The following is a 46836-nucleotide window of genomic DNA, read 5'->3' on the forward strand; positions in this document are numbered from 1 at the left end:
CAGCGTGAGCTTAACTTTGCCAGTGGCGAATTACGCCGCAACGTTGTCTGGCGTACCAGCAACGGCGCAGGTTACACCATCACCAGCCGTCGCTTTGTTTCGGCAGACCAACTGCCGCTCATTGCGCTGGAAATCACTATTACGCCACTGGACGCCGACGCGTTAGTGCTGATTTCAACAGGCATTGACGCCACGCAAACCAACCACGGTCGCCAACATCTCGACGAAACCCAGGTGCGGGTATTTGGTCAGCATCTGATGCAGGGGATCTACACCACCCAGGATGGGCGCAGTGATGTGGCCATCAGCTGTTGCTGTAAGGTGAGCGGTGATGTGCAGCAATGCTATACCGCCAAAGAGCGCCGTTTACTGCAACATACCTGCGCGCAGCTTCACGCAGGTGAGACGTTGACGCTGCAAAAACTGGTGTGGATCGACTGGCGGGACGACAGACAAGCCGCTTTAGACGAATGGGGCAGTGCGTCGCTTCGTCAGCTTGAAATGTGCGCGCAGCAGAGTTACGACCAACTTCTTGCAGCATCCACAGAAAACTGGCGTCAGTGGTGGCAGAAACGTCGTATCACGGTAAACGGCGGCGATGCGCACGATCAGCAAGCGTTAGATTATGCGCTTTATCACCTACGCATCATGACGCCTGCTCACGACGAGCGCAGCAGTATTGCGGCAAAAGGTTTGACCGGGGAAGGCTACAAAGGCCACGTTTTCTGGGATACGGAAGTATTTTTACTGCCGTTCCATCTGTTTAGCGAACCGACGATTGCCAGAAGTTTACTGCGTTATCGCTGGCACAACTTGACAGGCGCGCAGGAGAAAGCGCGACGCAACGGCTGGCAGGGCGCGCTATTTCCGTGGGAAAGCGCGCGCAGCGGCGAAGAAGAGACGCCGGAATTTGCCGCCATTAACATTCGCACCGGGTTGCGGCAAAAAGTGGCCTCTGCGCAGGCGGAACATCATCTGGTGGCCGATATCGCCTGGGCGGTTATTCAATACTGGCGGACCACGGGGGATGAAAGTTTCATTGCTCATGAAGGCATGGCGCTACTTCTGGAGACAGCAAAGTTCTGGATTAGCCGCGCGGTGAGGGTTAACGACCGTCTGGAAATTCATGATGTTATTGGGCCAGACGAATATACCGAACATGTCAATAATAACGCCTTCACCAGCTATATGGCGTATTACAACGTCCAGCAGGCGCTGAATATCGCTCGTCAGTTTGGCTGTAGCGACGACGCGTTTATTCATCGTGCAGAAATGTACCTCAAAGAACTGCGGCTGCCAGAAATTCAGCCCGACGGCGTTTTGCCGCAGGATGATTCGTTTATGGCTAAGCCGGTGATTAATCTGGCGAAATACAAAGCGGCGGCGGGGAAGCAAACCATTCTGCTGGATTATTCACGCGCAGAAGTGAACGAGATGCAGATCCTCAAACAAGCTGATGTGGTGATGCTCAATTACATGCTGCCGGAGCAGTTCTCAGCGGCATCGTGTCTTGCCAATCTGCAATTTTATGAACCGCGCACTATTCACGACTCGTCATTAAGTAAAGCAATCCACGGCATTGTTGCCGCACGCTGTGGCCTGCTGACCCAAAGTTATCAGTTCTGGCGCGAGGGGACTGAAATCGATCTTGGTGCTGATCCACATAGCTGTGATGACGGTATCCACGCTGCCGCAACTGGCGCTATCTGGCTGGGGGCGATTCAGGGTTTTGCCGGGGTGAGCGTGCGTGACGGTGAATTACATCTCAATCCGGCGTTACCTGAGCAGTGGCAACAGTTGTCTTTCCCTCTGTTCTGGCAGGGCTGCGAATTACAGGTCACTCTCGACGCGCAGCGTATTGCGATTCGAACTTCTGCGCCTGTTTCACTGCGCTTGAACGGTCAGCTTATTTACGTCGCTGAAGAATCTGTTTTCTGTTTGGGGAATTTTATTTTGCCCTTCAATGGGACCGCTACCACGCATCAGGAGGGGGAATGAAACTGCAAGGGGTAATTTTCGATCTGGATGGAGTAATCACCGATACCGCGCATCTGCATTTCCAGGCGTGGCAGCAGATTGCCGCTGAAATTGGCATCAGCATTGATGCGCAGTTTAACGAATTCCTAAAAGGGATCAGCCGCGATGAGTCCCTGCGGCGAATTCTGCAGCACGGGGGTAAAGAGGGCGATTTTAACCCACAGGAACGAGCGCAACTGGCGTATCGCAAAAATCTGCTTTACGTCCACTCACTGCGCGAACTGACGGTTAATGCTGTGCTGCCTGGCATTCACAATTTGCTGGTAGATCTCCGAGCACAGCAGATTCCGGTTGGGCTGGCTTCTGTCTCCCTGAATGCGCCGACGATTTTAGCAGCGCTGGAGCTGCGTGAGTTTTTCACCTTCTGCGCGGACGCTTCCCAACTTAAAAACTCGAAACCGGACCCGGAAATCTTTCTCGCCGCCTGTGCCGGACTGGGCGTGCCGCCACAGGCATGTATCGGCATTGAAGATGCGCAGGCGGGCATTGACGCCATTAACGCCAGCGGTATGCGCTCGGTGGGGATCGGCGCAGGCTTAACGGGGGCGCAATTATTGTTGCCCTCAACGGACTCCCTGACCTGGCCGCGGTTATCGGCCTTCTGGCAAAACGTATAGCAAAGGAATCAACATGGCACAGCTTTCGTTACAACATATTCAAAAGATCTACGATAACCAGGTGCATGTGGTGAAGGACTTCAACCTGGAAATTGCCGATAAAGAGTTCATCGTATTTGTCGGCCCGTCGGGCTGCGGTAAATCGACCACCCTGCGCATGATTGCCGGGCTTGAGGAGATCAGCGGCGGCGATCTGTTGATCGACGGCAAACGAATGAATGACGTTCCAGCCAAAGCACGCAATATCGCGATGGTGTTCCAGAACTACGCGCTGTATCCGCATATGACGGTCTACGACAACATGGCGTTTGGTCTGAAGATGCAAAAAATCGCCAAAGAGGTGATTGATGAGCGGGTGAACTGGGCGGCGCAAATTCTCGGCCTGCGTGAGTACCTGAAACGCAAGCCGGGCGCGCTTTCCGGCGGGCAACGTCAGCGAGTGGCGCTTGGGCGGGCGATTGTGCGCGAAGCGGGCGTGTTTTTAATGGATGAGCCGCTCTCTAACCTGGATGCCAAGCTGCGCGTGCAAATGCGCGCAGAGATCAGCAAGCTGCATCAGAAACTGAACACCACCATGATCTACGTGACCCACGATCAGACCGAAGCGATGACCATGGCGACGCGGATTGTCATTATGAAGGATGGGATTGTTCAGCAGGTCGGTGCGCCGAAAACGGTTTATAACCAACCTGCGAATATGTTTGTTGCCGGATTTATTGGATCACCAGCGATGAATTTTATTCGCGGCACGATCGATGGCGATAAATTCGTTACGGAAACGCTTAAATTAACCATACCCGAAGAGAAATTAGCGGTTCTGAAAACACAGGAAAGTTTGCATAAGCCCATCGTAATGGGAATACGCCCGGAAGATATTCATCCGGACGCACAAGAGGAAAATAACATTTCCGCCAAAATTAGCGTGGCGGAATTAACCGGTGCGGAATTTATGCTCTACACCACGGTTGGGGGGCACGAGTTAGTGGTCCGTGCTGGTGCGTTAAATGATTATCATGCAGGAGAAAATATCACTATTCATTTTGATATGACTAAATGTCATTTCTTTGATGCAGAAACGGAAATAGCAATTTGCTAAATACAGGGGGAAGGCATTCTCCCAGGATAATACAAGGAACAATAATGAAAAAGTTATTACCCTGTACCGCACTGGTGATGTGTGCGGGAATGGCCTGCGCACAGGCCGAGGAAAAGAACGACTGGCACTTTAATATCGGCGCGATGTACGAAATAGAAAACGTCGAGGGTTATGGCGAAGATATGGATGGGCTGGCGGAGCCTTCTGTCTATTTTAATGCCGCCAACGGGCCGTGGAGAATTTCTCTGGCCTATTATCAGGAAGGGCCGGTAGATTATAGCGCGGGTAAACGTGGAACGTGGTTTGATCGCCCGGAGCTGGAGGTACATTATCAGTTCCTCGAAAGCGATGATTTCAGTTTCGGTCTGACTGGTGGTTTCCGTAATTATGGTTATCACTACGTTGATGAACCGGGTAAAGACACGGCGAATATGCAGCGCTGGAAAATTGCGCCAGACTGGGATGTGAAACTGACTGACGATTTACGTTTCAACGGTTGGCTGTCGATGTATAAATTTGCCAACGATCTGAATACGACCGGTTATGCTGATACCCGTGTCGAAACGGAAACAGGTCTGCAATATACCTTCAACGAAACGCTTGCCTTGCGAGTGAACTATTATCTCGAGCGTGGTTTCAATATGGATGATAGCCGCAATAACGGTGAGTTTTCCACGCAAGAAATTCGCGCCTATTTGCCGCTGACGCTCGGCAACCACTCGGTGACGCCGTATACGCGCATTGGGCTGGATCGCTGGAGTAACTGGGACTGGCAGGATGATATTGAACGTGAAGGCCATGATTTTAACCGTGTGGGTTTATTTTACGGTTATGATTTCCAGAATGGTCTTTCCGTTTCGCTGGAATACGCGTTTGAGTGGCAGGATCACGACGAAGGCGACAGCGATAAATTCCATTATGCGGGTGTTGGGGTGAATTACTCGTTCTGATAATGTGCTAAATTGCCGGATGCGGGGCGAGCGCCAAATCCGGCATATATTTATTTCAACGACATATGCGTAGCAACGGTAATATTTTGTGGTGACGGTTTTCCGGCAATTAGCTGGAATAATAACTCGCAGCTTTGTTGACCTAACTCCTGCGTCGGAACATCGATGCCGCCTGGTGCAGGCGTTAATATAAACGACAGCGTTTCATTACTATAACCCACCACCGCTAACTGCTGCGGAATAGCAATGTTTTTCTCTGCCGCCGCACGATAAATACTCATTAATTTCAGGCTGTCAGTAGCAAACACTGCCTCAGGCAACGGTGACTGGCTTAATAATTCCCGTGCTGCTTTTAATGCTGTCTCATGGGTATAACCGCCGTCAACAATCCATTCATCACGCACTGCAATATTATGCGTAGCCAGGCTTTGCCTATAACCATTTACCCGATCCACTGAAACATGAACATCAAGCGGCGCATGCAGGCAGGCAATATTCTTATGCCCGCTTTCAATTAACGCATCGGTTAGCGCAATACTGTCGCCATAATTATCGGTATCGACGGAATAAACATGGCTGTATTGACCTTCAACTTTACCGATCACCACCACCGGGATCTCGTATTTGTCGAGTTGTGCAAAGAAGGATTCATCAGCAGGCGAACTTAGCATAATAATGCCTTTAATCATTTTCTGCTTAATTTTGCTTTCGCATTTTTGCAGATCTTCTGCCGGATTGTGCGACGTTTGTAATATCACGTCGAAACCTTCTTCTTCCGCTTTGGCGGTGATGGCATGCAAAACTTCAGAGAAAAACGGATTACCCGCCGTAGTTTTGGTCGAACGGGTAGAAATCACCATAATGGCATCAAAACCCGAAGAGGTCAGCGCGCGGGCCAGCTTGTTTGGTTGATACTGTAATTCTTCAATGGCCCGTAACACTTTTTCGCGCGCTTCCGGGGAGATATTGGTTTGCTTATTCAGCACGCGTGATACGGTGGATTTTGATACGCCTGCAACCCTGGCAATATCATAAATAGTAGGGGACATAGGTCAGGAACTCCGTCCGAACGTGAATGCTGCACATCTTATGGAGTTCGCCCGTCGATGACAACACGGGTAGTTGATAATCAATGGCCTGGCCCCCACATTCATATCCTTACGAACGATTTTTTTTTCTGGTCTTCAGAGCAGCACAGGACAGCAATGAAGCGACTTAAAAATGAACTCAATGCGCTGGTGAATCGGGGTGTCGACAGACATCTGCGCCTCGCTGTAACCGGACTTAGCCGCAGCGGCAAAACAGCGTTTATCACCGCGATGGTTAATCAGTTGCTCAATATTCATGCCGGAGCACGTTTGCCGCTTTTAAGTGCGGTGCGTGAAGAGCGCCTGCTGGGCGTAAAACGCATTCCTCAGCGTGACTTTGGCATTCCGCGCTTCACCTATGATGAAGGACTGGCGCAGTTATATGGCGATCCTCCCGCCTGGCCGACGCCAACGCGCGGCGTCAGCGAAATTCGCCTGGCGCTACGCTATAAATCGAACGATTCGCTGCTGCGCCACTTTAAGGACACCTCCACGCTGTATCTGGAGATTGTGGATTACCCCGGCGAATGGTTGCTCGACCTGCCGATGCTGGCGCAGGACTATTTAAGCTGGTCGCGCCAGATGACGGGCTTACTCAATGGTCAGCGCGGCGAATGGTCGGCGAAATGGCGAATGATGTGCGAAGGGCTGGACCCGCTAGCGCCTGCCGACGAAAACCGACTGGCAGACATTGCCGCCGCGTGGACCGATTATCTCCACCACTGCAAACAGCAGGGGCTGCACTTTATTCAGCCAGGACGCTTTGTTTTGCCTGGCGATATGGCAGGAGCGCCCGCGCTGCAATTCTTCCCATGGCCAGATGTCGATGCCTGGGGCGAGTCCAAACTGGCGCAGGCCGATAAGCACACCAATGCCGGAATGTTGCGCGAGCGTTTTAATTATTACTGCGAGAAAGTGGTGAAGGGGTTCTATAAGAATCACTTCCTGCGTTTTGACCGCCAGATTGTGCTGGTGGACTGCCTGCAACCGCTCAACAGTGGACCACAGGCATTTAATGATATGCGTCTGGCGCTGACGCAGCTGATGCAAAGTTTCCACTACGGGCAGCGTACCCTGTTCCGGCGTTTGTTTTCGCCGGTTATTGATAAGCTATTGTTTGCTGCCACTAAAGCGGACCATGTGACCATCGATCAGCACGCCAATATGGTTTCATTGCTGCAACAACTGATTCAGGATGCCTGGCAAAATGCGGCGTTCGAAGGGATCAGTATGGACTGCCTGGGGCTGGCGTCTGTTCAGGCGACCACCAGCGGAATTATTGATGTTAACGGTGAGAAAATCCCGGCGCTGCGCGGTAATCGACTCAGCGATGGCGCACCGCTCACTGTTTATCCTGGCGAAGTTCCCGCACGTTTGCCTGGTCAGGCGTTCTGGGATAAGCAAGGCTTCCAGTTTGAGGCGTTTCGTCCGCAGGTGATGGATGTCGACAAACCGCTACCGCATATTCGTCTTGATGCTGCGCTGGAATTTTTAATAGGAGATAAATTGCGATGACCGAACCGTTAAAACCACGTATTGATTTCGACGGTCCACTGGAGGTCGATCAGAATCCAAAATTCAGGGCGCAGCAGACCTTTGACGAAAATCAGGCGCAAAATTTTGCCCCAGCCACGCTCGATGAAGCGCAGGAAGAAGAGGGGCAAGTTGAAGCGGTAATGGATGCAGCGTTACGTCCGAAACGCAGCCTGTGGCGCAAAATGGTGATGGGCGGGCTGGCTCTGTTTGGCGCAAGCGTTGTCGGGCAGGGCGTGCAGTGGACAATGAACGCCTGGCAAACCCAGGACTGGGTGGCGCTGGGTGGATGTGCCGCTGGGGCATTGATTATCGGCGCTGGCGTAGGTTCTGTGGTAACAGAGTGGCGGCGCTTATGGCGCTTGCGACAGCGCGCCCATGAACGCGACGAAGCGCGCGATTTGTTGCACAGTCACGGCACGGGTAAAGGCCGTGCATTCTGCGAAAAACTGGCGCAGCAGGCGGGTATTGATCAGTCACATCCGGCGCTGCAGCGCTGGTATGCCTCAATCCATGAAACGCAGAACGATCGTGAAGTGGTCAGTTTGTATGCTCACCTGGTCCAGCCAGTTTTAGATGCTCAGGCGCGGCGCGAAATCAGCCGCTCAGCGGCGGAATCAACGTTAATGATTGCCGTTAGCCCACTGGCGCTGGTGGATATGGCGTTTATCGCCTGGCGCAATCTGCGTTTGATTAATCGCATCGCCACGCTGTATGGCATTGAACTGGGATATTACAGCCGTTTGCGCCTGTTTAAGCTGGTATTGCTGAATATTGCTTTTGCCGGAGCCAGCGAACTGGTGCGCGAAGTGGGGATGGACTGGATGTCGCAAGATCTCGCTGCGCGTTTGTCTACCCGGGCAGCTCAGGGGATTGGTGCTGGACTTCTGACGGCACGACTGGGGATTAAAGCTATGGAGCTTTGCCGCCCGCTGCCGTGGATTGACGATGACAAACCTCGCCTCGGGGATTTCCGTCGTCAGCTTATCGGTCAGGTGAAAGAGACGCTGCAAAAAGGCAAAACGCCCAGCGAAAAATAATGCAATATCGGGTGCTGACCGGATATCTTTACGCCGAAGTGCCCGTTTTTCCGTCTTTGTGTCAATGATTGTTGACAGAAACCTTCCTGCTATCCAAATAGTGTCATATCATCATATTAATTGTTCTTTTTTCAGGTGAAGGTTCCCATGCGTCTGGAAGTCTTTTGTGAAGACCGACTCGGTCTGACCCGCGAATTACTCGATCTACTCGTGCTAAGAGGCATTGATTTACGCGGTATTGAGATTGACCCCATTGGGCGAATCTACCTCAATTTTGCTGAACTGGAGTTTGAGAGTTTCAGCACTCTGATGGCCGAAATACGCCGTATTGCAGGTGTTACCGATGTGCGTACTGTCCCGTGGATGCCTTCCGAACGTGAGCATCTGGCGTTGAGCGCGTTACTGGAGGCGTTGCCTGAACCTGTGCTCTCTGTCGATATGAAAAGCAAAGTGGATATGGCGAACCCGGCGAGCTGTCAGCTTTTTGGGCAAAAATTGGATCGCCTGCGCAACCATACCGCCGCGCAATTGATTAACGGCTTTAATTTTTTACGCTGGCTGGAAAGCGAACCGCAAGATTCGCATAACGAGCATGTCGTTATTAATGGGCAGAATTTCCTGATGGAGATTACGCCTGTTTATCTTCAGGATGAAAATGATCAACACGTCCTGACCGGTGCGGTGGTGATGCTGCGATCAACGATTCGTATGGGCCGTCAGTTGCAAAATGTCGCCGCCCAGGATGTCAGCGCCTTCAGTCAAATTGTCGCTGTCAGCCCGAAAATGAAGCATGTTGTCGAACAGGCGCAGAAACTGGCGATGCTAAGCGCGCCGCTGCTGATTACGGGTGATACCGGCACCGGAAAAGATCTCTTTGCGTATGCCTGTCATCAGGCAAGCCCCAGAGCGAGCAAACCTTACCTGGCGCTGAACTGTGCGTCTATACCGGAAGATGCGGTCGAGAGTGAACTGTTTGGTCATGCTCCGGAAGGGAAGAAAGGGTTCTTTGAGCAGGCGAACGGTGGTTCGGTGCTGTTGGATGAAATAGGTGAGATGTCACCACGGATGCAGGCGAAATTACTGCGTTTCCTTAATGATGGCACCTTCCGTCGGGTTGGCGAAGACCATGAGGTGCATGTCGATGTGCGGGTGATTTGTGCTACGCAGAAGAATCTGGTCGAACTGGTGCAAAAAGGCGTGTTCCGTGAAGATCTCTATTATCGTCTGAACGTGTTGACGCTCAATCTGCCGCCGCTACGTGACTGTCCGCAGGACATCATGCCGTTAACCGAGCTGTTCGTCGCCCGCTTTGCCGACGAGCAGGGCGTGCCGCGTCCGAAACTGGCCGCTGATCTGAATACTGTACTTACGCGTTATGCGTGGCCGGGAAATGTGCGGCAGTTAAAGAACGCTATCTATCGCGCACTGACACAACTGGACGGTTATGAGCTGCGTCCACAGGATATTTTGTTGCCGGATTATGACGCCGCAACGGTAGCCGTGGGCGAAGATGCGATGGAAGGTTCGCTGGACGAAATCACCAGCCGTTTTGAACGCTCGGTATTAACCCAGCTTTATCGCAATTATCCCAGCACGCGCAAACTGGCAAAACGTCTCGGCGTTTCACATACCGCGATTGCCAATAAGTTGCGGGAATATGGTCTGAGTCAGAAGAAGAACGAAGAGTAAGCGTGAATATGCCTGATGGTGCAACACCATCAGGCATATTAACTTATGCTTTCAGTACAGCCAGAGCTGCTTCGTAATCCGGCTCGGTGGTGATTTCATCCACCAGCTGGCTGAAAATCACATTGTCATTTTCATCAATAACCACAACGGCACGCGCTGCCAGACCTTTCAGTGGGCCATCAGCAATTGCCACACCGTAGGCTTGCAGGAATTCAGCGTTACGGAAAGTGGAGAGGGTGATAACGTTGTTCAGACCTTCTGCGCCGCAGAAACGAGACTGGGCGAACGGCAGATCGGCAGAGATACACAGCACAACGGTGTTGTCGATCTCGGTTGCCAGTTGGTTAAACTTACGTACTGATGCGGCGCAAACACCGGTATCAATACTCGGGAAAATGTTCAGCACTTTGCGTTTACCCGCAAACTGACCGAGGGTGACGTCAGACAGATCTTTTGCCACGAGAGTAAAAGTCTGCGCTTTGCTACCTGCCTGCGGGATGGAATTGGCGACTGTAACCGGGTTGCCCTGGAAATGAACGGTTTGTGACATGATTATCTTTCCTGTTTACATATAGTTAACGTCACACCTAGTTTATGCTAACTGTCAATAACACAGCAAACGCTATTTGCGCTTAATCCGCAGACCACCGCGACAACAAGGAGTAAAGATGAGAACCGTTAAGGTATTTGAGGAGGCCTGGCCCTTACATACCCCGTTTGTGATTGCTCGGGGAAGTCGCAGTGAAGCGCGCGTGGTGGCGGTTGAACTGGAAGAAGAAGGTATTAAAGGCACCGGTGAATGCACGCCGTATCCGCGTTATGGAGAAAGTGATGCCTCGGTAATGGCGCAAATTATGAGCGTCGTGCCGCAATTAGAGAAAGGGCTGACACGGGCGGAGTTGCAAAAAATCCTCCCTGCCGGCGCAGCACGTAATGCGCTGGATTGTGCATTGTGGGATCTGGCGGCGCGAAAACAGCAGCAATCGCTGGCTGATTTGATCGGCATAACGCTTCCCGAGACAGTCACCACGGCACAGACGATAGTCATCGGTACGCCTGATCAGATGGCCAATAGTGCATCAACACTCTGGCAGGCAGGCGCGAAATTACTGAAAGTGAAGCTGGATAACCATCTTATCAGTGAGCGGATGGTGGCAATTCGCACAGCTGTGCCCGATGCGACGCTGATCGTTGATGCAAATGAATCCTGGCGTGCAGAAGGGTTGGCGGCGCGTTGCCAGCTATTGGCAGATTTAGGCGTTGCGATGCTTGAACAACCGCTTCCTGCGCAGGACGATGCGGCGCTGGAGAATTTTATTCATCCGTTACCGATTTGTGCTGATGAAAGTTGTCATACTCGTAGCAATCTGAAGGCGCTGAAAGGGCGCTATGAGATGGTTAACATTAAGCTTGATAAAACCGGTGGTCTGACGGAAGCGCTGGCGCTGGCGACTGAAGCGCGTGCACAAGGTTTTCGTCTGATGCTGGGCTGCATGTTGTGTACCTCTCGGGCCATTAGCGCCGCTTTACCGCTGGTGCCGCAGGTCAGTTTCGCCGATCTTGACGGACCGACCTGGCTGGCGGTAGATGTGGAACCGGCGCTTCAGTTTACGACGGGCGAATTGCATCTTTAGGATGCCAGCGCAGCAAGTTTGCCATCGCAAAGAGATATTTTTCGCTGGCTTCGTCGGAGGAGATGGGTGGAAACTCTGCGGTGATGCAATGCAAGTTGAGATCTGCACACCAACTGCCGAAAGAGCCAGGCGTTTCATAACCGACGCTGGTTACCAGAGGCAATTCAAACGCCTGGGCCAGCCATTCACCTAATTCGCTGTGTCTGGGATCTTCAATACAGGCCAGCGGATCGTGGAATGAGACCACCCAGGCAGGTTGAATGCGGTGTATAAGCTGGCACAGCGCCTGGGTTTCAGGTTCGGAGCCAGGTTTGTCACCTGTCAGTAAAACGACATCACGTTCTTCAGCGGCGCTGTTCCAGCGATAAACTGTTTCACCTTCCTTCCAGTTCGCTGCCGGAAAGTTTCGGTTTAAATCCACACCATTAGCATTGGCCCGTAACCCTAACTGGCAGCCGTCAGGATTCACACACAGCACCACATGATGGCGGCGCAAAGAAGGTGTCAAAGTCCGCAGAGCACAGGAGAGCGTGACGATCGAAGAGTTTTCATCACCGTGAGTGCCAGCCAGAATCAAACCACTTTCGTGACTGGCTGCAGGGGCCGGAAACCAGATTAACGGCGCGCCCAATAATGAACGTCCGTAATGTTCTGTTCCGGGCGGAAATGCGCCGCGTTCGGCGCGTGGGCGAGTTACGGTCATGATCGTCTCTGGTTCAGGAAGTATTACAGGCAGTGTTGTGCAAATTTTGCGGATTATCAAATCCTTTTCTTCAACGCTATGTCATCGATCTTGTATCACTTTTTTGCCGGAAGTTGTTTGTATTTTCATTGATGTGCAGATATTAGAATTGTCGTAATGTTATATACATGGCGTATTTTATTCTTACTGGTTCTACACATGTTAATCGCATCTGATTGATCAGTTCACCTTAATAAGTTTAATAAATCGTACTGCACATAGTACAGTACGATGGTAGCTATATAATTGATTTACATGAAGAAGGGCTTATCACCATCAGTCCCGGGTTGATTGATGCCTATATTCTCACCAATGTGTTTCTCAGGTTTATCGATGATATCTGTGATTAATGCTGCGACACTCTTACGTGATACGATCGTACCTTTGAATGGTTCATTGCGTGAGGTAAGCTCATAATCAATAATATCTTCATCAGTCAGCCAGGCAGGGCGAAGAATTGTATATTCCAGTCCAGAAGCCTCAATTGCATCCGCAGCCCTGCGGAATGGTTTTAGGGGTTCACCAATAACTGCATTATTCCATTCGCCAAATTTTCCTGGAACTTCATCATAAATACCGAGGGAAAGAACAAAGATCAGACGTTTAACATCACAGGCTTTCATCGCAGCGATCACTGAATTTGCCTGAATATCTAAATCTTCCCCCGTAAGGTTGGCATACACAACATCCTGTCCCTGCATGGCCTGCTTCAGTGCTGCATGATTCAGTACATCCCCCATAATAATCTTGCTATTAGTTGGATAGGGTTTGTGGATTTTTGCTGGCTGACGGGCAAATAAAGTTTGTTTAATGGTTTGTTTATCTGCCAGTTGATTAATCACATGGCGGGCTATCTGACCGCCAGCACCAAGAATCAGTACATTTTTCATGAAACTTTTCCCAGATTATTGGCAGCAATATGCCAGGCCATATCACTATTACGGATTTGAATATGTTTCATTACAGAGTTTCCTCAAAGAACGGAGCTAATACTGAAATTGCTTCAGCCATATAGACTTTGCCATCATAAAGATCCATATGGTTTGCGCCTTCAACAATGTGATAGCGTTTATCCTGGCTTGATGCTCGATCGTACAGGTCGTCACTCATCCATTTGCTCCCAGCCTGGCTGCCCGCCACAATCTGTATCGGCTGAGTCAGGTACACTTCCGCCATATGGTAAGCATCATAGGTAATAATCTGGTTAAGGCTGCGCAAAGTAGCGTAACCCGGTGCTGTTGGATACTGCGCGCGAGGGGTGTGGTAATATTCCCAGGCCTGACGCAGTTCTTCGTTCGGCGCATCGGACTCCTTCATTGGTGCCAGTGGCATAGTGGCGTATTCTCCGCTGCTAATATCGCTGGTTCGGGCGTTTGAACCCGCGTCAACGTATGGTAGGGCATCAATAGATTTCACATTGTTTTCCCAACCATTACGGAACATCGAACCAATATTGACCGCACTAACAGTACCGATGGCCTTGATGCGGCGATCCTGAATTGCAGCATTGGCTGTATATCCTGCACCGGCACAAATTCCCATCGCACCAATTCGGGTATTGTCGACATAAGAAAGCGTTGTCAGGTAATCAATCACGGCACTGACGTCTTCAGTACGAATGTATGGGTTTTCTAACTGACGCGGCTCGCCGCCGCTTTCACCTTGATAAGATGCGTCATAAGCAATAGTGACAAATCCCTTTTCCGCCAGTTTTTCGGCATAGGTTCCGGCCGTTTGCTCTTTAACGCCCCCACCTGGGTGAGATACCACAATTGCCGGATACTGACGGGTTTCATCAAATTTTGGAGGGAAATAGATCACTGCAGACAAAGAGATGGTTGGATTATTGCTGTTAGTGAAGCTGACTTTATTATTCATCATTCCGTTCCTCATGGAGTTGTCGGTTCGTTTTAACGGTTGGTGATATCACTATAGATATTGATCATTAAGTTGATTAGACCCAAAATCATGATTAGACCTATCATTTAAATGATTAATAGATTGTATGGAGATACTGAATGAAGCGTGAAGAAATCGCTGATCTGATGGCGTTTGTCGTTGTTGCAGAGGAGCGTAGCTTCACTCGCGCAGCAGCCCGCCTGAGCATGGCGCAGTCAGCTTTAAGCCAGATAGTGCGCCGTATAGAAGAACGATTGGGATTGCGGCTTCTGACGCGAACCACGCGCAGCGTTGTACCCACTGAAGCGGGCGAGCATCTTTTGTCTGTTCTTGGCCCTATGTTGCATGACATAGATTCTGCCCTGACATCCCTGAGCGATCTGCAGAACCGCCCATCCGGGACAATACGTATTACTACTGTAGAACATGCAGCAAAAACGATATTGTTACCAGCTATGCGCACATTCCTGAAATCGCATCCTGAAATTGATATTCAGCTTACCATTGATTATGGTTTGACCGATGTCGTTTCTGAACGTTTTGATGCAGGCGTCCGTCTGGGTGGGGAGATGGATAAAGATATGATCGCCATTCGAATCGGGCCAGACATACCAATGGCTATTGTTGGCTCACCGGATTATTTTTCTCGTCGAAGTGCTCCAACGTCAGTGTCACAATTAATAGATCATCAGGCAATTAATTTGTATCTTCCCACATCGGGTACAGCAAATCGCTGGAGATTAATACGCGGTGGACGTGAAGTTCGTGTTCGCATGGAAGGTCAGCTTTTACTGAATACGATAGACCTGATCATTGATGCTGCAATTGATGGGCATGGATTGGCGTATCTACCTTATGATCAGGTTGAGCGGGCTATTAAAGGAAAAAAACTGATACGTGTTTTGGATAAATTCACACCAGATTTACCCGGTTATCACCTGTACTATCCACACCGTCGACATGCTGGCTCGGCATTCTCATTATTTATAGATAGGCTGAAGTATAAAGGTGCTGTTTAGCACTACTTGCTGATACATTAATTTAATTCTTCTCTTAACGTATTCTCAGTTCCTTTCAACGTTTTGGTTATTTTTTATTCTTCGCACAATGGCGACAGATGCTGATTATGATACCGAAAACGGGTTTGAATGTGCGAAGCCCGAACGTAGTGTTCGGAGTTCTATGTGCTTTACCGCATTTTGGAGACTATTATTTACACTAAATCTGATTTGATATATTGATACTTAAAACATTTGATGCTTCCTTTGTCACTTTTTTGATGGAAGTTGTTTGCATTTCTTTAAAGCGAAACAAATAATTACGCATCAATTTTAATGTCGGTTAGAGGGAAACTTATGAAGCACTCTGTTTCAGTCACGTGTTGTGCGCTGTTGGTCAGCAGCATTTCTCTTTCGTATGCTGCTGAAGTTCCGAGCGGCACAGTACTGGCAGAGAAGCAGGAGCTGGTGCGCCACATTAAAGATGAGCCAGCGTCGCTGGATCCCGCTAAAGCCGTGGGCCTGCCGGAGATTCAGGTCATTCGCGATCTGTTTGAAGGACTGGTGAATCAGAACGAGAAAGGGGAGATTGTCCCCGGCGTTGCGACTCAGTGGAAAAGTAATGACAACCGTATATGGACTTTTACCCTGCGCGATAACGCAAAATGGGCGGATGGCACACCGGTAACGGCGCAAGATTTTGTCTACAGCTGGCAACGTCTGGTGGACCCGAAAACGCTATCGCCATTTGCATGGTTTGCCGCGCTGGCGGGAATCAACAACGCACAGGCGATTATTGATGGTAAAGCCGCGCCTGACCAGCTTGGCGTCACCGCAGTTGATGCCCATACTTTGAAAATCCAGCTTGATAAACCATTGCCGTGGTTTGTGAATTTAACCGCTAACTTTGCCTTCTTCCCGGTGCAAAAAGCCAACGTAGAAAGCAGTAAAGAGTGGACGAAACCCGGAAATCTGATCGGCAATGGCGCTTATGTTCTTAAAGAGCGCGTAGTCAATGAAAAACTGGTCGTAGTGCCGAATACCCATTATTGGGATAACGCCAAAACGGTACTGCAAAAAGTGACCTTCCTGCCAATTAATCAGGAATCCGCAGCCACTAAGCGTTATCTCGCGGGGGATATTGATATCACCGAATCCTTCCCGAAAAATATGTATCAGAAGTTGTTGAAGGATATTCCGGGGCAGGTTTATACGCCGCCGCAGCTCGGGACCTATTATTATGCGTTTAACACGCAAAAAGGGCCGACGGCAGATCAGCGCGTTCGCCTGGCATTAAGTATGACGATAGATCGCCGCCTGATGACCGAAAAAGTGTTGGGGACGGGCGAAAAGCCAGCGTGGCATTTTACACCAGATGTTACCGCGGGATTTACGCCGGAACCTTCGCCGTTTGAACAAATGAGTCAGGAAGAACTGAATGCGCAGGCAAAAACTTTGTTGAGCGCAGCTGGTTATGGTCCGCAAAAACCGCTGAAGCTGACGCTTTTGTATAACACTTCAGAAAACCATCAAAAAATTGCAATTGCTGTAGCATCGATGTGGAAAAAGAACCTGGGTGTAGATGTTAAATTGCAAAACCAGGAATGGAAAACCTATATCGATAGCCGTAACACCGGCAATTTTGATGTTATCCGCGCCTCGTGGGTAGGGGATTATAATGAACCCTCCACTTTCCTGACATTATTAACGTCAACGCATTCCGGGAATATTTCACGCTTTAACAATCCGGCATATGACAAAGTTCTGGCCCAGGCATCGACGGAAAATACCGTTAAAGCGCGTAATGCCGATTACAACGCGGCAGAAAAAATCCTCATGGAGCAAGCACCGATTGCACCAATTTATCAATATACCAATGGACGATTAATCAAGCCGTGGCTGAAAGGTTATCCTATTAATAACCCTGAAGATGTGGCGTACAGTCGGACTATGTATATTGTGAAGCATTGATGTGATGGGAACTGGCGTTACCCTTGTGGATAACGCCAGTGATGTCTGATTTAGCGACCCTGGTCCGGCGGTGTAATGTTATCCATATACAGCGTCTGGCTGGGGAAGGCAAAGTCCGCACCGTGTGACTGTACAATATCGATAATCTTCAAATAAACGTCTTGCTGTGCAGCAAGCCACTCAGCCCATACCGTGGTTTTGGTAAAGCAATAAACCATAATATTTAATGACGAATCAGCAAACTGGTTGAAATAAACCAGTAAGGTTTGTCGCTGGTCGATGGCCGGGTGATTTTTCAGCATCTCACGTACGGCTTCGACAATAACGCCCACTTTTGCCGCATCCTCATAACGTAAACCAATGGTCGTGGTAATGCGCCGGTTGGTCATTCGTCCAGGATTTTCTACGCTGATCGACGAAAACAGCGAGTTCGGTACGTACAATGGACGATTATCAAAGGTCTTAATTTTGGTAATTCGCCAGCCAATTTCCGCTACTGTACCTTCGATATTTCTGTCCGGTGAACGGATCCAGTCGCCAATACTGAAAGGACGGTCGAAATAGAGCATAATCCCGGAAAAGAAGTTACTCAGAATATCTTTACCGGCCATACCGACAGCCAGACCACCAATACCACCAAAGGTCAACAAGCCAGAAAGGCTCATGCCGAAATGTTCGCCATAAAGCAGAACAAGCACCACAATAATGGTGATTTTGATAATGCGCGACATGATCCGCGCACTGGTGATATCGCGACCTTTTTTAATCTGCTGTTTTTCAAACTGATTAATCAGCAGAAATAGCTTAATCGTCAGAATAACCGCAATCAGGGACGTACAGATAAAATCGATAACGCCTGGGGTGATAAATTTGAGTTTATAGTTTTCTATAACATAGTTAATGATGCTACCAACAGCACTAATAATTATGGTGTAGATTAAAAATTGCACCGCATGGAATAAAAATCCTTTTCTTTTACGATTTCCACGGCGAAACCAAAAGCTCATCAGAATCAATGCTGCGCAGCTACCGAAAATAATGACCAGATTAAGCGCATTATTTGTAAACAGTTCAGCGATCATTGTTTTATCAGGCTCCTCCAGATAATTGTCGTCATGCCGGAAACCCCTGGCGGGACTATTTTACCGCGACAATTCATTCAGATCATCAATAGTCAGGGAAGGAAGTAGCAACATTAGCTAACTAATCAATACGTTGATTGTAAATCCAGCTAAGAGGTGAGGTTTTCAGAGCAGACAACGGTGAAATGTCATGGTATTGTTACGTTTAGGTAACAAGAAATTTGTCTGCACAAGGATTACATCATGATTATGGCGAAACTGAAGTCAGCGAAAGGGAAGAAATTTCTCTTTGGTTTGTTGGCGGTTTTCATTATTGCGGCGTCGGTTGTGACTCGCGCGACCATCGGCGGCGTTATAGAACAGTACAATATTCCGCTGTCTGAGTGGACGACATCAATGTATGTGATTCAGTCATCGATGATTTTTGTTTATAGCCTGGTCTTTACTGTGTTGCTGGCAATACCGTTGGGAATTTATTTTCTTGGCGGCGAAGAGCAGTAAGTAAAAAATAGGCCCGATAACTCGGGCCTTGTCAGTTATTGAAGAGTCGTTAATCGTCTTCTTCGTCATCCAGTTCAACGGGTGTCTGATACTGGTCAGGTTTAATGACCAGCAGGTCGCAGCGAAGATGATCAATCACCTGTTCCGCCGTGTTGCCAAGGAATGCTGCTGAAATACCGGTGCGTCCGACCGTGCCCAGAACCACAATTCCCGCCTGTAAGTGCTCCGCCAAATCAGGAATCACCTCTTCGGGCAGACCTTTTTCTACGTGCGTCATGTTTTCATTAATGCCGAATTTCTGCCGCAGAGCTTTCATTGCCAGCAAATGCTGCCCACGAATGGCATCGTTATAAACGCTCGGGTCAAATTCCGGCAGTTCAATCGCGATATTAATTGGCGTTACCGGATAAGCGCCAACCAGATGAACTTCGGTATGGTTGACTTGTTCTGCCAGTTCGATCGTCTCTTTGACCAGTTTTTCATTGAGCGCATTATGGTACGGCTCTTCACTGGCGAGATTCACCGCCACCAGCGCCTTACCCCCTTCCGGCCACGGCTGGTCTTTCACCATCCACACCGGGCTTGGGCATTTGCGTAACAGATGCCAGTCCGTTGGCGTAAAAATCACCGCTTCCAGACGGTCATGTTGGTGCGCCATTTTTAGCACCAAATCGTGCCCGCCGCTGATCACTTCCTGAATGATGGCTTCGAAAGGACGGTTATGCCAGACCACTTTAATTTCAATGGGAACGCCAGCATTGAGATAATATTTTGCCTGCTCGTGGATCCAGGCTGTACGCTGGCTGATGACGCCCTGACGCATAGCGGTACGTTCGTCCGGAGAGAGCAGGGTGGTCATTTCGTATGAGAAGTCATAGATCGGCAAAAAGGCTTTAATTTTGCCACCAATCCGTTGATGTAAATAAACAGCTCGCCGCAATGCTGGTTGGTCGTCCTGGTTAGGATCGATAACAACGAGCATGTTCTGATACATAGCCATACAGGGTCTCCTTACAACAACTGTCAACGCAGTTTGTAATTAAAAGATTAACCCATATCTGGTGAATGAAACAGTGATGAACCTTCTGTCAGATCAATAAATCAGAAAAATTTAATGATATGACAGAAGGATAGTGAGTTATGCGGAAGAATCAGGCAACGTTACGCGTGTGACCAGCAAGCTGGGCCAGCGCATCGTTATTTTCGATAGTGATGTATTTACCTTTGACTGCCAGCATACCGCTTTTCTGGAAGCGACCCAGCAGACGGCTGATGGTTTCAACCGTCAGGCCCAGATAGTTACCGATATCACCACGAGTCATCGTCAGGCGGAATTCACGAGGGGAGAAGCCGCGTTGGGCAAAACGACGGGATAGGTTGTAGATGAATGCAGCCAGACGTTCCTCGGCATTTTTCTTCGACAACAGCAGGATCATGTCCTGATCGCCTTTGATTTCACCGCTCATCAGACGCATCATCTGCTGACGCAGATTCGGCATTTTACCAGACAAATCGTCCAGCGTTTCGAACGGGATTTCACATACCATCGAGGTTTCCAGCGCCTGCGCGAAACTCGGGTGATGACCGCTGCCGATGGCATCAAATCCCACCAGATCGCCTGCTAAATGGAAACCAGTGATTTGCTCGTCGCCTTGCTCAGTGATGGTATAACTTTTAATCGTACCGGAGCGGATGGCATAAAGCGATTTAAGTTCATCTCCAGCCTTAAACAGCGTCTGGCCTTTCTGAATAGGCTTCTTCCGCTCAATGATATTATCAAGCTGATCAAGCTCATGTTCGTTGAGTGTGAACGGGATGCAAAGCTGGCTGATGCTGCAATCCTGGCAATGGATAGCACAACCGCCAGACTGAATGCGCCGTATAATTCGCTTTTCCGGGATCATAGGTCTGCTCAAGCCGTAATTGATATTTGTCAATTTTAACATCTTTTTAGGGAGCAAGTAAGTCTAAGCAAACCTTAACAGCAGAGAATTCCGATATTAGATGTAAATATATGTCTATCTATTTGAAAACCCTTAAGTTGTTAAGGGTGACTTTACATAAAAGTGTGAACAAGCTGGCACAAATTGTTTAATGTTTACAGCAAAAGATAACCTTCGTGGCGCAATAACCACTCTTTTCGCTGAACTCCGCCTGCATATCCGGTCATGGTGCCGTTTCGGCCAATAACCCGATGGCAAGGTACGACGATGCTGATGGGATTCGATCCGTTTGCCGCACCAACGGCACGCGCCGCGCCAGGGCGGCCTAATTGTTCAGCCAGTTGGCCATAATGCATTACCTGCCCGCAGGGGATAGTGCGCAGTGTTTTCCAGACTTCGCGCTGAAATGGCGTCCCCCCCGTGGCAGTGGGAAGCGTATCAATAATGCTAAGATTACCGGCAAAATATTCACGAATCTTGTCGCTTAAACCACCTGGGTTGGTGGCAGAAATGCGCTCATAGCTTTCTTTGCGATAATGGATGTCCAGCAGCTGCACCATGCGTTCGCTGTACTCTTCCCATTCAACCGCCCGCAGGCGAAATTGCTCATCGCAAATCACCCACAGTGGACCCAGTGGCGTGGCAATTTTTTCTTCAAGTAATCTCAGCATCCGTTCTCTCTTAAGACAAACGTGGGTAAATACCCGGACCTATCGGCAAGCCAACAAGATACCACGCCAGCAACATCAGCAGCCATACCACCAAAAAGATTAATACTAACAAAAAGTAAGTACCAGGTTTCGCGTCTGGTTTGTCGCAGTATTTAAGCATAAAGCGATTTTTTGATTTTTCTGCCTGAAGAAATGAGGGCAAGCCATCACATGGATCGAGGGTGGGATAATTCCAGTCAGCGAAATTTTACCGTAGGCTATCCGTTATTTGATTCTGTGGCGTGATAGCCGCCAGACACCACTGATCTCGTCACTCATTCCCCAATCCCGGCGAGAATGTGGTTATTTACAGAGCTAAAAAATGAATAAAAAAATAGAGCCTGTCGACATCCACCAGACTCTACAGTACACACAACAGTGCATCCTCGTCTTAAATCCGGCCTGGGGTCCTGGTGACCGGTGACAGTGTTATAACGGTTTTACCCATCCGTTGCCAATTTTCTTCAGTGACAGATTTCACGAAAATATAAGTTAAATCATTTGTCTTGTGATTGCATAATCATGCATCGTTAATCGACGAGTAAATTTACCGGGTGAGTAGCCCGTTCGACGCTTAAACATATTGCCGAACGATTCAGCTGAGGCATAGCCCAGACGATGGGCAATTTTGGTCAACGAATATCCATCATCAAGAAGCGTCACTGCAGAAATAACGTGCATTTGCTGAACCCAGTGGCGAAATGTTAATCCCGTCTCTTTAACAAATAAGCGCATGAGTGTACGGCTACTGACGTTAATTTTATCCGCTAGATTATCCAGTGTTGGCAGATACCCTTGGTTGTTTAGCAAATTCTCACAAAGCTGCTGTAGCCGCTCATCATTTGGCCAAGGGAGTTCAAGTGACATTTTCACCCCCATTTTTATTTCCTGAAGTATCAGTGTCTCGAGGGCTGAAAAACGTAACTGTTGTTTATCTGTGGTACTTTGCGACGGTGGAAGTTGGTTAATTGCAATTAGTAATTCCCTTAACAGGGGTGAAATACCCGTCATGAAGCAAACTTTTCCCAGCGTTTCACTTTCCGCTTCTGAAACCAGTACGGTTTTTAAAAGTACGTTGCCTGTCGCAACAAACTTATGCGGCATTTGTGGGGGCAGCCAAAGCGCGCTGCTGGCATGCACTAGCCAGACGCTTTCTCCAGCCCATATACGAACGACTCCTTCAGCCGGGTAAAGCAACTGGGCATAGAGATGTTTATGCCAGGGAACTGTGCCTCCATTCAGATGTTCCGAATCTAGTCCGATAATGTGATGCCCTGGTGATGCTTTGGGTTGCAGTGTGATTGTCATTTACAGTAGGTATTTTGTCAGAAATCATCAAATAAGCCATGTTAAATTTTAAATATGACGTATGCAAGTTTCCGGATATATACGGTGTAAAGAGTGATGATAATTTCTAAAAAACAGCTTATTGGGGTGGTAGCGATCGGTATTCTTTTGGCTGGCGTTGTCTTTTTTATCTGGTGGGTAAGCAAAGGAAGATTTATACAGACGACGGATGATGCTTACATTGGTGGTAATATCACCACGGTGGCAAGTAAAGTTTCTGGTTATATTTCTGCTATAGAGGTGCGCGATAATCAGAGTGTAAAAAAAGGCGATATTATCCTGCGTCTCGATGATCGGGATTATCGTGCAAATGTCGCCAGGCTTGAGGCAAAAATAAAAAGTAGCAAAGCCAATCTCGAAAGCATTCAAGCCACTATTGCGATGCAGCAGTCGATAATTCAAAGTGCCAGTGAAACATGGCAGGCAGTAAAACATGAGGAGCAAAAGCGCCTGCGAGATACTGAACGTTATGAAAAACTCGCACAATCAGCGGCAATATCGCAACAAATTATTGATAACGCCAGGTTTGACTACCAGCAGGTCGCAGCAAAGGAGCGCAAAGCCGCGAACGATTTCCTGGTGGAGAAGCAACGGCTGGCAGTTTTATCTGCTCAGGAAGAAAACGTACGTGCAAGTATCGAAGAAGTTCAGGCCGCTTTGACTCAGGTACTACTGGATCTGGAATATACCCTTGTTCGTGCGCCGATTGATGGCATTGTCGCAAACCGCAGCGCCCATACAGGCAGTTGGGTGGAAGGCGGCACATCGTTAGTTTCACTAGTACCAGTCAGTGAGTTGTGGGTTAATGCAAATTATAAAGAAAACCAAATAGCGGGAATGAAGCCAGGAATGAAGGCTGAGATCCGTGCTGATATTCTCAAAGGGGAAGTGTTTCACGGTCACATTGAAAGCCTTTCCCCAGCGACAGGAGCCAGTTTCAGCTTGATTCCGATAGAAAATGCCACTGGCAATTTCACCAAAATTGTTCAGCGTGTCCCGGTACGGATTGTATTTGACGACGCAAAGGAATTAAAGCAACTTCTTCGCCCGGGACTGTCCGTCACCGTCAGTGTTGATGAGAGATGATGTCTATGCGTAAACATATTGCTTTCGCCAGTATGTGTATTGGATTATTTATTGCTCAGCTTGATATTCAAATTGTATCGTCATCCCTAAATGAAATAGGTGGTGGTCTGTCCGCAGGTAAAGACGAAATGGCCTGGCTTCAGACCAGCTATTTAATTGCCGAGATTATTGTTATTCCGCTCTCTGGGTGGCTGTCACGGGTATTTTCCACTCGTTGGCTTTTTACTCTATCCGCGGGAATATTTACTTTAATGAGTATCGCTTGTGGACTTGCATGGAATATTCAGATCATGATTTTTTTTCGTGCTTTACAGGGAGTTGCTGGCGCATCCATGATCCCTTTAGTTTTCACGACGGCGTTTATTTATTACCAGGGTAAAGAGTTGGGGTTGGCTGCTGCGGTAGTCAGTGCGCTGGCCTCACTGTCACCGACGCTAGGGCCAACTCTGGGGGGCTGGATCACTGATAACCTCGACTGGCGATGGCTATTTTATATCAATATATTACCGGGCATATATTTAGTTTTGAGTATTCCTTTTCTGGTTAATTTTGATAAACCTGATCTCTCTTTACTGAAAGTTGCTGATTATCCGAGTATTATCCTGTTGGCCATGACACTGGGATGTCTGGAATATACCCTTGAAGAAGGAGCGCGCTGGGGATGGCTGGATGATAATACTATTTTGCTGACATCAGTTCTGGCATTGGTAAGTTTTATTTTATTTGCTGCGCGTACACTTACAATATCCAATCCGATAATGGATCTTCATGCTTTTAAGGATAAAAATTTCACACTGGGATGTTTTTTTTCTTTTTCTGGAGGGGTTGGGATATTCTCTACTGTATATTTAATACCTGTGTTTTTGGGGCAGGTTCGCGGATTAAATGCCGAAGAGATAGGTTTTGCCGTTTGCACAACAGGTATTTTCCAGTTATTTTCTGTTCCCTTTTACTTCTGGTTAAGTAAAAAAATAAATCTGCGATGGCTGTTGATGGCGGGGCTGGGTGGATTTGTGTTTTCAATGTATCTTTTTACCCCTATAACCCACGAATGGGGATGGCAGGAGTTACTGTTTCCACAGGCAATTAGAGGGATTTCGCAGCAGTTTGCGATGGCCCCCATCGTAACATTAACGCTGGGGGGAATTCCAAAAGAACGGCTGAAGTTAGCCTCTGGTGTATTTAATTTAACACGTAATCTTGGGGGCGCAATTGGTATTGCCCTGTGTGGCTCTATTCTCAATAATCGAACTAATTTTCATTTTTCGAGAATGGGTGAAAAAATGGTTTCTGTTCCCCATGCGGTGAATGACTTCATTTCCAGAAGTGCTTTGTTTTTTAATCGCAGTGGAAGTGACCAGACATCGGAAATACTGGCTTCAACCAAATTATTGAGTCAATTGATGCTGAGGGAGGCGCAAACTATGGCATTTTCGGATACCTTTCTGCTAATCAGTGGTCTGTTATTTATCGCATTTTTGTTGGTTCCTGCTATGGATAAATCATCCTGATCGGAGCCTGTGCTGAATTAAACTCGGGCTAAACTGTTCGATACTGCTAACAGGCTAGTATAAAATGCTCCGCCTGCGCAGATACTCACAGGTATGAAGTAGAGTATTGTTTCAATCTGTGAAGGGAACGATGCAGTAAGTATGAACAATTAACCCGTCTGAATCACGACGTGTGAAGGTGCATAGGAGGTTACATGAACCTTGACGACAAATCGCTGTTTCTTGACGCCATGGAAGATGTCCAGCCGCTGAAACGTGCTACAGATGTCCACTGGCATCCAGCGCGTAACCAACGTGCGCCGCAGCGTATCGACACGCTGCAACTTGATAATTTCCTCACCACCGGATTTCTCGACATCATCCCGCTAAGTCAGCCGCTGGAGTTTCGGCGGGAAGGGTTGCAACATGGGGTGCTGGATAAGCTGCGCAGTGGTAAATATCCGCAACAGGCGAGCCTGAATCTTTTGCGCCAGCCGGTGGAAGAGTGCCGCAAAATGATGTTCAGTTTCATTCAACAAGCCCTGGCGGATGGTTTGCGTAACGTGCTGATTATTCATGGCAAAGGACGGGATGATAAATCGCATGCCAATATTGTCCGCAGCTATGTGGCGCGCTGGCTGACCGAATTTGATGATGTTCAGGCATATTGCACTGCGCTACCGCATCATGGCGGCAGCGGGGCGTGTTACGTCGCACTACGTAAAACAGCGCAGGCGAAGCAAGAAAACTGGGAGCGCCACGCTAAGCGCAGTCGTTGATCACGAGACGCATCCGTGGCTTATGCCGCCAGCACGCGGTTGCGTCCATCATTTTTCGCTCGATACAAAGCATCATCAACGCGTTTAAACAGTTCATCGATGCTTTCATTTCCTTCGTGATGCGCCACACCAATGCTGACAGTAAAGCGTGGTAAGCCCGAAATACTCACTTTTGCCACGCTTACGCGGATAGTTTCAGCCAGCGAAAGCGCGGTATCCAGTGGGGTTCTTGGTAGCAATAAGACAAACTCTTCGCCTCCCCAACGAAACACCAAATCGCCTTTGCGAGCGCAACTTTCGAGAGTGCGGGCAAGGGCGCATAACACCTCATCACCTTTAGAATGCCCATAGAGATCGTTAATGTGTTTAAAACGATCGGTGTCGATGAGCAACAAGCTGTAATCCTGAGCGATAGCGAGGTGCTGCATTTGGCCTGGCTCGGTAATGTGATAAAACTGTCGCCGATTCAGTAATCCGGTCATCGCATCATGGTGGGCTGCATGTTCCAGCTGCTCCTCCAGCCGTTTTTGCTCAGTAATATCATGCACAATACATAACATGAGCTTGTCGCCATAAATTTCAATCGGCCCGGCATAGGTCTGCACATGACGAGTCGAACCATCCGCCAGTTTATGAACAAAATTCAAAGGCTTATGACCACCGGGTAAATGCGAAATTTCATGCATGATAGGCATGACGCGACGCCCGAGCATATTTATTTCCCAGGTATGTTTCTGGCACATCGTTTCATGGTTATAGCCATAGAAATTGAGCGCGGCGAGGTTAGCATCAACGATTTGGCCATCTCGTGACGGGTCAATCAACAACATTGGTGCAGAGTTAGTCAGAAAAAAGCGCGCATAAAAACCTTGTTTTTTGCGCTGATAATTTGCTGAGCGACTGGCTTTTAAACCCAGCGTTGCCGGCGCTTCGATACCTTCGAAAATAATCACCGGTTCTGCTTCTGTAAGCTCTCGCAAAACAAGCCGACAGCTTAATGCTGTTTCCTCTTCTTTACGTTGAACGGTGAGGATTTCGATAATATCGTGTTGGTTTTGCAGATCGGAGAGGTATTTCGGCAATTCTTTTTGTGAGGAGACGGAATAGGGACCGGTTCGTAGCTGACTAAACGTGAGGTCTTGCATCAACAGTCGCGCCGCGCTGTTGGCATAAACTAACTGTTCCTCAAATGGCGAAACGATCCAGACAGGACTGGTGAGTAAGTCCAGGGTATTGAAGTTGTGCGTAATCATTGAGATCCCGTTATTTTTATCAATTTTTGTTGCTATCCGATCGCAAAAAAGCCACGTCATATGATCAGATAATTCTGATAATGATAGACGCTATTTAACACTTCACACGGTTTGTATATGGAAAAGCATTTTGCTTTTTGTATTCAATTTAGACAGAATTTTATTAATCATTTCAGGGTAATGGGGTGATGAGATGTTGCGTAACAGGGCCAGAAGGCTAGACTACAAAATAATGCGTTGATGATGGAGGCACTGTGGAAGCGATTAAGGGATCGGACGTTAATGTCCCGGATGCAGTATTTGCCTGGATGCTGGATGGTAGAGGCGGCGTTAAACCGCTGAAAAATACAGATGTGATTGATGAAGCGCATCCCTGCTGGCTCCACCTTAATTATGTACACCATGATAGCGCCCAATGGCTGGCGACAACACCGCTGCTTCCCAATAACGTACGTGATGCGCTGGCGGGCGAGAGCACACGGCCCCGAGTCAGCCGTCTCGGTGAAGGTACGCTGATTACATTGCGCTGTATAAACGGCAGCACCGATGAACGCCCCGATCAACTGGTCGCCATGCGTGTATATATGGACGGGCGGTTAATTGTTTCGACCCGACAACGCAAAGTGCTGGCGCTGGACGATGTGGTGAGCGATCTGGAAGAGGGCACTGGTCCGACCGATTGCGGGGGGTGGCTGGTTGATGTGTGCGATGCGTTGACCGATCATTCCAGCGAATTTATCGAGCAGCTGCACGATAAAATTATCGACCTCGAAGATAATCTTCTCGATCAGCAAATTCCACCGCGTGGATTCCTGGCTCTGCTGCGCAAACAATTAATTGTGATGCGTCGCTATATGGCGCCGCAACGTGATGTTTATGCTCGTCTTGCCAGTGAACGTTTGCCGTGGATGAGCGATGACCAACGCCGTCGGATGCAGGATATTGCCGATCGCCTTGGGCGCGGTCTTGACGAAATCGACGCCTGTATAGCACGGACTGGCGTGATGGCGGATGAAATCGCTCAGGTGATGCAGGAAAATTTAGCTCGTCGTACCTATACAATGTCGTTGATGGCAATGGTCTTTTTACCCAGTACGTTTCTGACAGGGTTATTTGGCGTCAACCTTGGTGGGATCCCTGGCGGCGGATGGCAATTTGGATTTTCAATTTTTTGTATTCTGTTAGTTGTTCTTATTGGTGGTGTTGCTTTATGGTTGCATCGTAGTAAATGGTTGTAACAAAAGCAATTTTTCCGGCTGTCTGTATACAAAAACGCCGTAAAGTTTGAGCGAAGTCAATAAACTCTCTACCCATTCAGGGCAATATCTCTCTTGCAGGTGAATGCAACGTCAAGCGATGGGCGTTGCGCTCCATATTGTCTTACTTCCTTTTTTGAATTACTGCATAGCACAATTGATTCGTACGACGCCGACTTTGATGAGTCGGCTTTTTTTTGCCTGTTATTTATCAGCGTCTACCCTTTAAGAGTCCACCCAATGACCGGAGGGAAATATGACGACACTTATTTATTTGCAAATTCCTGTCCCTGAACCGATTCCTGGCGATCCTGTTCCAGTACCTGATCCGATCCCTCGCCCGCACCCCATGCCTGACCCACCACCCGATGAAGAACCGATTAAATTGTCGCATCGTGAGCGTAGATCTGCGAGGATACGCGCCTGCTGACTTTGCGTCGATGACCACGAGAATAGATTGTGACCGCTTTTTCTACCCTGAATGTTTTGCCTCCCGCCCAACTCACAAACCTTAATGAGTTGGGTTATTTAACCATGACGCCGGTGCAGGCCGCCGCGCTTCCGGCGATCCTTGCCGGAAAAGATGTTCGCGTGCAGGCGAAAACCGGCAGCGGCAAAACGGCGGCTTTTGGCCTCGGCTTGTTACAGCAAATTGATGCGTCGCTATTTCAAACCCAGGCTTTAGTGCTGTGTCCTACGCGTGAACTGGCGGATCAGGTGGCAGGTGAATTGCGTCGGCTGGCGCGTTTTCTGTCAAATACCAAAATTTTGACGTTGTGCGGTGGTCAACCGTTCGGTATGCAGCGTGATTCGTTACAACATGCGCCGCATATTATCGTGGCAACGCCGGGCCGTTTGCTGGATCACCTGCAAAAAGGCACTGTATCACTGGATGCGTTGAATACGCTGGTGATGGATGAGGCCGACCGCATGCTGGATATGGGATTTAGTGACGCCATTGATGATGTCATCCGTTTTGCGCCAGCATCTCGGCAGACGCTTCTGTTTTCGGCAACCTGGCCGGAAGCCATCGCCGCAATCAGCGGAAGAGTGCAACGCGATCCTTTAGCGATTGAAATTGACTCAACAGATGCTCTGCCACCTATTGAACAACAATTTTATGAGACATCCAGCAAAGGCAAAATTCCTCTGTTGCAACGGTTATTAAGCTTGCATCAGCCATCCTCTTGCGTGGTGTTTTGCAATACCAAAAAAGATTGCCAGTCTGTCTGCGACGCGCTGAATGAAGTAGGGCAAAGTGCATTGTCGTTACACGGCGATCTGGAGCAACGCGATCGCGATCAGACCCTGGTACGTTTTGCTAACGGTAGCGCCCGTGTACTGGTCGCGACTGATGTTGCTGCGCGTGGTCTGGATATAAAATCGCTTGAGCTGGTGGTGAACTTTGAGCTGGCGTGGGACCCTGAAGTTCATGTACATCGCATCGGTCGTACAGCTCGTGCAGGAAATAGCGGTCTGGCGATCAGTTTCTGTGCCCCGGAAGAAGCACAGCGGGCCAATATCATTTCTGACATGTTGCAGATAAAACTTAACTGGCAAACGCCGCCAGCGAATAGTTCCATTGTGCCACTGGAAGCAGAAATGGCAACGTTGTGTATCGATGGCGGGAAAAAAGCCAAAATGCGCCCGGGTGATGTATTAGGTGCGCTGACAGGAGACATCGGGCTTGATGGCGCAGATATTGGCAAAATTGCCGTGCATCCGGCGCATGTCTATGTCGCGGTGCGTCAGGCTGTTGCTCATAAAGCATGGAAACAGCTACAGGGTGGGAAGATTAAAGGAAAAACGTGCCGGGTGCGGTTATTAAAATAATGAAATGTTGAATTGCAGGGTGCAAGAGTAAACATCTTCTTCGGCATTGCCGGATGTGACGCTGGCCGCGTCTTATCCGGCCTCCATAAGAGTAGCCCGATACGCTTGCGCATCGGGCGCTATCCGGGTTATTTCACTTCAACCACATTCAGCCGTAACTCATCCAACTGATTTTCATCTTCTTCAGGCTGCCAGCCCGCTGGTTGTAGTGGGATCTCTTCGCGATCAAACGCCAGATCACCCCCGTTAACCACTTCAGAACCGTGGGTAATGCCTTTGAAATCGAACAGGTTGGTATCGCACAGATGCGACGGCACCACATTCTGCATTGCGCTGAACATCGTCTCGATACGCCCCGGATAACGTTTATCCCAGTCACGCAACATGTCAGCAATTACCTGACGTTGCAGGTTAGGCTGAGAACCGCACAGGTTGCACGGAATAATCGGGAACGCTTTTGCATCGGCAAAGCGCTGAATATCTTTCTCGCGGCAGTAGGCCAGCGGACGAATCACGATATGTTTGCCATCATCGCTCATCAGTTTCGGAGGCATACCTTTCATCTTGCCACCGTAGAACATATTTAAGAACAGCGTTTGCAGGATATCGTCACGATGGTGACCCAGCGCGATCTTCGTCGCCCCCAGTTCCGTTGCGGTGCGATAAAGGATACCGCGACGAAGACGAGAACACAGTGAGCAAGTGGTTTTGCCCTCCGGAATCTTCTCTTTCACGATACCGTAAGTGTTCTCTTCAACAATCTTGTACTCAACGCCCAGCGTTTCAAGATACTCGGGCAGAACGTGTTCCGGGAAGCCCGGTTGCTTTTGATCGAGGTTAACAGCCACCAGCGAAAAATTGATTGGCGCGCTTTGCTGCAAATTGCGCAGAATCTCCAGCATGGTATAGCTGTCTTTACCCCCGGAGAGGCAAACCATGATGCGATCGCCTTCTTCAATCATATTGAAGTCAGCAATGGCTTCGCCCACGTTACGACGCAGACGTTTTTGTAATTTGTTCAGGTTGTATTGTTCTTTCTTTGTAATTTGTTGATTTTCTTGCATTATTTCAGTTCTCTGGTACTAAGTGGGGCATATTGAGGGCAAATTTTGCAACTACGATAACCGCGCATTCAACATGGCTACCTGTTCGTCGTTCATGTCATCAATCCACATACCGTAAATTTCATACACCATCTGCGCAGTTTCATGCCCCATCTGGCTGGCTATAAATGCCGGGTTCGCTCCTGCCGTCAACAGCCAGCAGGCAAAAGTATGTCGCGTATGGTACGGATTACGGCGGCGAATACCAGCACGTTTTACTGCTGCATTCCATCTCGCTCCCAAATAGTCGTAGTGAAATCTGATGGGAAAGCCTTGCTTAGCATGCTGGTGTTGCGCTACCCGTACAGGATGCGGTAACACAGGAAGAAATTAGAACAGAAACTGTGGCGGACATTGTGCATTCGTTGCCAGGCGGAGAAATAGAACGCTACAACAAGTGCAGAATATAATTTTTCGCAAGTGCCAGAATAGCGATATTATGCAGTGTTTTTTAGTTTTCTATCAGGGGATATTTTGTGAAACTTTTCGGTGAATAAAATAATTCTCTGTAATAAATGATGGGTATGGTTGGTGGTTATATTTGCGCATGGAAATATTACATTGGATATGAATGTATTTCAAATGAAAGAACCATGACACCCGAATGGAGTTAGGGATTCATTACGTATCTAATCTAAAGAATAAGAAAAATACTTAATTCATTGTGGGTGGTGATGATATCTTGATATGTAAAAATGGTTCTCTTAATAAGATGTAACTAGCTTATTACTTATCCATAGCACAAGAAATGGTCCTGTATCTGCGTTGCCATGAAATAAGATAGGCCTAAATGTAATAAAGAGTTGCATGACAAAATTACTAAAGTTCACAATAAAAAAGAATTAAGTTTTTTGTTCAAGTATTTTTTTAGTGTATTGTTTTGAAATGTTCTACGCTGCTCTAGCCTTCAGTCTGAAGAGGGCTTGAATCGTGATGTCAGTTCGATTGACATAATGTTATTAATAATGTTTACGTTTGAATGTGAAATATGCTTAACTATGCCTTGATTGTTAATCACAGGGACTGACTATGAGAAAAATACTGATGTATTTATGTATTAGCATATGGATTGTTATATCATGCGTGCCTATCATATTAACTAGCGAGTATTTAACAGAGGCGAGTATAATGGCATTGATGTTTGGTCATGCCAATGCACTATGTATTGGGGTTTTTATTTCTATTATTTATATAGAATGCTGGAGGTAAATAGTGTGAACAGCATTAGTTTGATGATTTTATACTGAACTAAAGGGGGAAAGAGGTAACGAAAAAAGACCTCCACCAGGTACGAATCTGAGGCGGGCAGATGGAGGTCGATATCTACACGATTAAATTGATAAGTAAAAGTCCCATCAGGGATTGATTTGTTCGAGTCTAATTTAAAGTAATTTCAACGATTTGGCAGAATTTCTTAGAGTTAATGATTTTCAAGTTTTCGATTACCAGGAAAAAGGCTGGGTGCTGATAAAATAGTCATCTGCATTCCTTAAATTGTGTAAGGGTGAAAGGATAAAATTCAATTTAAAGGCGGTGCAATATTAGCACCATCTTATATATGTAATGATTGATTTGCCTCTTTATTCTACTGTTGAGATTATTGTTTCCGAAAATTGATTATTATAAGCGCGAAAAGAAATGCTACAGCAAATAAGAGGACGATTGTCGGCGCTGGGGCTCTGTCGAGAAAATATAATAACCATACGCCTGATATTGTTATTGATATCGTTACGGCGATAAGTAATGCCTTATGAAAGCGATGCGTGATGAGAACAGCAATAGACCCTGGAGCTATTAATAGTATATAGACAGAATAATTCCGACTGCTTTTAATGTGGCAAAAATGGTAGGCGATACCATGCAGAGTAAACCGTAATGTAATAATGATATCTGTAATCCGCTGACTTGTGCCTGTTGATAGTCAAGACAAAAATTCCTGAAAAAACGATACCTATAATGGTATCTTTCTTTATGATGCTATTATCTTTCAGATAGCCAGTTGCAATTGCACAAGACAGTCCTACAATAAATGCACCAATTCCCAGCGGCATACCTATAATCCAGGCTAGAACTATGCCAGGAAACATTGCGTGGTTCATTGCATCTCCTATTAGCGCCCAGTCTTTTAATACCAGAAAAACTGATAATAATGCACAGGGGAACGATATTATAATAGCGATTATCAATGCATAATTCATAAATTTAAATTGTAATGATTAGAGGGGAAAATGTCAGCACATTTGCGAAATGAATCAAAAAGCCCGCAGCAATGTGCGGGCGTTAGTGTCAGCGCACAACCAGCACGGAGCACTCTGCGTGACGCACTACAGCTGCGGCGTTAGAACCGAGCAGATAAGTGGTGATATCCGGTCGATGGGAAGCAATGATGATCATATGAGCGGGGATCTTCTTCGCCAATTCCAGAATGCGGTCTTTGGGCGAGCCTTCTTCAACATGGACATGCACTCTGTCGGTTGGCAGTTTAAATTTTTTAATGATCTCTTCCAGTTGCGATTTGGCTTCCGCTTTCAGGTCATCCATTGCCGGTAATTCTGCGGAATAGGCTAAACCCAGAGAGGCATAGTAGGGCAGCGAAGGTATTACCGTCAGGAAATGAACCTCTGCATCATCAATCTTGGCCTCTGCCTCAACGTGGCTAATCACGCGTTGAGTTAATTCTGAATCGGAAATGTCGATAGGGACAAGAATCGTTCTGTTCATAAAACCTCCTGTTTTAGTATCCGCATAAAGTGTAACGCCAGATGACACTTTTTGTGTAATGACGGAGTTCACATTTTTAATTTAGATCAAAGGAGGAAGAATAAGCAGAAAAAGCCCGCCAAAACAGCGGGCAGGGGGATTTAGAACTGATAAACCAGACCTAAAGCGACAATATCATCGGTAGAGATGCCGTTGGCAGCGTAGAAACTGTCATCTTCATCCAACAGGTTGATTTTATAGTCAACATAGGTGGACATGTTTTTATTGAAATAGTAAGTCGCGCCAACATCGGCGTATTTAACCAGATCTTTATCATCAACACCTGCTGGGTTGTCTGCACCACCGGCAGCGTGCAGGTCACGGCCTTTAGACATCAGGAAAGAGACTGCCGGACGCAGACCAAAATCAAACTGGTACTGTGCAGTGACTTCAAAGTTCTGGGTTTTGTTTGCAACAGCATAATCGCTGTCGCCAAACGGGGTCATATTACGCGTTTCTGAATACATGGTTGCCAGGTAAATATTGTTAGCATCGTATTTTAGCCCAGCAGTCCACGCGTCTGCTTTATCACCACTCGCCGCAGTATGGTTAACCTGGTCATTGGTGCGGTCAGAAGAGGTGTATGCCGCACCAGCGCTAAAGCCCATGCCTAAATCATATGTTGTGGAAAGACCCCAGCCGTCACCGTTTTCATGGCGAACATCACGTCCGTTGTTGGTGCCTTCCTGACCATTACTGGCACCTTCGTTGTTACCTTGATACTGCACCGCGAAGTTCAGACCATTTACCAGACCGAAGAAATCAGTATTACGATAAGTCGCGACGCCATTGGCACGACCAGTCATAAAGTTGTCTGCATTGGTATAAGAGTCACCGCCAAATTCAGGTAGCATATCAGTCCAGCCTTCGATGTCGTACATTACGCCATAATTACGTCCGTAATCGAAAGAACCGTAATCTGCAAATTTCAGTCCGGCAAATGCCAGACGGGTCCATGACTGGTTTGTTGAAGATTCGGTGTTGTTTGCCTGAATATTGTATTCCCATTGACCGTAGCCAGTGAGTTGATCGTTAATTTGGGTTTCGCCTTTAAAACCCAAACGAGCATAGCTCTGGTCGCCATCTTTCGCTGAATTATCAGAAAAATAATGCAGGCCATCAACTTTGCCATACAGATCTAATTTGTTGCCGTCTTTATTATAAACTTCGGCTGCATGTGCAGCACCTGCAGCGAGCAGGGCAGGAATTAAGAGTGCCAGTACTTTGCTTTTCATTGAATAAATCCTTTAGTTATTTTATTTGCCTTTCATCCCCATTTTGGGGAGTGAAAACATCCTAAAGGAGAAGTTCAGTTAGCCGATAAATATCATTTGTTACGCCTTAAGTAAAACCTTAATTAAATAATTATTCTGAAATGATAATAAGTCTGGTGAATGTATTGGAGATAACGCATACAAAATAAAAATTATACTTTTAATTTTCTATGCGTTATTCTGCGCGGGTTATATGCCTTTATTGTCACAGATTTTATTTTCTGTTGGGCCATTGCATTGCTACTGATTTTCCAACATATAAGAAGACAAGCCCGAACAGTCGTCCGGGCTTTTTTTTAGAATTGGATAATCCTTATCCAGAGCATTTAATCGGTGTTGCTTTTTTCCGCTTTTCCGGCCATTTGTGCCAGGAAGTCATAGCGTTTTTGCAAATCAGCTGCAGCATCTTTCCATAACTGTTCTGCCACTTCTGGCTGCTGCGAATTCAGACGACGGAAACGCTGCTCGTGAAGTAACGTTTTTTCAAGTGCTTCTGACGGCGGGCGTGAATCCAGCGCCAGCGGCAGTTTGCCTTCATCGGCACGACGAGGATCGAAGCGATATAACGGCCAGAAGCCGGTAGCAGTGAGTTGGCGCATCTGATCGTGGCTGAGTGCCAGATCGTAACCATGCTCTTCACACGGGCTATAAGCGATGATCAGCGATGGCCCCGGATACGCTTCCGCTTCCTGAATCGCTTTCACCGTCTGGTTGAGTTGCGCGCCGAGAGAAATCTGCGCCACATAAACATGACCATACATCATCATACTGACGCCAAGATCTTTACGCGCTTTACGTTTGCCGTGCTCGCCAAACTTAGTTACTGCACCCAGCGGTGTCGCTTTCGACGCCTGACCACCGGTGTTGGAATAGCATTGCGTATCCAGCACCAGAATGTTGACGTTTTCCGTCAAACTCAATACATGATCCAGACCGCCAAAGCCGATATCGTAAGCCCAGCCATCGCCACCAATCAGCCAGATTGATTTTTCCACCAGTGCATCTGCGTCACGCAGCAGTTCATGTGCTTCGGCAACATCGTTGAGTTGCTGGCGTAAAGCTGCAACCTGTTCACGACGAACCTCTGGCGTGGCGTCTGATTTCAACGCAGTCAGTAATTCCGCCGGGATTTTATCGGCAAATTGATCGAGCAGACGCAGCACGCGGACACGGTGTTGATCGACCGTCAGGCGGAAACCAAGGCCAAATTCGGCGTTATCTTCAAACAGCGAGTTCGCCCATGCCGGTCCACGACCGTTGGCATCGGTGGTATATGGTGTTGAAGGCAGGTTACCGCCGTATATTGAAGAACAGCCAGTGGCATTAGCGATCAACATCCGGTCGCCATAGAGCTGAGTCAGCAATTTAATATACGGCGTCTCGCCACAACCGGAGCAAGCACCTGAATATTCAAACAGCGGTGTAATCAGCTGCGATGTACGAATATCAATACGTTCCAGTTTGCTACGGTCGATTTCTGGCAGGTTGAGGAAGAAATCGTAATTGATTTTCTCTTCTTCGACATGTTCCAGGCGCGACATCATATTGATGGCTTTAATCTCTGGATTCTGACGGTCTTTCGCCGGGCAAACTTCGACGCACAGGTTACAACCGGTGCAATCTTCCGGAGCCACCTGCAAGACATATTTCTGCCCGCGCATATCACGCGATTTCACATCCAGCGAATGCAGGCTGGCAGGGGCGTTTTCCATCGCTTCAGGCGGTACCACTTTTGCGCGAATAGCTGAGTGTGGGCAAGCGGCGACACAGTGGTTACATTGGGTACAGAGTTCCTCTTTCCAGATGGGGATCTCTTCGGCGATATTGCGTTTTTCCCAGCGCGTGGTGCCCATCGGCCAGGTGCCGTCTGGCGGCAGCGCCGAAACGGGGAGGGCGTCGCCAAGCCCGGCGAGCATCGCAGCGGTTACGGTTTTCACGAAATCAGGAGCGGCATCGGAAACCACTGGCGGTCGATTGGCGCTATGCGGATTAACTGGCTGCAGTGGAACTTCTTCTACGGATTCACGTGCCAGCGCCAGAGCCTGCCAGTTGCGTTCCACCAGATCCTGGCCTTTGCTACTGTAACTTTTGGCAATCGCACCCTGCAATTCTGCCAGGGCGCTATCGCCAGGCAGAATCTGCGTCAGATGGAAAAAAGCCATCTGCATGACGGTATTAATACGGGCCGCCAGGCCACATTCGCGGGCGATTTTCGCCGCGTTAATCACATAGAAGCGCGCTTTTTTCTGGTTTAGCACGGCCTGAACTTCCTGCGGCAAGCGCGACCACACTTCAGCTGCGCTGTACGGCGTGTTGAGCAGGAAAATGCCGCCAGGTTTTAAACGCTCAGCCATCTGATATTTATCGATAAACTGCAACTGGTGGCAGCCAACAAAATCAGCCTGGGAAATGAGATAAGCGGAACGAATCGGCTGTTCGCTCACGCGAAGGTGAGAAACCGTCAGGCCGCCCGCCTTTTTGGAGTCGTAAACAAAATAGCCCTGTGCGTACCACGGCGTGGAATTTCCGATAATCTTGATATTGTTTTTGGTCGCGGAAACGCTGCCATCACTACCAAGGCCATAAAACAAGGCTTCCAGTTTCGCCGAGTTTGGTAGGGTGTTTTCCGGCAACGGCAGTGACAGATTGGTTACATCATCGTAAATACCAACCGTAAAGCGCGCTTTCGGTTTAGCCGCGTTGAGCTCGGCAAATACCGCCAGTACACAGTCCGGGCCAAATTCTTTGGATGAAAGACCATAGCGCCCACCAATGACACGGGGCAGGGTTTCACGCTCGCCATTATTAAAGGCTTCTGCCAGTGCGGTCATCACATCCAGATAGAGCGGTTCTGCCTGGGCACCAGGCTCTTTGGTTCTGTCCAGTACCGCCACGTTGCGCACGGATCCCGGCAGAGCTTGCAGCAAGTGTTTGGCGGAGAAGGGGCGGTACAGGCGAACTTTCAGCACGCCGACTTTTTCGCCACGGGTCAGCAATTCATCAACCACTTCTTCACATGTGCCAATGGCTGAGCCCATCAGGATAATTACCCGTTCCGCTTGCGGATGCCCGTAATACTCAAACGGCTGATACTGACGACCTGTCGCGGCAGCGAAATCATTCATCGCCTGTTCAACATGGTCATAGACCGCGTTGTACCATGGGTTGGTGGCTTCGCGAGACTGGAAATAAGTGTCAGGATTGGCGGACGTACCGCGGATCACCGGATGTTCCGGGTTGAGTGCCCGGGCGCGATGAGCATCAATTTCTGCCTGCGGCATCAGTTCAAGAATCGTGTCATCGGCCAGCGGGACAATTTTATTGATTTCGTGAGATGTGCGGAAACCATCAAAGAAATGAATAAATGGCACGCGGCTTTTCAGCGTCGCGATGTGCGAAATGAGAGCAAAGTCTTGCGCTTCCTGGACGCTTGCTGCACACAACATCGCGCAACCCGTTTGGCGCACCGCCATAACGTCGGAATGATCGCCAAAAATAGAGAGTGCATGTGTGGCAACGGTACGTGCCGCAACATGCAGGACAAACGGCGTCAGTTCGCCTGCCAGTTTGTACAGCGTTGGGATCATCAGCAGCAAACCCTGCGATGACGTAAACGATGTTGAGAGGGCACCAGTTTGCAAAGCACCATGCACGGTAGCGATAGCACCCGCTTCCGACTGCATTTCAACCACGCGTGGTGTGTCTCCCCAAACGTTTTTCAAGCCGTTTCCGGCCCATGCATCAGCCTGTTCTGCCATCGTGGAACTGGGGGTAATAGGGTAGATGGCGATAACTTCACTGGTGCGAAACGCCACCGAAGCAACCGCGCCATTACCGTCAATAGTAATCATATGACACCCTTACATTGCGCAAATGAGGGGCGCACGAAATTGCTGCGCGCCCAGTAGTAATCGTTCAATTTTAGCAAATGGCTTTCTTCTGCATTTTCGCTTTTGTGTCCCCCACATCAGCGTAATGAATGTTTTGATCAAACAGAGGGCAAAAAAATAGCCATAAAAAAGTAAAAATGCGGGGCAACGCGCAGGACAGCTCTCGACGCCGCCCTCTGTGCTGCCTATTATTTATGGCGGTGTCGTTTGGCTTGAAGATCAGAGGAAGAAAAGATGCGAGCAGCGTTTTGGGTAGGGTGTGCCGCTTTATTGTTGTCGGCGTGTAGTAGTGAACCTGTTCAGCAGGCGACTGCGGCGCACGTAGCGCCAGGTTTAAAAGCGTCGATGTCCAGTAGTGGAGAAGCAAATTGTGCAATGATCGGCGGTTCGCTTTCTGTTGCCCGTCAACTGGATGGTACGGCGATTGGGATGTGTGCATTACCCAACGGCAAACGCTGTAGCGAACAGTCACTTGCCGCCGGGAGCTGTGGCAGCTATTAATTCATTAAATCCGCCAGCTTATAAGTTAATGTCTGTTTCGCGGTCGCCAGCGTTAACTGGTTCGCGGTCAGATCCACTTGTGCACCTTCTTTCAGCATTTCGCTAATGGTGTTATCGAGTTCATTAAGCTGCGGGTTAGCGCACATCATACGGGTCATTGCCAGCCCTTTGGCGGTCAGTTCACCATTAGACAGTTTGCCTTCACCGCTAAAGCGGTTACACATGCTGCCGGAAATCATCATCTTTTCACCAAAGCTGATTTCTGGCGGATTTTTATCGCTGGTCACGGGCTTACCGTTTACGCTTTCCAGCACAAAGCGATGATGCTGTAGCTGTTCTGGCGTTACAGCAATTTTGTCACTACTTACACATCCCGCCATCAGCAGGCTTAGCGCAACAAGCGCGGCTACTTTCTTCATTGTGGTTCTCAATTACTGTTTCTGATTCAGGACTATTTTAAGAATAGAGGATGAAAGGTCTTTGGGGATTATCTGAATAAGCTCCCCTGGAATGCAGGGGAGCGGCAAGATTAAACCAGTTCGTTCGGGCAGGTTTCGCCTTTTTCCAGATTGCTTAAGTTTTGCAGCGTAGTCTGAGAAATACTGGTCAGAGCTTCTGCTGTCAGGAATGCCTGGTGCCCGGTAAACAACACGTTGTGGCAGGCAGACAAGCGACGGAATACGTCATCCTGGATCACGTCGTTGGATTTATCTTCAAAGAACAGATCGCGTTCGTTCTCATACACGTCCATACCCAACGAACCAATTTTCTGATTTTTCAGCGCTTCAATTGCCGCCTGAGAATCAATCAATGCACCGCGACTGGTATTGACGATCATCACGCCATTTTTCATCTGATCGAAGGCGGCTTCGTTCAACAGATGGTAGTTTTCCGGTGTCAGCGGGCAGTGCAGAGAGATAACGTCTGATTCAGAGAACAGGGTTGGCAGATCGACATACTCCACACCGAGTTCCAGCGCCGCCGCACTTGGATACGGATCGAACGCCAGCAGACGCATACCAAAACCTTTCAGAATGCGCAGCATCGCCACACCGATTTTACCGGTACCGATAACGCCTGCCGTTTTGCCATACATAGTAAAGCCGGTCAGACCTTCCAGAGAGAAGTTAGCGTCACGGGTACGCTGATACGCGCGGTGAATACGGCGGTTCAGCGTCATCATCATACCGATGGCGTGTTCAGCAACGGCCTCTGGATCATAGGCTGGAACACGGACTACTTTGAGCCCCAGTTCTTTTGCCGCGTCAAGGTCGACGTTATTGAAACCGGCACAGCGCAGGGCGATATATTTAACGCCGTGCTTTTTCAGCTCTTCCAGCACCGGGCGGCTGCCGTCATCGTTTACGAAAATACATACCGCTTCGCAGCCATTGGCAGTTTTAGCGGTTTTTTCCGTCAGCAGAAAGTCAAAAAATTCCAGCTCAAAGCCAAAGGACTCGTTCACCTGTTGCAGGTACTTCTTGTCGTACTGTTTTGTGCTATAAACGGCGAGTTTCATAAGACTTTCTCCAGTGATGTTGAATCACATTTAAGCTACTAAAAATATTTTACAAAATTTCAAATATAATTGAAAGATATGGCGATATTGAAAAATTCATCAACAACTATGCTTAGTGTAGGCGCAACCTTCAACTGAACGGTTAAACATGCCACAATACCCGTATTGAATGCTTAATTTTTCGCTAAATCAGGATATTAACTACCCATGCTGGGTAAATATAAAGCCGTTCTCGCGCTGTTATTACTGATTATTCTTGTGCCGTTGACGCTGCTGATGACGCTCGGGCTGTGGGTTCCCACGCTGGCGGGCATCTGGCTACCGCTCGGGACACGTATTGCATTAGATGAAAGCCCACGCATTACGCGTAAAGGTTTAATCATCCCCGATCTCCGTTATCTGGTGGGAGATTGTCAGCTTGCGCATATCACCAACGCCAGCCTTTCACATCCCAGCCGCTGGTTATTGAGCGTCGGCACGGTAGAACTTGATTCTGCTTGTCTGGCGAAATTGCCGCAGACGGAGCAATCGCCAGCCGCTCCAAAAACCCTCGCGCAGTGGCAGGCCATGTTGCCTAACACCTGGATCAATATCGATAAACTGATTTTTTCTCCCTGGCAGGAATGGCAGGGAAAACTCTCTCTCGCATTAACCTCCGATATCCAGCAACTGCGTTATCAGGGCGAAAAAGTTAAATTTCAAGGCCAGCTGAAAGGGCAACAACTTACAGTCAGCGAACTGGATGTCGTCGCGTTTGAAAATCAGCCGCCGGTAAAACTGGTGGGGGAATTTACTATGCCGCTCGTGCCGGATGGACTTCCGGTAAGTGGTCATGCTACTGCGACGTTAAACTTACCGCAGGAGCCTTCACTGGTGGATGCCGAGCTGGACTGGCAGGAAAATAGCGGGAAATTGATTGTGCTGGCACGGGATAACGGCGATCCGTTGCTCGATTTGCCGTGGCAAATTACTCGTCAACAATTGACCGTAAGCGATGGTCGCTGGAGCTGGCCGTATGCAGGTTTTCCTTTGAGTGGCCGACTGGGTGTTAAAGTCGACAACTGGCAGGCAGGGCTCGAGAACGCTCTGGTCAGCGGGCGACTGAGTGTGCTGACCCAGGGGCAAGCGGGTAAAGGCAACGCGGTGTTAAATTTTGGCCCAGGAAAATTAAGCATGGATAACAGCCAGCTGCCTCTGCAGCTGACCGGTGAAGCGAAACAGGCGGACCTCATTTTATATGCCCGTTTACCTGCGCAGCTAAGTGGAAGTCTGTCTGACCCAACGCTGACCTTTGAGCCTGGCGCGTTACTTCGTTCAAAGGGAAGAGTCATTGATTCGCTGGACATCGATGAAATCCGCTGGCCTTTAGCGGGTGTAAAAGTCACCCAACGTGGTGTTGACGGACGTTTGCAGGCCATTTTGCAGGCGCATGAAAATGAACTGGGCGATTTCGTGCTGCATATGGATGGGCTGGCGAATGATTTTCTCCCTGACGCTGGCCGCTGGCAGTGGCGCTACTGGGGAAAAGGGAGTTTTACACCGATGAATGCCACCTGGGATGTCGCAGGAAAAGGTGAGTGGCATGACAGCACGATTACGCTGACCGATCTCTCCACCGGTTTCGACCAGTTACAATACGGTACGATGACGGTAGAAAAGCCGCGATTAATTCTCGACAAGCCCGTCGTCTGGGGACGTGACGCACAGCATCCCTCCTTCAGCGGCGCTCTGTCACTGGACGCCGGGCAAACGCTGTTCACTGGCGGCAGTGTGTTACCGCCATCAACCTTAAAATTTAGTGTCGATGGGCGCGATCCGACGTATTTCCTCTTTAAAGGCGATTTACATGCTGGTGAGATTGGCCCGGTTCGGGTAAATGGTCGCTGGGACGGTATTCGTCTGCGCGGTAACGCCTGGTGGCCTAAACAATCACTGACTGTATTCCAGCCGCTGGTGCCACCCGACTGGAAGATGAACTTACGCGATGGTGAACTGTATGCTCAGGTTGCATTTTCAGCTGCGCCTGAACAAGGATTCCGCGCGGGGGGGCACGGCGTATTGAAAGGCGGTAGTGCCTGGATGCCAGATAATCAGGTTAACGGTGTCGATTTTGTCCTGCCTTTCCGTTTTGCCGATGGAGCCTGGCATCTGGGGACTCGCGGTCCCGTTACGTTGCGAATTGCCGAAGTGATTAATCTGGTGACAGCGAAAAATATTACGGCTGATTTGCAAGGTCGTTATCCGTGGACTGAAGAAGAACCATTGCTGTTGACTGATGTTAGCGTCGATGTGTTAGGCGGTAACGTGCTGATGAAACAATTACGTATGCCGCAACATGACCCGGCGCTGTTGCGGCTGAATAATCTTTCCTCCAGCGAACTGGTTAGCGCCGTCAATCCGAAACAATTCGCCATGTCCGGGGCATTTAGTGGTGCATTGCCGTTATGGCTAAACAACGAAAAATGGATAGTGAAAGACGGCTGGCTGGCAAATAGCGGGCCGATGACCTTGCGGCTGGATAAAGACACCGCAGATGCGGTGGTGAAAGACAATATGACCGCGGGTTCAGCAATTAACTGGTTGCGCTATATGGAAATTAGCCGTTCATCGACAAAAATTAATTTAGATAATCTCGGTTTATTAACCATGCAGGCCAATATTACAGGTACCAGTCGCGTTGATGGTAAAAGCGGTACGGTAAATCTTAATTACCATCATGAAGAGAATATTTTTACGCTGTGGCGCAGTTTACGCTTTGGCGATAATCTCCAGGCATGGCTGGAGCAGAACGCGCGTCTGCCGGGAAATGACTGTCCGCAAGGAAAAGAGTGTGAGGATAAACAATGAAAATTTTACTGGCTGCGTTGACGTCATCTTTTATGCTGGTTGGCTGTACGCCTCGCATTGAAGTCGCTGCACCTAAGGAACCGATCACTATCAATATGAACGTTAAAATTGAGCATGAGATCATCATCAAGGCAGACAAAGATGTCGAAGAGCTGCTTGAGACCCGTAGCGATCTTTTTTGAGGTGATGATGAAAAGAACATTACTTCTTTGTGCATTTCTTGTTGGCTTGGTAAGCAGCAATGTAATGGCATTGACTCTGGATGAAGCCAGAACTCAGGGGCGGGTAGGCGAAACATTTTATGGTTATCTGGTTGCGCTGAAAACAGATGCTGAAACTGAGAAATTAGTAACCGACATCAATGCCGAACGTAAAGCGAGCTATCAACAACTGGCAAAGCAGAATAATGTGTCGGTGGATGATATCGCGAAACTCGCCGGGCAAAAGCTTGTAGAACGGGCCAAACCCGGGGAATATGTACAAGGGATAAACGGTAAATGGGTGCGAAAATTTTAATAGCAAAACCGCAATATCGGGATAACGCTACAGGAGAAGACGATTAATCTATTTTCCGGAAACATTTTGCTCTTTTAATTATAAGGATGAGTTATGTTTCCGCTCTAATTTATTTATTCGAGTATTGATTTTATACCCTTTTTTCATTAAATAAATATCTATGTGACGCATTTGAATTTATAATTTATATAATATACATAATTTGTATGTTTCGCGGGTTTATTTATTTCTCTGTATTATAAATCCAGATTGTCAGAGAATATGTTTGATTAGGTAACAATCTACTGGCAATATTGGACGTCCTCTATGTTTTAAATAATCAATTGGTCGGGTCAGGGTATCCGACCTTCTTTATATTCGCCAGAAGGATTTATTATGCAAAGGAAAACTCTATTGTCGGCCTGTATTGCATTAGCTCTGAGTGGTCAGGGTTGGGCGGCAGATATTACAGAAATAGAAACCACCACAGGTGAAAAGAAAAATACCAATGTGACTTGTCCAGCAGATCCTGGAAAACTCAGTCCAGAAGAGCTTAAACGCTTACCCTCTGAATGCTCCTCTGTAGTCGAACAGAACCTGATGCCATGGCTTGTCACAGGTGCTGCTACTGCGTTAATCACAACCTTAGCCATAGTGGAACTAAACGACGATGATGATCATCATCGCAATAATTCTCCACTTCCACCAACTCCACCTGATGATGATTCAGACGACACTCCAGTTCCTCCAACTCCTGGCGGAGATGAGATAATACCAGACGATGGTCCGGATGATACCCCGACGCCTCCCAAACCGATTTCGTTTAATAATGACGTTATCCTCGATAAAACAGAAAAAACGTTAACTATTCGCGATTCAGTTTTTACTTATACCGAGAATGCTGACGGGACTATTTCTCTGCAAGATAGCAATGGGCGTAAGGCGACTATTAATCTTTGGCAGATTGATGAAACGAATAACACGGTTGCCCTTGAAGGGATGAGCGCAGATGGTGCAACGAAGTGGCAATATAATCACAACGGTGAGCTCGTTATTACGGGCGACAATACCACAGTAAACAACACTGGAAAAACCATCGTCGACGGCAAAGGCGCCACCGGAACTGAAATCGCGGGTAACAACGCGGTGGTGAATCAGGACGGCGAGCTGGATGTGAGCGGCGGCGGTCACGGTATTGATATCACCGGCGACAGCGCGACGGTGGACAACAAAGGCGGCATGACTGTCACCGATCCGGATTCGATTGGTATTCAGATCGACGGCGACAAGGCGGTTGTCAATAACGACGGTGACAGTGCCATCAGTAACGGTGGCACCGGCACGCAGGTTAACGGTGATGAAGCCACCGTAAACAATAACGGCAGCACCACCGTTGACGGCAAGGATTCCACGGGCACCGAGATAAACGGTGACAAAGCCATCGTCAACAACGACGGTGACAACACGATCCTTGATGGCGGCACCGGAACCCGCATTACGGGTGATGATGCGACGGCCAACAACAGTGGCAATACCACCGTTGACGGACAGGGCTCGACCGGTACCGAAATCGCGGGTAATAACGCGGTGGTGAACCAGGACGGCGAGCTGGATGTGAGCGGCGGTGGTCACGGTATTGATATCACCGGCGACAGCGCAACGGTGGATAACAAAGGCGGTATGACCGTCACCGATCCGGATTCGATTGGCATTCAGATCGACGGCGACAAGGCGGTTGTCAATAACGACGGTGACAGTGCCGTCAGTAACGGCGGCACCGGCACGCAGGTTAACGGCGACGAAGCCACCGTGAACAATAACGGCAACACCACCGTTGACGGCAAGGATTCCACGGGCACCGAGATAAACGGTG

38 protein-coding genes and 7 pseudogenes (1 of these 45 only partly in view) are annotated in these 46836 nt (G+C 48.4%); 25 read left to right on the forward strand and 20 right to left on the reverse strand.

Annotated elements, in window-relative coordinates; translation table 11 throughout:
* The 4 genes in view from ycjT to ompG are tightly spaced (at most 44 nt apart) and all read left to right on the forward strand, a layout consistent with a single transcriptional unit that may run on beyond the window.
* Positions 1-1998, forward strand: partial view of a kojibiose phosphorylase gene (ycjT, locus tag ACJHYO_RS09995; RefSeq protein WP_085455326.1) — the 3' portion only. 270 nt of this gene lie to the left of the window's left edge; the window shows 1998 of its 2268 coding nt (coding positions 271-2268); the start codon falls outside the window, past its left edge; its stop codon occupies positions 1996-1998.
* A complete protein-coding gene (pgmB, locus tag ACJHYO_RS10000; protein ID WP_000775770.1) occupies positions 1995-2654 on the forward strand; it encodes a beta-phosphoglucomutase in 660 nt (219 codons plus the stop codon). Before ycjT ends, pgmB begins: the two co-directional genes overlap by 4 nt.
* 13 nt (positions 2655-2667) lie before the next feature.
* The gene (locus ACJHYO_RS10005; RefSeq protein ID WP_000057971.1) at positions 2668-3750 is read left to right on the forward strand and encodes an ABC transporter ATP-binding protein; all 1083 of its coding nucleotides are present in this window, start codon (positions 2668-2670) and stop codon (positions 3748-3750) included.
* Positions 3751-3794: 44 nt separating this feature from the next.
* The gene (gene ompG / locus ACJHYO_RS10010) at positions 3795-4700 is read left to right on the forward strand and encodes a monomeric porin OmpG (protein ID WP_001350256.1); all 906 of its coding nucleotides are present in this window, start codon (positions 3795-3797) and stop codon (positions 4698-4700) included.
* Between the two features lie 50 nt (positions 4701-4750).
* Here the strand turns inward: ompG and ACJHYO_RS10015 are convergent, their stop codons facing one another.
* Positions 4751-5749: a LacI family DNA-binding transcriptional regulator gene (locus ACJHYO_RS10015; RefSeq protein WP_000075387.1), complete on the reverse strand. Its 999-nt coding sequence runs from the start codon at positions 5747-5749 to the stop codon at positions 4751-4753.
* 156 nt (positions 5750-5905) lie between these two features.
* Here ACJHYO_RS10015 and ACJHYO_RS10020 point away from each other — a divergent pair, with 156 nt between their 5' ends.
* The 3 genes from ACJHYO_RS10020 (at position 5906) to tyrR (ending at position 10050) form a co-directional block, all read left to right on the forward strand.
* On the forward strand, positions 5906-7303 hold the full coding sequence (locus tag ACJHYO_RS10020) for a YcjX family protein (RefSeq protein ID WP_000825801.1): 1398 nt from the start codon (positions 5906-5908) through the stop codon (positions 7301-7303).
* Entirely contained in the window at positions 7300-8361 is a 1062-nt protein-coding gene (locus tag ACJHYO_RS10025; protein WP_000138728.1) for a YcjF family protein, read from the forward strand. The genes ACJHYO_RS10020 and ACJHYO_RS10025 overlap by 4 nt, the downstream gene beginning before the upstream one ends.
* A 147-nt stretch (positions 8362-8508) precedes the next feature.
* Entirely contained in the window at positions 8509-10050 is a 1542-nt protein-coding gene (tyrR, locus tag ACJHYO_RS10030) for a transcriptional regulator TyrR (protein WP_001304406.1), read from the forward strand.
* A 43-nt stretch (positions 10051-10093) separates the two neighbouring features.
* Here tyrR and tpx read toward each other — a convergent pair whose 3' ends face one another.
* On the reverse strand, positions 10094-10600 hold the full coding sequence (gene tpx / locus ACJHYO_RS10035) for a thiol peroxidase (protein ID WP_000084387.1): 507 nt from the start codon (positions 10598-10600) through the stop codon (positions 10094-10096).
* 118 nt (positions 10601-10718) lie between these two features.
* Here tpx and ycjG point away from each other — a divergent pair, with 118 nt between their 5' ends.
* The gene (gene ycjG, locus ACJHYO_RS10040; RefSeq protein ID WP_410232457.1) at positions 10719-11684 is read left to right on the forward strand and encodes an L-Ala-D/L-Glu epimerase; all 966 of its coding nucleotides are present in this window, start codon (positions 10719-10721) and stop codon (positions 11682-11684) included.
* Here ycjG and mpaA read toward each other — a convergent pair.
* From mpaA to ACJHYO_RS10055, 3 genes are all read right to left on the reverse strand, one after another.
* On the reverse strand, positions 11659-12387 hold the full coding sequence (gene mpaA / locus ACJHYO_RS10045; RefSeq protein ID WP_001296042.1) for a murein tripeptide amidase MpaA: 729 nt from the start codon (positions 12385-12387) through the stop codon (positions 11659-11661). The two genes, ycjG and mpaA, sit on opposite strands and share 26 nt — an antisense overlap.
* Before the next feature lie 290 nt (positions 12388-12677).
* The gene (locus ACJHYO_RS10050; RefSeq protein ID WP_000800177.1) at positions 12678-13316 is read right to left on the reverse strand and encodes an SDR family oxidoreductase; all 639 of its coding nucleotides are present in this window, start codon (positions 13314-13316) and stop codon (positions 12678-12680) included.
* 70 nt (positions 13317-13386) lie between these two features.
* Positions 13387-14307 (reverse strand): alpha/beta hydrolase, encoded by a 921-nt coding sequence (locus ACJHYO_RS10055; protein WP_001518583.1) that lies wholly within the window; start codon positions 14305-14307, stop codon positions 13387-13389.
* 137 nt (positions 14308-14444) lie between these two features.
* On the opposite strand from ACJHYO_RS10055, the gene pgrR reads away from it, so the two are divergent.
* Entirely contained in the window at positions 14445-15344 is a 900-nt protein-coding gene (pgrR, locus tag ACJHYO_RS10060; RefSeq protein WP_000817701.1) for a DNA-binding transcriptional regulator PgrR, read from the forward strand.
* Positions 15345-15680: 336 nt separating this feature from the next.
* A complete protein-coding gene (gene mppA, locus ACJHYO_RS10065; RefSeq protein ID WP_000682996.1) occupies positions 15681-17294 on the forward strand; it encodes a murein tripeptide ABC transporter substrate-binding protein MppA in 1614 nt (537 codons plus the stop codon).
* Between the two features lie 50 nt (positions 17295-17344).
* On the opposite strand, the gene ynaI is transcribed toward mppA, so the two are convergent.
* Entirely contained in the window at positions 17345-18376 is a 1032-nt protein-coding gene (gene ynaI, locus ACJHYO_RS10070; RefSeq protein ID WP_000559889.1) for a low conductance mechanosensitive channel YnaI, read from the reverse strand.
* Positions 18377-18619: 243 nt separating this feature from the next.
* Between ynaI and ACJHYO_RS10075 the strand changes: the two genes are divergently transcribed.
* Positions 18620-18877 carry a DUF2534 family protein gene (locus tag ACJHYO_RS10075; RefSeq protein WP_000605090.1) on the forward strand — a complete coding sequence of 86 codons (258 nt, stop codon included), beginning with the start codon at positions 18620-18622 and terminating at the stop codon, positions 18875-18877.
* A 49-nt stretch (positions 18878-18926) separates the two neighbouring features.
* On the opposite strand, the gene uspE is transcribed toward ACJHYO_RS10075, so the two are convergent.
* The 4 genes and pseudogenes from uspE to ACJHYO_RS10095 all read right to left on the reverse strand — a co-directional run.
* Positions 18927-19877, reverse strand: a complete 951-nt coding sequence (gene uspE / locus ACJHYO_RS10080; protein ID WP_001262123.1) for a universal stress protein UspE — start codon at positions 19875-19877, stop codon at positions 18927-18929.
* 151 nt (positions 19878-20028) lie between these two features.
* A complete protein-coding gene (fnr, locus tag ACJHYO_RS10085; RefSeq protein WP_000611911.1) occupies positions 20029-20781 on the reverse strand; it encodes a fumarate/nitrate reduction transcriptional regulator Fnr in 753 nt (250 codons plus the stop codon).
* A 194-nt stretch (positions 20782-20975) separates the two neighbouring features.
* Entirely contained in the window at positions 20976-21491 is a 516-nt protein-coding gene (gene ogt, locus ACJHYO_RS10090; RefSeq protein ID WP_021531268.1) for a methylated-DNA--[protein]-cysteine S-methyltransferase, read from the reverse strand.
* A gap of 10 nt (positions 21492-21501) precedes the next feature.
* Positions 21502-21633: pseudogene (locus ACJHYO_RS10095) on the reverse strand (hypothetical protein); the annotation flags it as partial.
* Positions 21634-21653: 20 nt separating this feature from the next.
* On the opposite strand from ACJHYO_RS10095, the pseudogene ACJHYO_RS10100 reads away from it, so the two are divergent.
* Positions 21654-21849, forward strand: a pseudogene (locus ACJHYO_RS10100) (LysR family transcriptional regulator); the annotation flags it as partial.
* A gap of 173 nt (positions 21850-22022) precedes the next feature.
* Here ACJHYO_RS10100 and ACJHYO_RS10105 read toward each other — a convergent pair.
* Positions 22023-22838 (reverse strand): AraC family transcriptional regulator, encoded by an 816-nt coding sequence (locus ACJHYO_RS10105; protein WP_000156569.1) that lies wholly within the window; start codon positions 22836-22838, stop codon positions 22023-22025.
* A 96-nt stretch (positions 22839-22934) separates the two neighbouring features.
* Between ACJHYO_RS10105 and ACJHYO_RS10110 the strand changes: the two genes are divergently transcribed.
* From ACJHYO_RS10110 to smrA, 3 genes and pseudogenes are all read left to right on the forward strand, one after another.
* The gene (locus ACJHYO_RS10110; protein ID WP_410232459.1) at positions 22935-23963 is read left to right on the forward strand and encodes an HlyD family secretion protein; all 1029 of its coding nucleotides are present in this window, start codon (positions 22935-22937) and stop codon (positions 23961-23963) included.
* A pseudogene (locus tag ACJHYO_RS10115) lies at positions 23960-25415 on the forward strand (DHA2 family efflux MFS transporter permease subunit). The gene ACJHYO_RS10110 and the pseudogene ACJHYO_RS10115 overlap by 4 nt, the downstream one beginning before the upstream one ends.
* A 253-nt stretch (positions 25416-25668) precedes the next feature.
* Positions 25669-26232, forward strand: coding sequence for a DNA endonuclease SmrA (smrA, locus tag ACJHYO_RS10120; protein ID WP_001046813.1), 564 nt, complete (start codon positions 25669-25671; stop codon positions 26230-26232).
* A 20-nt stretch (positions 26233-26252) separates the two neighbouring features.
* Here smrA and dgcM read toward each other — a convergent pair whose 3' ends face one another.
* Positions 26253-27485, reverse strand: a complete 1233-nt coding sequence (dgcM, locus tag ACJHYO_RS10125; RefSeq protein WP_085455486.1) for a diguanylate cyclase DgcM — start codon at positions 27483-27485, stop codon at positions 26253-26255.
* A gap of 193 nt (positions 27486-27678) precedes the next feature.
* Between dgcM and ydaN the strand changes: the two genes are divergently transcribed.
* The 4 genes from ydaN to dbpA all read left to right on the forward strand — a co-directional run bounded on the left by ydaN (position 27679) and on the right by dbpA (position 30574).
* Positions 27679-27726, forward strand: a complete 48-nt coding sequence (gene ydaN / locus ACJHYO_RS10130; RefSeq protein ID WP_211180494.1) for a protein YnaN — start codon at positions 27679-27681, stop codon at positions 27724-27726.
* A 13-nt stretch (positions 27727-27739) separates the two neighbouring features.
* Positions 27740-28723: a zinc transporter ZntB gene (zntB, locus tag ACJHYO_RS10135; protein ID WP_021513595.1), complete on the forward strand. Its 984-nt coding sequence runs from the start codon at positions 27740-27742 to the stop codon at positions 28721-28723.
* A gap of 274 nt (positions 28724-28997) precedes the next feature.
* Complete coding sequence (ynaL, locus tag ACJHYO_RS10140; protein ID WP_085455329.1) at positions 28998-29171, forward strand: protein YnaL; 174 nt, start codon at positions 28998-29000, stop codon at positions 29169-29171.
* 29 nt (positions 29172-29200) lie between these two features.
* The gene (gene dbpA, locus ACJHYO_RS10145) at positions 29201-30574 is read left to right on the forward strand and encodes an ATP-dependent RNA helicase DbpA (RefSeq protein ID WP_001357377.1); all 1374 of its coding nucleotides are present in this window, start codon (positions 29201-29203) and stop codon (positions 30572-30574) included.
* A gap of 128 nt (positions 30575-30702) precedes the next feature.
* On the opposite strand, the gene ttcA is transcribed toward dbpA, so the two are convergent.
* Both ttcA and ACJHYO_RS10155 read right to left on the reverse strand, forming a co-directional pair.
* A complete protein-coding gene (ttcA, locus tag ACJHYO_RS10150; protein WP_001157412.1) occupies positions 30703-31638 on the reverse strand; it encodes a tRNA 2-thiocytidine(32) synthetase TtcA in 936 nt (311 codons plus the stop codon).
* A 51-nt stretch (positions 31639-31689) separates the two neighbouring features.
* Positions 31690-31920, reverse strand: a pseudogene (locus ACJHYO_RS10155) (tyrosine-type recombinase/integrase); the annotation flags it as partial.
* Between the two features lie 12 nt (positions 31921-31932).
* Here ACJHYO_RS10155 and ACJHYO_RS10160 point away from each other — a divergent pair.
* Positions 31933-32048 (forward strand): annotated as a pseudogene (locus ACJHYO_RS10160) (DUF1627 domain-containing protein); the annotation flags it as partial.
* A 1226-nt stretch (positions 32049-33274) separates the two neighbouring features.
* Here ACJHYO_RS10160 and ACJHYO_RS10165 read toward each other — a convergent pair.
* The 4 genes and pseudogenes from ACJHYO_RS10165 to nifJ all read right to left on the reverse strand — a co-directional run bounded on the left by ACJHYO_RS10165 (position 33275) and on the right by nifJ (position 39562).
* Positions 33275-33875 (reverse strand): annotated as a pseudogene (locus tag ACJHYO_RS10165) (metal ABC transporter permease).
* 88 nt (positions 33876-33963) lie between these two features.
* Positions 33964-34398: a universal stress protein UspF gene (gene uspF, locus ACJHYO_RS10170; protein WP_001295593.1), complete on the reverse strand. Its 435-nt coding sequence runs from the start codon at positions 34396-34398 to the stop codon at positions 33964-33966.
* Positions 34399-34538: 140 nt separating this feature from the next.
* Positions 34539-35672, reverse strand: coding sequence for a porin OmpN (gene ompN / locus ACJHYO_RS10175; protein ID WP_052937596.1), 1134 nt, complete (start codon positions 35670-35672; stop codon positions 34539-34541).
* A 365-nt stretch (positions 35673-36037) separates the two neighbouring features.
* Positions 36038-39562, reverse strand: coding sequence for a pyruvate:ferredoxin (flavodoxin) oxidoreductase (gene nifJ, locus ACJHYO_RS10180; protein WP_094259105.1), 3525 nt, complete (start codon positions 39560-39562; stop codon positions 36038-36040).
* A gap of 273 nt (positions 39563-39835) precedes the next feature.
* On the opposite strand from nifJ, the gene ACJHYO_RS10185 reads away from it, so the two are divergent.
* Positions 39836-40102, forward strand: coding sequence for a DUF333 domain-containing protein (locus ACJHYO_RS10185; protein ID WP_001295715.1), 267 nt, complete (start codon positions 39836-39838; stop codon positions 40100-40102).
* On the opposite strand, the gene hslJ is transcribed toward ACJHYO_RS10185, so the two are convergent.
* A complete protein-coding gene (hslJ, locus tag ACJHYO_RS10190) occupies positions 40099-40521 on the reverse strand; it encodes a heat shock protein HslJ (protein WP_001296048.1) in 423 nt (140 codons plus the stop codon). The genes ACJHYO_RS10185 and hslJ overlap by 4 nt on opposite strands.
* Before the next feature lie 110 nt (positions 40522-40631).
* On the reverse strand, positions 40632-41621 hold the full coding sequence (gene ldhA, locus ACJHYO_RS10195) for a D-lactate dehydrogenase (protein WP_000762229.1): 990 nt from the start codon (positions 41619-41621) through the stop codon (positions 40632-40634).
* Between the two features lie 207 nt (positions 41622-41828).
* Between ldhA and ACJHYO_RS10200 the strand changes: the two genes are divergently transcribed.
* The 4 genes and pseudogenes from ACJHYO_RS10200 to ACJHYO_RS10215 form a co-directional block, all read left to right on the forward strand.
* Complete coding sequence (locus ACJHYO_RS10200; protein ID WP_410232458.1) at positions 41829-44468, forward strand: YdbH family protein; 2640 nt, start codon at positions 41829-41831, stop codon at positions 44466-44468.
* Positions 44465-44650, forward strand: coding sequence for a YnbE family lipoprotein (locus ACJHYO_RS10205; protein ID WP_000698145.1), 186 nt, complete (start codon positions 44465-44467; stop codon positions 44648-44650). The genes ACJHYO_RS10200 and ACJHYO_RS10205 overlap by 4 nt, the downstream gene beginning before the upstream one ends.
* Positions 44651-44657: 7 nt before the next feature.
* Positions 44658-44984 carry a YdbL family protein gene (locus ACJHYO_RS10210; RefSeq protein WP_001296049.1) on the forward strand — a complete coding sequence of 109 codons (327 nt, stop codon included), beginning with the start codon at positions 44658-44660 and terminating at the stop codon, positions 44982-44984.
* 375 nt (positions 44985-45359) lie between these two features.
* Positions 45360-46836: pseudogene (locus ACJHYO_RS10215) on the forward strand (EntS/YbdA MFS transporter); the annotation flags it as partial.

Source organism: Escherichia sp. WS1118 (assembly GCF_046487695.1).
GTDB classification, from domain to species: domain Bacteria; phylum Pseudomonadota; class Gammaproteobacteria; order Enterobacterales; family Enterobacteriaceae; genus Escherichia; species Escherichia coli.

What these genes read in the sequence shown, in the direction of transcription:
- pgmB (WP_000775770.1), top strand. Translation starts at nt 1,995, where the DNA reads ATGAAACTGCAAGGGGTAATTTTCGATCTGGATGGAGTAATCACCGAT.
- ACJHYO_RS10005 (WP_000057971.1), top strand. Translation starts at nt 2,668, where the DNA reads ATGGCACAGCTTTCGTTACAACATATTCAAAAGATCTACGATAACCAG.
- ompG (WP_001350256.1), top strand. Translation starts at nt 3,795, where the DNA reads ATGAAAAAGTTATTACCCTGTACCGCACTGGTGATGTGTGCGGGAATG.
- ACJHYO_RS10015 (WP_000075387.1), bottom strand. Translation starts at nt 5,749, where the DNA reads ATGTCCCCTACTATTTATGATATTGCCAGGGTTGCAGGCGTATCAAAA.
- ACJHYO_RS10020 (WP_000825801.1), top strand. Translation starts at nt 5,906, where the DNA reads ATGAAGCGACTTAAAAATGAACTCAATGCGCTGGTGAATCGGGGTGTC.
- ACJHYO_RS10025 (WP_000138728.1), top strand. Translation starts at nt 7,300, where the DNA reads ATGACCGAACCGTTAAAACCACGTATTGATTTCGACGGTCCACTGGAG.
- tyrR (WP_001304406.1), top strand. Translation starts at nt 8,509, where the DNA reads ATGCGTCTGGAAGTCTTTTGTGAAGACCGACTCGGTCTGACCCGCGAA.
- tpx (WP_000084387.1), bottom strand. Translation starts at nt 10,600, where the DNA reads ATGTCACAAACCGTTCATTTCCAGGGCAACCCGGTTACAGTCGCCAAT.
- ycjG (WP_410232457.1), top strand. Translation starts at nt 10,719, where the DNA reads ATGAGAACCGTTAAGGTATTTGAGGAGGCCTGGCCCTTACATACCCCG.
- mpaA (WP_001296042.1), bottom strand. Translation starts at nt 12,387, where the DNA reads ATGACCGTAACTCGCCCACGCGCCGAACGCGGCGCATTTCCGCCCGGA.
- ACJHYO_RS10050 (WP_000800177.1), bottom strand. Translation starts at nt 13,316, where the DNA reads ATGAAAAATGTACTGATTCTTGGTGCTGGCGGTCAGATAGCCCGCCAT.
- ACJHYO_RS10055 (WP_001518583.1), bottom strand. Translation starts at nt 14,307, where the DNA reads ATGATGAATAATAAAGTCAGCTTCACTAACAGCAATAATCCAACCATC.
- pgrR (WP_000817701.1), top strand. Translation starts at nt 14,445, where the DNA reads ATGAAGCGTGAAGAAATCGCTGATCTGATGGCGTTTGTCGTTGTTGCA.
- mppA (WP_000682996.1), top strand. Translation starts at nt 15,681, where the DNA reads ATGAAGCACTCTGTTTCAGTCACGTGTTGTGCGCTGTTGGTCAGCAGC.
- ynaI (WP_000559889.1), bottom strand. Translation starts at nt 18,376, where the DNA reads ATGATCGCTGAACTGTTTACAAATAATGCGCTTAATCTGGTCATTATT.
- ACJHYO_RS10075 (WP_000605090.1), top strand. Translation starts at nt 18,620, where the DNA reads ATGATTATGGCGAAACTGAAGTCAGCGAAAGGGAAGAAATTTCTCTTT.
- uspE (WP_001262123.1), bottom strand. Translation starts at nt 19,877, where the DNA reads ATGGCTATGTATCAGAACATGCTCGTTGTTATCGATCCTAACCAGGAC.
- fnr (WP_000611911.1), bottom strand. Translation starts at nt 20,781, where the DNA reads ATGATCCCGGAAAAGCGAATTATACGGCGCATTCAGTCTGGCGGTTGT.
- ogt (WP_021531268.1), bottom strand. Translation starts at nt 21,491, where the DNA reads ATGCTGAGATTACTTGAAGAAAAAATTGCCACGCCACTGGGTCCACTG.
- ACJHYO_RS10105 (WP_000156569.1), bottom strand. Translation starts at nt 22,838, where the DNA reads ATGACAATCACACTGCAACCCAAAGCATCACCAGGGCATCACATTATC.
- ACJHYO_RS10110 (WP_410232459.1), top strand. Translation starts at nt 22,935, where the DNA reads ATGATAATTTCTAAAAAACAGCTTATTGGGGTGGTAGCGATCGGTATT.
- smrA (WP_001046813.1), top strand. Translation starts at nt 25,669, where the DNA reads ATGAACCTTGACGACAAATCGCTGTTTCTTGACGCCATGGAAGATGTC.
- dgcM (WP_085455486.1), bottom strand. Translation starts at nt 27,485, where the DNA reads ATGATTACGCACAACTTCAATACCCTGGACTTACTCACCAGTCCTGTC.
- ynaL (WP_085455329.1), top strand. Translation starts at nt 28,998, where the DNA reads ATGACGACACTTATTTATTTGCAAATTCCTGTCCCTGAACCGATTCCT.
- ttcA (WP_001157412.1), bottom strand. Translation starts at nt 31,638, where the DNA reads ATGCAAGAAAATCAACAAATTACAAAGAAAGAACAATACAACCTGAAC.
- uspF (WP_001295593.1), bottom strand. Translation starts at nt 34,398, where the DNA reads ATGAACAGAACGATTCTTGTCCCTATCGACATTTCCGATTCAGAATTA.
- ompN (WP_052937596.1), bottom strand. Translation starts at nt 35,672, where the DNA reads ATGAAAAGCAAAGTACTGGCACTCTTAATTCCTGCCCTGCTCGCTGCA.
- nifJ (WP_094259105.1), bottom strand. Translation starts at nt 39,562, where the DNA reads ATGATTACTATTGACGGTAATGGCGCGGTTGCTTCGGTGGCGTTTCGC.
- ACJHYO_RS10185 (WP_001295715.1), top strand. Translation starts at nt 39,836, where the DNA reads ATGCGAGCAGCGTTTTGGGTAGGGTGTGCCGCTTTATTGTTGTCGGCG.
- hslJ (WP_001296048.1), bottom strand. Translation starts at nt 40,521, where the DNA reads ATGAAGAAAGTAGCCGCGCTTGTTGCGCTAAGCCTGCTGATGGCGGGA.
- ldhA (WP_000762229.1), bottom strand. Translation starts at nt 41,621, where the DNA reads ATGAAACTCGCCGTTTATAGCACAAAACAGTACGACAAGAAGTACCTG.
- ACJHYO_RS10200 (WP_410232458.1), top strand. Translation starts at nt 41,829, where the DNA reads ATGCTGGGTAAATATAAAGCCGTTCTCGCGCTGTTATTACTGATTATT.
- ACJHYO_RS10205 (WP_000698145.1), top strand. Translation starts at nt 44,465, where the DNA reads ATGAAAATTTTACTGGCTGCGTTGACGTCATCTTTTATGCTGGTTGGC.
- ACJHYO_RS10210 (WP_001296049.1), top strand. Translation starts at nt 44,658, where the DNA reads ATGAAAAGAACATTACTTCTTTGTGCATTTCTTGTTGGCTTGGTAAGC.